Source organism: Embleya sp. NPDC008237, assembly GCF_042956465.1.
Classification (GTDB): domain Bacteria; phylum Actinomycetota; class Actinomycetes; order Streptomycetales; family Streptomycetaceae; genus Embleya.
The window spans coordinates 545,054-595,145 of the sequence record NZ_JBIBGL010000002.1; the positions used below are offsets into that span (position 1 = coordinate 545,054).

A 50,092-nucleotide genomic window follows, 5' to 3' on the forward strand; every position below is an offset into this window, starting at 1 on the left:
GCACTCACCCCGTGCGCTGCGCCCGCTCCGTTTGCCCGCATGCCCCGTTCCGCCGCGCCCGTCCCGTGCGTCGCTCGCTGCCTCTGCCCCGCCCGCTCCGTGCGCTGCGCCCGCTCCGCAGCGCCTCGCGTGCCCCGTTTCGCCCTGCTCGTCTTGGCGTGCTCGCTTCGCCGGTTTCGGCCGTTCGGTCCGCGTGTGTGTTTCGCTTCGGCTCGTTTGCGCCCTGCCGCGTGTTTCGGGGATCGGCCGGATGGGTGTCGGGGGCATGAGTGAGGGTGGGTGGGGCGATGGTCGGGGGAGGCGTTCGGTGTGAGGAGTCGTGGCGTGGGGTCGCTGTTGTTTCATGAGGTGGCCGTCGTGTCGCGGGAGATCGCGGGCGAGGCCGGGCGGACCGCGAAGGCGGAGTTGGTGGCCGGGTGTCTGCGGCGGGCGGATCCGGCGGAGGCGACCGTGCTGGTGGCCTACCTCGCGGGCGCGCTCACCCAGCGGCAGATCGGCGTCGGGCCCGCCGCGTTGCGCGAGTTGCCGGAACCGGCCGACACACCGTCGCTGACCCTGCTGGAGGTGGACACCGCGCTGGAGGCGGTCGGCACCACCACCGGTGCCGGTTCGCAGGCCGCGCGACGGGCCCTGATCGAGGCGCTGTTCGTCCGGGCCACCGCGGTCGAGCAGCGGTTCCTGACCGGGTTGTTGGTCGGCGAGGTGCGGCAGGGCGCGCTGGACGGGGTGATGGCGGAAGCCGTCGCGCGGGCCGCCGAGGTGCCGGTGGCGGCGGTTCGTCGAGCGCTGATGTTGCGCGGCGCCGCCGGCCCGGTGGCCGCCGCGGCGCTCACCGGCGGCAAGGCCGCACTCGCCGCCTTCACCCTGCAGGTGGGCCACCCGGTGCGCCCGATGCTGGCCGCCTCCGCACCGGACGTGTCCGCCGCGCTGGCCAAGCTGCGGGCCAAGAACCCCGATGCCAGGGTCGCGCTGGAATGGAAGATCGACGGCATCCGCGTGCAGATCCACCGCGACGGCGAGCATGTCGCGGTGTTCACCCGCAGCCTGGACGACATCACCACGCGCGTCCCGGAGTTGGTCGAGGCCGTGCGCGCGCTGCCGGTGCACACCGCGGTACTGGACGGGGAGGCGATCGCGCTGCGCCCGGACGGCCGACCGCACCCGTTCCAGATCACCGCGTCCCGGACCGGCACCCACGACGCCGCGCGGCTGCGGGCCGAGACGCCGTTGACGGTGTACCTGTTCGACGTGTTGCACGTGGACGGCACGGACCTGATCGATCGGCCCGGAGCCGAGCGCTGGGCCGCGCTCGAAGCGCTCGCGCCGGCCGAGTTGCTGGTACCCCGATTGCTCACGGGGAACGATGCCGCCGCCGACACGTTCTTCGCCGACGCGGTCGCGCGCGGGCACGAGGGTGTGGTGGTCAAGTCGCTGGATACCCCCTACACGGCGGGTCGGCGCGGCGCCGGGTGGGTCAAGGTCAAGCCGCGGCACACCCTCGACCTGGTGGTACTGGCCGCCGAGTGGGGCCACGGACGCCGCCGCGGGACGCTGAGCAATCTGCATCTGGGCGCGCGGGACCCGGCCGGGGACGGTTTCGTGATGCTCGGCAAGACATTCAAGGGGCTCACCGACGAACTGCTCGCGTGGCAGACCGAGCGGTTGCAGGAATTGGCCGTTCGTCGGGACGACTGGACGGTGTGGGTGCGGCCCGAACTCGTGGTCGAGATCGCCTTCGACGGGTTGCAGACCAGTACCCGCTATCCGGGCGGGCTGGCGCTGCGGTTCGCCCGCGTGCTGCGCTATCGCGAGGACAAGACGGCGGCCGAGGCGGACGACATGGACACCGTCCGGGCGCTGGCCTCGGGCAACTGAGCCCGGAAACGGACCGGGCCGCGAGGGCGGACCGAGCCCGGCGATCGCATCGGGCCCGGCGATCGAACCCGGCGCCCGGGCCGGTCGGTCAGTCGGGTGTGGGCGCCGCGATTCGGCGTGGGTGGTAGAGGGCCTGCGCGTTGTCGTGCAGTACGGCGTCGGCCAGGTCCGGGCCGACCGTCTCGGCGATCAGGTCGAGATCGGTGTCGCGGAACGGCCTGGCCGCCCGGGTGGAGGGCAGGTCGGTGCCGGCCAGGAGCGCATGCGGGGCGACGGCGAGCACGGCCCGCAGTGCGGCGGGGACGTCCAGGTCGACCCGGCCGAAACCGGTGGCCTTGACGTAGGCCCCGCGCTCGACCAGGCGCAGCAGGTGTGGCAGGCCCTCTCGGGACAGGCCCAGGTGGTCGATGCTCAGCTTCGGCAGCGCGGTCAGAGCGGGCGGCAGATCGGGCAGGTCGCGGGCGTCGATGTACAGCTCGGCATGCCACCCGACCAGGTCGTACACGCGATGGGCGAGGCGAGCCGACTGCTCGATCCGCGCGGAGCCGCCCCGACGGATGTTGAACCGGACCGCGCGTACGCCCGCCGCGTCCAGCTCCCGAATCGTGTGGTCCGCGACGGTCGCCGGTAGTTGCAGCACGCCGACGAAGCCCGCACCGAGCCGGCGCAGCGCGTCGAGCAGATACGTGCGGTCGAAGCCCTGGAACGAACCGGACACCACGGCGCCACCGGTGACGCCGAGGGACGCGACCCGGGCGAGGTAGTCGGCGACGGTGAAGGTCGGCGGCAGATAGCCGTGATCGGCGACGAGCGGGAAGCGCGGGTCGACGATGTGCAGATGCGCGTCGAACATCGGACGGTCGAACACCGGAGGGTCGACCGTCGGACGGTCGGGGACCGCCCGGTCGCTCGGGTTCGGCGCCGCGGGGGACGGTTCGGACACGACACGGCCTCCGATGCGGTTCGGGACGGCCCGAAAACGACCCGAAAACGGCTCCGGCACCTGCTCGGGCACGCCGCATACCGTAGCGGCTCGCGGACGCGTTGCACCGCAACGGCCGCAGAAGCCGCATACCGTATCCGAGAGTCCGCGGGCAGGGCGAGTATTGGTGCCGACTTCCCGGGCAGGCACCTGCCACGGAAGGCGTCGACGAGGGTGGGGAGGGCCGAGGACGATGGCCGAGTTGCTGCTCGGTCCCGTGCTGCGGCACGTGGATCGTACGAGTGCCACCGTGTGGGTGGAGACCGACGCGCCGTGCGTGGTGACCGTGGCGTGCGAGGACGGCGTGGCCGAGGCCGCCACCTGGAAGGTGTTCGGGCACCACTACGTGCTGGTGGTGCTCGAAGGGCTCACGCCGGGACGGTCGCGGGAATACCGGGTGCTGCTGGACGGGCGGGTGTGCTGGCCGCAGGAGAACTCGACCCAGCCGCCGAGCGTGGTGCGCACCGCCTCGGACGAGGGCGAGGCGGAGCGGGATCTGAACGTGGTGTTCGGGTCCTGCCGCTGGTCGAGTCCGCCGAGCACCGAGGAGGGCGAGGAGCGCCGGATGGATCCGGACGCCCTCGACACCCTCGCCCGCCGGCTGATGCGCTCGCCGGACGAACCGCTGCCGGACGCGCTGCTGTTGCTCGGCGATCAGGTGTACGCGGACGAGACCTCGCGTGCGATGCAGAACCAGCTAGCGCGGCGGCGTGACCTGAGCAAGGCGCCGGGGCCGCAGATCGCCGACTTCGAGGAGTACACGCTGCTCTATCACGAGTCGTGGTCCGATCCGCAGATCCGCTGGTTGTTGTCGACCGTGCCGAGCGCGATGATCTTCGACGACCACGACGTGATCGACGACTGGAACACCTCGCACGCGTGGCGCACCGACATGGCCGCGACCGACTGGTGGTCCGAGCGGATCGCGGGCGCGCTCGCGTCGTACTGGATCTATCAGCACCTGGGCAACCTGGACCCGGCCGCGTTGGCGCGCGACGAACTGTTCGCGGCCGTCCGGGCGGCGGCGCCGGGCGAGGACGTCGGGCCGTTGCTGCACGAGTTCGCGCTGCGGGCGGACGCGGAGGCGGAGGGCAAGGCGACCACCCGGTGGAGCTTCCGACGCGACTTCGGCCGTACCCGGCTGCTGATGATCGACTCGCGCGCGGGCCGGGTGTTGACCGGGGACGGCCGGGCGATGATCGGTGCGGACGAGCTGGCCTGGATCACCGAGCAGGCGGACGAGGGCGGCTACGACCACCTGTTGATCGGCACCTCGTTGCCCTGGCTGCTGCCGCACGGCATCCACGACCTGGAGTCGTGGAACGAGGCGCTGTGTGCGGGCGCCCGGGGACCGCGGGTGGCGGAATGGAGCGAGCGGCTGCGGCGGGCCGGCGACCTGGAGCACTGGGCCGCGTTTCGTGAGTCGTTCGCGGCGTTGTCCGCGCTGCTCGGCCGGATCGCACTGCACGGGCCCCGGTCGGGTGGACCGGTGCCGGCGACCGTGTGCGTGTTGTCCGGGGACGTGCACCACGTGTACGCGGCCGAGGTGCATTGGCTCGTCCCGGGGGAGGGTCCGCGAGCCGGGGATGATCCGGGCGAGTCGGCCCGGGTCTACCAGCTGACCTGCTCGCCGGTGCACAACTCGGTGCCGCCGGCGATTCGGATCGGTTTCCGGTTCGGCTGGGGACGCATCGCGACCCGACTGGGGCACGTGCTGGCCCGGCACGCGCGGCTGTCCCCGCTGCCGGTCGAGTGGACGAAGCTGGGTGGCCCGTGGTTCGGCAACCACCTGATGACGCTCACGCTGCGGGGCCGCCGGGCCGACCTGTCACTGGAGCGCGCCGAGGGCGGCCGACGAGGCCGCGCAGCGCACCTGCGCCGAGTGGGCCGGGCCGCACTGCGGGAGCAGTGAGCACCCGGCCGTCCCGGCACAGGCGGAGGGGCGGCGGGTCTTCCCGGCCGGCGCCCTGCTCCCGGGTGGTGCTCCCCGCCGGCCGGGGCCCCTCGCGAGGGTTGCCGTGCCGCCAAGCGGTCCCTGCCCCGGGCGGTACGTGCTCGGGGACGGTGCCGCGCCCCTGAGCGGCCCCTCCCGCCGCCGGGGCGCACGTGCTCAGCGGTGTCCGATCACGACATTGCCCACGAAGCCGCCCTTGCGGTGGTAGCGCAGCGCCTCCGGGACCTCGTCGAAGGAGAACTCGCGGTGGATCGGCGGGCGCAGCCGCGCGGCCGCCACCGCTCGGTTCAACGCCTCGAACTGCGCGCGGCTGCCCACCGCGAGCGGACGCAGCACGGCGCCCGCGTTGAACAGGGCCGACGCGGAGGGTGATGCGTCGGGGGTGTCCGCGCCCAGCCAGTGTCCGACGAAGGCGATCTCGCCGCCGAGCGCGGTCGCCGCGAGCGACTGGGCCAGGTTGCCCGCGACGTCGACGACCCGGTCGACGCCGCGTCCGCCGGTCACCCGCCGCACCTGCTCGCCCCAGCGCGGATGCTCGCGGTAGTCGACCACCTCGTCCGCACCCAGCGCACGCAGCCGCGCCGCCTTGTCCGGGCTCGACGTGGTGGCGATCACCCGCGCGCCGAACACCTTGGCGAGCTGCACCGCGAACAGCGACACGGCGCCGGTGCCGAGCGTCAGCACGGTCTCGCCGGGCAGCAGCGGCCGACTCCCGGTCAGCGCGTTCCACGCCGTCACCGCGGTCAGCGGGAAGGCGGCGGCCTCCTCGAAGGACAGGTGTTCGGGGACGGGTACGAGCGCCTGCTCGCCGACCACCGCGAACTCGGTCAGCATCCCGTCCCGCGAACTGCCCAACTGCGCGGCGTAGTCGAGCGCGAACGGCCCGTCGATCCAGTCCGGGAACACGGTCGCGGCCACCCGGTCGCCGAGCCGGACCCGGGTGACGCCCGCGCCGATCGCGACCACCTCGCCGACCCCGGCGCAGCCCGGGATCGTGTCGGGCAGCACCGGCAGCGGGTAATCGCCGTCCAGGACCAGCAATTCGCGCAGGCTGAGCGAGGTCGCCCGAACCCGGACGAGTACCCGACCGGGACCCGGCTCCGGTTGTTCGTGTTCGCGGATCGTGATGCCCTCGATGCCGGCGCCGGGCCGCAGGTGGTAGCTCTTCACCGGGTTTCCTTCCTCGACCGATCGGCCCACCCCGTTCGGCGGGCCATGGCAACGATCATGTGACCGGCGTCGGAGCCGGACAATTCCCCCGAGGGAATTGCCGGGGATACCCTCGGCTGCCTAGAACTGCCTCATGAGCACGACGACGACCCGGCTCCACGGCCCGGATTTCCCCGCCGAGTTGCGGCGCTGGCGCACCGCCCGGCGACTGAGCCAACTCGAACTGGCCGCCCGCGCGGAGACCTCCCAACGGCATCTCAGCTTCATCGAGAGCGGCCGATCGCGCCCCGGCCGAACCATGATCATCCGACTCGCCGAGTCGCTCGGCCTGTCCCTGCGCGAGCGCAACGCGCTGCTGCACACCGCCGGATACGCGCCGGTCTTCCCCGAATCGGACCTGGACGCGCCGATGTTGCGCCCGGTCCACGACGCGCTGCGTGCGGTGCTCGAAGGCCACCTGCCCTACCCGGCGATGGTGCTGCGCCCGTACGGGCGGATCGTCGCCGCGAACGCGGCGATCGACGTGCTGACCGAAGGAGCGTCCGCGGAGCTGCTCCGCGCCCCGATGAACATGCTGCGGCTGATGCTGCATCCCGAGGGCATGGCACCGCGCGTGCGGAACCTGAACGCGTGGGGCCACCACGTACTGGAGAACATGCGCGCCCAGGCGCTGCGCAGCCCGGACCCGCTGCTGGACGCCTTCATCGAGGAACTGCGCGGCTACGTCCCGGATGCCGAACTGGGCCCCGACCACCTGGGCTTCGCGGTTCCGCTCCGCCTTCGCGACCCCGACGGCCCGGGCGAACTGCGCCTGCTGACCACGCTGACCTCCTTCGCCACGGCCACCGATGTCACCCTCGCCGAACTGCACCTGGAGGCATTCCTCCCCGCCGACGAGGCCACGGCCGCGGCATTGCGCCGCCGGGCGGCCGAACGCTCGTGAGCGAAGCCCGTTCCCCCTACCGCCGGCGCGTCGGCCGCACGGCGGGAGAACGCGAAACCGCCGTGCCGTCCCGGAAGGGGGACGGCACGGCGGCCTCGTCGAGCACGACGCCTCGGGCTCAGAAGTCCTCGTCGAAGGACACCGAGCCGGTGACCGCGACCTGGTAGGCGGAGACCCGCCGCTCGAAGAAGTTCGAGAGTTCCTGTACGTCCTGGAGCTCCATGAATCCGAACGGGTTCGCCGAGCCGTAGACCGGGGCCATGCCCAGCTGGGCCAGCCGGCGGTCGGCCACGTGCTCCAGGTAGGAGCGCATGTCCGTGACCGTCATCCCGGACACGCCGCCCTGGAGCAGGTCCTCGGCGAACGCCGTCTCCGCCTCGACCGCCTCGGCCAGCATGCGCCGGACGTCCTCGGCGAGTTCGTCGTCGAACAGGTCGGGCTCCTCGGCCCGCACCGTCTCCACCACGGCGAAGGCGAAGTCCATGTGTGCCGACTCGTCGCGGAAGACCCAGTTGGTCCCCGAGGCGAGCCCGTTGAGCAGGCCGCGCGAGCGCAGGAAGTACACGTAGGCGAAGGCGCCGTAGAAGAACAGGCCCTCGATGCACGCCGCGAAGCAGATCAGGTTGAGCAGGAACTGCCGCCGGTCCTCCCGCGATTCGAGCCGGTCCAGGCCCATCGCCGAGTCGATCCAGCGGAAGCAGAACTCCGCCTTGCGCCGGATCGACGGGATGTGCTCGACCGCGGCGAACGCCTGCTCGCGCTCCTCGTGGTCGGGCATGTAGGTGTCGAGCAGGGTCAGGTAGAACTGCACATGGACGGCCTCTTCGAAGAGTTGCCGCGACAGGTACAACCGGCCCTCGGGCGAGTTGATGTGCCGGTACAGGTTCAGCACCAGGTTGTTCGCCACGATCGTGTCACCGGTCGCGAAGAACGCGACCAGGCGCTGCACGAGGTGCCGCTCCGCCGGGCTGAGCTTGTCCAGGTCGGCCAGGTCGCTGTGCAGGTCGACCTCTTCGACCGTCCACGTGTTGCGGATCGCCGCGCGGTACTTCTCGTAGAAGTCCGGATACCGCATCGGGCGCAGCGTGAGGTTCATTCCGGGATCGAGCAGGCTCACGTGCACGCCTCACAGGCTTCGGGGTTCTCCAGCGAGCACGCGATGACCTCCAGGTCGGAGATCTCCTCGACCGGCGCGGCCGAGGCCTGCGCCGGCACGGTCGCCTGCTGGATCCGCGTCGCGGGGCGCGAGCGCAGGTAGTACGTGGTCTTGAGACCGGTGGACCACGCGTAGCGGTACATCGAGGACAGCTTGCCGATGGTCGGGTCGGCCATGAACAGGTTCAGCGACTGCGACTGGTCGATGTACGGCGAGCGGGCCGCCGCCAGGTCGATCAGCGCGCGCTGCGGCAGCTCCCACGCGGTGCGGTACAACTCGCGCACGTCCTCGGGGAGTTCGGCGATGCCCTGGACCGAGCCCTCGGCGCGCTTGATCCGGTCGCGGACCTCGGGGGTCCACAGGCCGCGGGCCTTGAGCTCGCGCACCAGGTACGCGTTGATCTGGAGGAACTCGCCGGACAACGTCTCGCGCTTGAACAGGTTCGACACCTGCGGCTCGATGCACTCGTAGGCGCCCGCGATCGAGGCGATGGTCGCGGTCGGTGCGATCGCCACGAGCAGCGAGTTGCGCAGGCCGTGTTCGGCGACCCGGTCGCGCAGCGCATCCCAACGCTTGGTTTGGGTCGGCTGGACGCCCTCCCACAGGTCGGGCTGGAGCCGACCGCGCGCGGCGTGCGTCTGGGCGTAGGCGGGGTGCGGGCCATGTACCTCGGCGAGCGCCGAGGAGGTCTCCAACGCGGTGAGGTAGATCTCCTCGGAGATCAGCGTGGACAGTTCGCGTGCCTCGACCGAGTCGAACGGCATGCCGAGCGTGAAGAACACGTCCTGCAGGCCCATCAGACCCAGGCCCACCGGGCGCCAGCGCGGGTTGGACGCGGCGGCCTGGTCGGTCGGGTAGTAGTTGATGTCGATGACCCGGTCCAGGAAGACCACAGCGGTGCGAACCGTCGCGCGCAGCTTGTCCCAGTCCATGCCCTCGCCGGCGACCACGTGCGCGCCGAGGTTGACCGAGCCGAGGTTGCACACGGCCGTCTCGCCGTCGCTGGTGACCTCCAGGATCTCGGTGCACAGGTTGGACAGGTGCACCACGTTGCCCGGCTCCGCGGCCTGGTTGCAGGTGCGGTTGGCCGCGTCCTTGAAGGTCATCCAGCCGTTGCCGGTCTGCGCGAGCGTGCGCATCATCCGGGCGTACAGGTCGCGCGCGGGCATCTGCCGGACGAACCGGCCGTCCCGCTCGGCGGCTTCGTAGACCCGGTCGAACTCGGCGCCCCACAGATCGGGCAGTTCGGGCAGCTCGTTCGGGTCGAACAGCGACCAGACGCCGTCCTCCTGGACCCGGCGCATGAACAGGTCCGGCACCCAGTTGGCCAGGTTGAGGTTGTGCGCGCGGCGCGCGTCCTCACCGGTGTTCTCGCGCAGTTCGAGGAACTCCAGGATGTCCGGGTGCCACGTCTCCAGGTACACGCAGGCCGCGCCCTTGCGCCGGCCGCCCTGGTTGACCGCGGCCACCGACGAGTCGAGCGTCTTGAGCCACGGCACGATGCCGTTGGAGTGCCCGTTGGTGCCGCGGATCAGCGAGCCGCGCGAACGCACCCGCGACCATGCCACGCCGATGCCGCCGGCGAACTTCGACAGCCGGGCGATCCGCCCGTACATGTCGTAGATCGACTCCAGCTCGTCCTTGGGCGAGTCGAGCAGGTAGCACGAGGACATCTGGGTGTGCACCGTGCCGGAGTTGAACAGCGTCGGTGAGCTGGGCAGGTAGGCGAGCGAGGACATCAGCCGGTAGAAACCGATCGCCTCGCCGGGCTCCCGGGCCAGGCCGCACGCCACCCGCAGCAGGAAGTGCTGCGGCGTCTCGACCACCTTGCGCGAGACCGGGTGGCGCAGCAGGTAGCGGTCGTACACGGTGCGCAGGCCGAAGTACTCGAACCTGCGGTCGCCTTCGGCGTCCACGGCGGCGTCCAGCTCGGCGGCGTGCTTCGCGACGAACGCCGCGGTCTCCGCGCCGATGACGCCCTCCCGGCGACCGAGCGCGATGCCGGCGCTGAACGAGGTGACGCCGGCCGCCAGGGCCTCTTCCGCGATCCGGCCGGCGAGCAGGCGCGCGGCGAGCCGCGAGTAGGCGGGCTCCTCGGCGATCAGCTCGGCCGCGGTGCGCACCGCCAGGTCCGCGGCGGCGCCCTTGTCCGCGCCCTCGTTCAGGCCCGCGACGACCCGGCGGACGACCCGATCCGGATCGACCTCCGGCAGATCGCGCGCCTGGGTGCGCACCAGGGTTGCCAGTTGGTCCTCGGGGCTTTCGTCGATCCGCATCCGGGTCGCGCCCACGCTGTCCACAACGGTCACGTGCTCTCTCCTCGCGAGCTCGTACGTACAGGTGACCCCGCGCCCGAAGGCACGGGCAGCCGGCAGGTATTCGGACTCGCGGGCATGCCGGGGCACCGCCGGGCACGGCGTGCTCGGCGGGCCGCGGAGTACCTAGTGGTCGTCGCTTCCCGAATGTCTCTCGACGTTCGGCGCTCCATGACGACGTTCGTTCCCGCTCACCGCTGCGGGGCAGTTCCGGCTTCACACCGGATTCCCTCTCGCGTCGCCCTTCCCCTGAGGGAACGGCGAACCAGCTGCGTCGCAGAGCATATATGTAGTGGCGGGGTGGTCGTTGCACCCCCAGGTGTTGTGTCGTGTCGCGGTTCTCGGCGTACCACGGATCGCCACCGGCGGGCCCGCCACCGGCGGTGCGGCCCCCGGGGCACCGGGTGCGGCGGTGCCCTGCGGGCGGTGTGGGACCGGCTCCCGCCGGATGCCCGGCACGACGGTACTCGCGTGCACCGCGTCGAGCGGTCGCGCGACACGCCGGCGGCGCGGTGTCGTGGGGCCTGCCGCATCCGCCGCGAGGGCGGCGGCCGGGGCGACCCGAGAACGGGTCTCCGCGCCGCGCCCGGCGGGCGGCGGAGGCGGTCGGGCGGTCCGCCGCGGGCGCGGGCGGTGCGCGGGCTCAGGGACGGCCGGTCCGCGGCCCGGAGTACGGCGGGCGGGCGTGTCGGGCCGGGCGGTCGTGCGGTCGGTCCACCGCTCCCGGCACCTCCCGACCCGAGTCGCGCCACTCCGCGACCAACGCCTCGTAGACGGGGGTCTCGATCGTCTCGGTGGGCCACGGCCCGAACGGGGCCCGCAGGATCTTCATGCCGACCCAACCGCGCGAGGGGGCGTGAAGTAACCACCAACCGGGTGATGCCACTCGGTCGGTTGACGTATCGACTCGGATACAGGTAGCCGAAACGGTCCCGACTCGCCCGGGAACCCGGGCTCCGGGCATCGGGCATCGGCGGACGGCGTGCCGTCGCGCGGGACCACCGGCCCCGGCCGCCTCATGCCGGCGGCGCGGCGCCCCGCCCCTCGGGACCCGCCGGGGCTTCCGGAGCCGCTCGGCGCTCGGCGGCCCCGTCCGCGCCCGAGGAGTCCGGATCGCTCGCCGCCCGGAGTTCGGCGAACGCCTCGCCCAGCGCCGCCGCCGTCCAGTGCGCGTTCAGGCCGCTCGGGTTCGGCAGCACCCAGATCCCGGTGTCGCCGATCGTCTCGTGCTGCCGGCCGACCACCGCCTTCGGCCGGCCGAAGCCGGTCCGGTACGCGCCGATGCCCAACACCGCCAGCCAGGCCGGTCGGTACCGGTGCACCCTGGCCGTGAGCGCCGCGCCGCCCGCGATGTACTCGTCCTTGGTCAACTCGTCCGCGCGGGCGGTGGTGCGGGCCACCACGTTGGTGATGCCGAGACCGAGCGCGAGCAGCTCGTCCTGCTCGGTCGGAGCGAGCAGGCGAGGTGTGAACCCGGACGCGTACAGCGCGGGCCAGAACCGGTTCCCCGGACGGGCGAAGTGCCGACCGGTGGCGCCGGACCACAGGCCCGGGTTGATCCCGCAGAACAACACTCGAAGGTCGGGCCCGATCACGTCCGGGATGCTGCGCCCGTGTGCCGCGGCCAGCTCGGCGGCGGTGGGGTTGCGGCCCGGCGGGATGGGCAACACGAGCGCTTTCGCGGGGCCCGGCTCGGGCTCTTTCGCGCTCATGGTGCCTCCGCGATCAGCGCCGTGCCCACCGATCGGAAGCCGAGCCGGCCGTACATGCGCGCCACGTCCTCGTCGCCCGCCGACAGGAACACCGTGTCGTTCCCGCCGTCGAGCGCATGCCCGGCCAGCTCCCAGGTCACCGCCGCCGCGAGGCCGCCGCGTCGGGCCGCGGGGAGCGTGGCCACACCGACGATCTCCGCCGTGTCGTACAGGTGCTGGTAGCTGCCCACGCACAGGGGCCCGGCCGGGCTGTACGCGGCGAACATCACCGTCTCGCCGGAGCGCAGCCGCTCGTTGAGGTAGGACAGCAGATTCGGGTCCTGGCCCAGGGCGGTGGTGTCCCGCTCGGTGGGGCCGTCGGTTCCGGACGCGGTGCCCGGGTTGGCGAACCCGACCGTCGCGACGCTGTGCACGATCGCCAAATCGGTGGCGTCCGCCCGGACCCGACGCACCGTCACCAGATCCGGCAGGTCCGGGCGTTCGCTGGGTCGCTCGGTGGGATCGAGCACCATCAGCGGGTGCTCGTGCACGTGCAACTCGGCTTCGATCGCCGCTGCCCGCAGCGCCGGGGTGGTCTCGTCGACCCATTCGAACGACTCGGGCACTTTCAACTCTCTCTGCCGCGCCCGCACCGCGCGGACGTCCGCGGCGGTGGGCTCGACGGAGCTGCCGAGCGTGGGTCGTGCGTAACGGGGCCATCCCTGGCCCTCCCGGACGAACAGGGTCAACCCGCCGAACGTCTCCGTACGCGTGGCCCGGCGAGCCACCGCGTCGTAGAACGTCTCCAACTGGGCGCGCACCTCTGCGGCGGACTTCGGCATGCGGGCCAGTGTGACACGCCCGCCCGCTCCGATTCCGGGCCGGTGGGCCCGACGCGGACGGGTCGAGCACGTGGTGGTCGGCACCCTTCGGCCCGGGCCGACACGCGCTCGCGCCGGTGTCCGGGCGGCAGGTGATCCGGGCCCGCCCGCGGGCGGTAAATTCCGTTGGAGCGAGCGATGGCGCGTCACACAATGGCGGGCATGGCCATTTCCCTGCACCACATCGTCATCGACGCACACGATCTGCCGGGCCTGGCCCGTTTCTGGGCCGACGTCCTGGGGTGGGAGATCCTGTCGGAGCGCGAGCGCGAGGTGGTCATCGGGACCGAGCCGGGCGCGCCGATCGGCATCTGTTTCATGCCGGTCACCGACGTCAAGACGGTCAAGAACCGGCTGCACCTGGACCTGACCCCGGGCGCCGGGCCCGGCGAGCGGGAGGCGGAGATCGAGCGGGTCGTTGCGCTCGGTGCCCGCCGCGTGGACGTCGGCCAGACCGGCACCGAATCGTGGACCGTACTCGCCGACCCGGAGGGCAACGAATTCTGCGTCGTGCGGGCCAAGCGGACCCTGATCGGATGAGCACCGCTCCCGCTCGACTGCGGGGATGAACACGAGGTCGCGGCTTTCGTGGCACCTTGCGCGCGTTCGACCGCAGGAGCCGGGGCGCGCGCGCCGGATTCGCCTGCGAGCGCGGTGCGTTCGCCCCGGTCGGTCGGATCAGGCCGGGTTGCTCGGCGGGTTGCCCGGGCCCTGCCCGCGACCGCCGCGGCGGCGGGCGAGGCGGTCGCGCACGAGCCGACGGCCCTGCTCGACCTGTCGCGGATTGCGGCGGATGTAACTCTGGATCTTCTTGAGCGTCTTCGACAGCGAACTCATGTCGTGGTCCCTCCCTGAAGCCCGGACAGACGGGCCCCGGCGCCCCCGAGGGCGCCGATATCAGGTATTTGCCCGAGTCCGGCCCGCATACGCGGTCGGCGCCGCCGCAATCGGCCCGATCCGGGCCGCCGTCGGCCCGGTAGCCTGCTGACATGTCGCACGTGATCTCGGTGAACCTCGCCCGGCCACGACCCAATCCGGCCAAGTCCGGCGTCGGGACGACCGGAATCGACAAACGACCCGTCGACCATTCGGTCGCCGTGCGCGCACCCGGATCCGGACCCGGGGGACTGGGCAGCGGGCTGGTCGGCGACGGCGTGTACGACCGGCACAACCACGGCGGGAACGATCAGGCCGTCTACGCCTATTCGCGCGAGAACCTGGACATGTGGGCGCGGGAGCTCGGGCGCGAGCTGGGCAACGGCAGCTTCGGGGAGAACCTCACCACGTCCGGCCTGGACCTGGAGGCCGCGCTGATCGGCGAGCGTTGGCGGGTGGGCGCGGCCGGCGCGCTGTTGGAGGTGTCCGTCCCGCGCATACCGTGTGCGACCTTCGCGCTGTGGCTGGACGAGCGCCGATGGGTGCGCAGGTTCACCGAACGGGCGCTTCCCGGTGCCTATCTGCGGGTGATCGAACCGGGCGAGATCGCTGCGGGGGACACGATCACGATCGTCTCCCGTCCGGCCCGCCACGACCTCACCATCGGCGAGTGTTTCCGGGCCCTGACCACCGAGGCCGACCTGCTGCCCCGACTGCTCGACGTCGCGGAACTGCCCGACCACGTACGCGAGGTGGCCCACAAGCGCACCGTCGCGATACCCCCGCCGGACCTGTTGCCCGCACCGGGCGCCGAATAGCCGGCCCGCCGCGCGGCCCGCCCGTTCCCGCCGCGGTGCCCGGTCGGTCCGGGACGGTGCGTGGCGCCCGGGGTCACGCGGCCGCCGGGTGGCTGCGATCGGTGGCCAACTTGACCGCGAGCCCACCCAGGACGGTGCCCATCACGTAGCGCTGGATCCGCAGCCAGGACGGCCGCCGGGCCAGGAACACCGCGATCGTGCCGGCCGCCAGGACCAGGATCGTGTTCACCGCGAGACTGATCAGAATCTGGATCGTGCCCAGGGCGAACCCCTGGAGCAGCACGTGTCCGGCGGAGGGGTCGACGAACTGCGGGATCAGCGACAGGTACATGATCGCGGCCTTGGGGTTCAGCAGGTTCGTCACCAGACCCATCGTGAACAGCCGCCGATTCGAGTCCGGGGCGAGCTCCTGCGGGGCGAACGCCGAGATCCCACCCGGCCGCAGCGCCTGCCACGCGAGCCAGCCGAGGTAGCCGGCACCGGCGAGCTTGACCGCGGTGTACAGCTCCGGCACCACCAGGAACACCGCGGACAGGCCGAGGTTGGCCATCGACATGTAGATCAGGAAGCCGAGCCCCACACCCAGCAGCGACACCAGGCCGGCCCGGCGACCCTGGGTGATGCTGCGCGAGGTCACGTACATCATGTTCGGCCCGGGCGTCAGCACCATCCCGAGCGCCACGGCGCTCACCCCGAGTATCGCGCTGGTCTCGATCACACTCGCCCCCGCAGGTGGTACGGGCAGTGGCCGCAATCCTCGCCGCCGCCGTTCGCTGGTCGGGCAATTCTGTCCGGTCCCCGCTTTTCCCGGCAACCGGGTTGCCCGGTGGTCGCCGGCGCGCGGGATCGGCCCCCATCGCCCCGGATCCGTGAGCCGGTGGACATGTCGGCATCCGAGGACGGTGTTCGCCGCGACGAGGGCGTGCGGGCCGATACCCGCAGGCGGAAAAAACCCGTGGCAGGCTCGGCGCCCATCCGTCATCCTGGTGCGCGATGGGGATGATGGACAGCATGGCCGCCAAGGTGGCGCACGGCGCCACCGTCGAGTTTCGCCCGCGCGGGGCCTCCATGGTTCCGCTTATCCGCAGTCGCCAACTCGTGACCGTCGCGCCGGTCGATCCGGCCCGCCTCGAAATCGGCGACATCGTGCTCGCCCGGGTCGCCGGAAAGATGTACCTCCACCTGGTCTCCGCGCTGGACGACACCCGCGCGCGCGTACAGATCAGCAACAACCGGGGCCGCGCCAACGGCTGGACGTCGCAGGCCCGGGTGTACGGGATCTGCGTGTCGGTGGACGGCGTCCCACGCCCGGGGGCGTCCCGGAAGGTGCGCGCGCCCGTGTCGATGGAGTAGTGCGCGCCGCCGCCGGCCGGCGCAGCCCGTCGGCCGGCGGCGGCTCGGCGTGCCTCGGTGCGTCGGGAACGGTGCGGCCCCGCCGGGGCACGCGGGTCTCGCGCACCCGGTCGCACACGATCCACGACCCCCCGATGGGGTTGGTCCGGCGCGCTTCCAGGTAGAGATTCAGCCATGAAGAAGCTGATCAATGCCGCCCGCGACGTCGTGCCCGAGATGCTCGAAGGCCTGGCCCTCGCGCATCCCGACATCGCGCTGCTGGCCGATGCGAACGTCGCGCTGCGCGCCGACGCCCGGGCCCATGCCGAGCGCGGCCGGGTCGCGGTGATCTCCGGCGGGGGAGCCGGCCACGAACCCGCGCACGCCGGGTACGTCGGGCCCGGGATGCTCACCGCGGCCGTGTCGGGGGACGTGTTCACCTCACCGTCCACCGACACCATCCTGGCCGCGATCCGCACCGTCGCCGGGCCGGCGGGCGTGTTGCTGGTGGTCAAGTCGTACACCGGGGATCGGCTCAACTTCGGGCTCGCCGCCGAGTTGGCGCGGGCCGAGGGGATCGCGGTCGAGACCGTCGTGGTCGCGGACGACGTGGCGCTCGCGAGCGGCGACGACACCGCGGGACGGCGGGGCATCGCCGGGACGGTGTTCGTGCACAAGGTGGCCGGCGCGGCGGCGGAGTCCGGCGCGAGTCTGGCCGAGGTCAAGGCCGAGGCCGAGGCGGCGGCGGGCGCGGTCGGCACGATGGGCGTGGCACTGACCCCGTGCACGGTGCCGGCGGCCGGCCGACCCGGGTTCGAACTCGGCGAGGACGAGGTCGAACTGGGCCTGGGCATCCACGGTGAGGCGGGTGTGCGGCGGGACAAGATCGCCTCCGCCGACACGTTCGTCACCGAACTGCTCGATCGGATCGTCGCGGAGACCGGCCTCGCGGCCGGCGACCGGGTCGCGTTGCTGGTCAACAACCTCGGCGGCACCCCCACGATGGAGCTGGACATCGTGCTGCGGGGCGCCGTGCGCGACCTCGCGGGTCGGGGCCTGGTCCTGGAACGGGCGTGGCGCGGCTCGTTCCTGACCGCGTTGGAGATGGCCGGCATGTCGTTGTCCCTGCTTCGGGTCGACGACGCGCGGTTGGCCCGCCTGGACGCGGCCACCTCGGCCCCCGCCTGGCCGACCCCGGTGGCGGGCCGCGTGGGTGAGGTCACCGTGCTGCCGGCCGCGCCCGCGCCCGGCAGCGCCGACGCGGGCACCCCGCTGACCGAACCGACCCCCCTGACCCGGGCGATCGAGGCCGTCTGCGCGGCGCTGACCGAGGCCGAACCGCACCTGACCGAGCTGGACCGGATCGTCGGCGACGGCGACCTGGGCATCAGCCTCGCGCGCGGGGCCGAGGCGATCGGGCGCGAATTGCCGGGCTACGGCGGCGGTTCGCCGGCCGCCGTGCTGCGCGGCCTGGCGGACACCGTGCGGCGGGCGCTCGGCGGCACGTCCGGCCCGCTGTACTCGGTGCTGCTCCTGCGTGCGGCCTCGGCCGTGGCGCAGGACACCGGGCCGCGCGGGTGGCGCGAGGCCCTGGCCGCCGGCGCGCGGGCGATCGGCGAACTCGGTGGTGCACAGGTCGGCGACCGGACCATGCTGGACGCCCTGGTACCGGCCGGCGAGGCGCTGGTCGGCGGTGCGAGTCTGGCCGAGGCGATCGACGCGGCCGCAGCCGGCACCGAGGAGACGGCCGGCCGCAGTGCCCGTCGGGGTCGCAGCAGCTACCTCGGCGACCGGGCGATCGGCACCGTCGACCCGGGCGCCGAGGCCGTGGTGATCTGGCTCCGCGCGATCGCCGAATCGCTGGACGGCGAGGCGGAGCGCGCGTAACGACCGACCCGGCCGGGCCGCACACGCCGCGCCTTCGGGCGCCCGAATCGCGACGGCGCCCCGGCCGGGATCCGCCGTCCGCCCGGCCGGGCAGGGGAGTTCGGGCTACGCCCTCGGGGGGCGCCGCCCCGGATCGTGTCCGCGACCGTGCCCGACCAGTCGGGGCGGGAGGCTCGCGTGCGTTCGGGAACCTCGGTGCGCTGGAGGCCCGTTCGCGCTCCCGAACCCCGTCCGTGCTCCCGAACCCCGCTGCGTGGGCGGCCCGCTCGGGTTCAATCCGCCATCGCCGTCGCCGCGAGGTCGCGCAGGCACTCGTACGCGACCTGGAGGAACGGCGCCCGCGGTCCCGCCGCCGTGTTCGCCAGCGCGGCCAAGGCGACCCCGGCCTGGGGACTGAAGCCGACGAATGCGGTGAAGCCGCGGGTCGCCCCGCCGTGGAAGAGCAGATCGTGACCGGTTCGCGGGCGCAGGTTCCACACCAGACACAGCCGATCGTCGGTGTGCGGCGCGACCAGCCTGGGACGGTGTACCTGGACCAACGCCTCGGCGAGCGAGGCGGGTCGCACGTCCGTCGGATCCAAGTGCGCGGCCAGATACCGGGTCAGGTCCGTCCCGGTGCTGCGCAGCGCCCCGGCCGCCGGCAGCCCCGGCATCCGCCACGGCGGTCGGGGCCGGCCGCGCAGATACCCGGTCACCTGCGGCCCGTTCGGGTCGCACGTGGTCATCGTCAGGCCCAGCGGCACGCCCAGCCGGGCGACCACCAGATCCGGGTAGGGCTGCCCGGCGGCGCGCGCGAGTGCGTGTCCGAGCAGGCCCACGCCCAGGTTGGAGTAGGACACCCGGGTGCCCGGACGCGCGTGCGGCCGGGCCCGCCCCAGCAGCGCGAACAGGCGCTTCTCGTCGTAGCCCGCGTAGGGGTTCGAGTACCACGCCGGCAGCGCCGTGCGCAGCGAGCCACGCGGGAGCCGCGGCAACCCGGAGGTGTGCGTGGCCAGGTGCAGCAGGGTGATGTTCGAGGACCAGCGCGGGCGCGCTGTCGGCGGCAGGTAGGTGATCAGCGGATCGTCCAGCCGCGCCTCGCCGCGGGCGACCGCGTCGGCGAGCAGCAGCCCGGTGAACGTCTTGGTCACCGACCCCAGTTCGAAGCGGGAGTCGGCATCCACCGCCGTTCCGCGACACGCCACCGAGTGTTCGCCCGCCCGGATGGTGGCCACCACGAGCGCACCCGCCGCCGGCGCGGCCCGCAGCAGCGGCGCGATCGGCGCCGCGTTCGTGTCGCTCACCCGAGTGCGGGGGCGGGCGCGGCGCCCAGCGAACGGGCCAGCGTCACGGTGCCGGCCACGACCGCCACCACCGCCGTGTGCTCGTGATCCTTGAACGCCCGCTGCGGATCCTCGTCCACCGGATCCGCGTCGCGCGGGAGCAGGCCGTTCGGGTGCTGCGCCGCCGCGAGGGTCTGCCATCCCTGGGCGTCGCACACCGGTTCGGCCAGGCACGCGTCGACGATCAACAACTCGCCCACCAGGTCGTACTGGGCGACCTCCGCCCACACGTCCACCCAGACCGGCAGCCACACCCGCAGGTAGTCGCGGATCTCGGCGGGCAACAGTTCGGGGTACGCACCCCAGTCGGTGATGTGGAACACCGCGTGCGTCATGTGGTACGCGGTCATCCAGTCGATCACCCACGGCTCGGGGGTCATGCCCAGCCACGAGTCGGCGGCGAGCGCGGGCCAGTTCGGCCGGCGGGCCAATCCGGCGACCCGGCCGGCGTTGGCCACGGCGAGTCGGCGGTTGGGCAACATCTCGATCGCGTGCACCGAGCGCAGCTCGGCCAGATGCGCCCACAGCCGATCCATCCGCTCGTGCCGGATGCCGGCCCGGACGAAGTGCGCGTACGTCTCCAGCGGATCGGTCACCAAGGGGTGCCGCACCTGGCGTTCGTACAGGAAGTCCCCGTCGCGGAACTGCCCCCACGCGAACTCGATCAACTCGCGTGCGGCGGCCAGGTCGCCGGGTCCGGCGACTCCCTCGCGCAACACGAGGGAGGTCGCCAGCGCGATCTCGCCGAGCGGCTTGTACGCGCTGTCGCGGTCGTTGAAGTCGACCACGGTGTGCGTGGGCAACGGGCCGAACCGGGCGTTGTCCTGTAGCCAGCGCAGCGCCCGCGAGCCGATCGTGTGGGCGGTCTTGAGCACGTCGCCGCGCACGATTCCCCCGGTCATGACTCCTCCAGTCCGGTCACGTGTTGGGCGATGCGGGTGTCGAGCACGGTGCGGGTGCTGCCGCCGCCGAACAGGCGCACGTGCCGCAGCAGCGGGTGCAACTCCAGCGGGACGGCGACGCCGTCGGCGGCCAGCAGGGCGAGCCAGCGGGCGATCCGCGCGGCGGTGCGGTAGTCGCGGCGCAACATCGCGCGCACCACCCCGCGGGCCAGCGACTCGGCGTTGCGCCGCGCCGCGGCGTGGATCGGGCCGTCCAGGCCGGGCAGGGCCAGGGAGGACAGTTGCGCCATTCGCACCGACCATGCCTGCCAGGTCGTGGCGTCGGCGACCTGGGCGCCGTCGCCCGGCAGGGGCACGTCCACGGCCAGGCCGAAGCGGGTCAGGGTGTGCGCGGTGGCCCAGTCGCGCCACGTGATGATCCACGCGGTATCGGGCGAGGCGCCCAGCGTGTCGGGCGGGAACACGGTGAACGCGCGGGCGGCGGCCTCGGCCTGATCGGCCGGCAGCGGCGTGCCGCGCAACACGTGCGGGGCGAATGCGTCGGAGCCCAGCACGCGCAGGCCGGGCAAGTCGGCGTCGGGGTCGTGGGGTTCGGCCAAGCGAGGATCGGCGGGGGCGAATCCGGCGGGTACGACCGTGCCCTCGACGTCCATGAGGACGCCGAGGGCACGGCCTGCCACTCGCTCGACCGCCGCCGTGTAGTCCTCGTGTGGCGAGGTGTCGGCGAAGGGCATGGGTGTGATCAACTTCCCGTCGGAACCGGTGATGTCACGGACATCCGGTCCGGCCTAACGCTCCTTCGGGGGCTTCGGCGACAGCAGCAGGCCGAGCACCAGCAGTCCGCCACCGATGTCTTCCGGTGCGAACAGCGGCGCGTCACTGATGGTCGTCTCCTCCTCGATCATGAGCGTCGCGACGGTACCCGCCTGGGTCGGCGTGACCGACGCGGGCTGACGGATGTGTTGAGTAAGCATCGGGTGCTCCCTCATCGTGACTTCACCGCCGGGCTCGGCGATGCCCCCGTGTCCCGACCATAGGCACTTTTTGCGACGATTTGCATCATTTGGTGACGGGCCGCGTGTCCTGCTTCCCCGGTATGCGCGGGCGCGTTCGGGGGCGCATCCGGGGAGCGCGGTGTGTCGGCGGGGTCTTGCGGCGGGTGTGCGCGCGGAGTTTGCCGCGACCGGGTGAATCGGTGCCCACCAGCGGCGTTTCGGCGTCGTTCAGGGGGTGATCCGGGCCAGGGCGCCGATTTCCAGGGCGACCCAGATTGCGCCGTCGGGACCCTGGACGAGCCCGTGCGGTTCGGCCGCGGGGGTCGGCAAGTCGTACTCCGTCAGAGTGCCCTCGCCGGAGAGTCGGCCGACCCGACCGGTGCCCCACTCGGTGAACCAGCAGTGCCCGGCCGTGTCCAGCGCGACCGCGTGCGGGCGAGACTGCGGGTCCGGCAGCGGGAATTGGTGGTACTCCCCGGTGGGGCCGAGCCGCCCGATTGCGCCGGCGCCGATCTCGGTGAACCACAACGAGCCGTCCGCGGACGCCGCGATCCCGACCGGGGCGGCGCCCTTGGTGGGCAGCGGATGCACGGTCACCTCGCCGGTCGTGCCGATCCGCCCCAGCGCATCGGCGGCGTTGAGGGTGAACCACAGCGCGCCGTCGGCGCCGGCGGTGATCGCGGACGGGAACGCGTCCGCGATCGGCAGCGCGAAGCCGGTGACGTTTCCGGCCGGGTCGATCCGGCCGATCCGGTTCGCGGCGGTCTCGGTGAACCACAGCGCGCCGTCCGGGCCGGAGGTGATGCCGAACGGGCCGGATCCCGGGGTGGGCAGGTCGAAGTGGGTCACCGCGCCGGCCGGGTCGATCCGGCCGATCCGATGCGCCTTGTACTCGGTGAACCACAACGCATCGTCGGGGCCCACGGTCAGTACGGTCGGCCCGCATGCGGGGTCGCCGAGGTCGTGGGAGGTGTGCGTCCCGGTCGGGTCGAACCGGTCGATCCGGCCCGCGTGCACGAGGGTGAACCACAGTGCGCCGTCCGGGCCCAGGGTGATCGCGTACGGGCCGGACTCGGGCCCGGTGAGCGGGAATTCACGGATGGTGGCGGTCGTCATACGAGCTTGTTCCCTCGGTCGGGCGGATCGGGCGGTGGTGAGGCGATTGGGGGCAGCGCGAGGCGGAGCATTGGTTTCGGCTAATGCAACATGGTTGCGTTAGAATGAGTGTGACGGATGGAGAAGCACTAATGCAACTGGGTTGCTTTTGGTCGGCCCGGATGTGGGCGGCACGGATGCCGACGCGGATCCCGGTGGGGTCGGCCCGGCCGGGGTGCGGCGCGTGAGCGGCGTCGGCGGGGCGCGGCCGGGAGGGCGGACCGCGCGGACGCGGGACGCCGTGCGGCGGGCCACGTTGGCCGAATTGGCGGACAAGGGCTTCGACGGACTGACCGTGGAGGCCGTCGCCGCGCGCTCGGGGGTGCACAAGACCACGGTGTATCGACGCTGGCGGAACGCGGCCGGGCTGGCCGCGGACGCGTTGGATCTGGCGGCGGAGGAGGCGTGGCCGCTCCCGGACACCGGCACCGTGCAGGGCGACCTGCGAGCGATCACCGCGATGGTGGTGAGCGGCTTCGAGGACCCCGAACGCGGGCCCACCGCACGGGCGTTGGTGGTCGCGGCGGTGCACGAGCCGATCACGGGCGAAGCCCTGCACGGGTTCCTGACGGGGCGGCTCGCGCAGGCCGAGGAGGTGGTCGAACGGGCCATCGCACGGGGCGAGTTGCCGGTGGGCACCGATGCGGGCGAGGTGGTGCGCACGGCCGTGGGCGCGCTCTACTACCGGTTGTTCATCACGAACGAGCCGGTCTGCGCCGGGCAGGCACGGCGCTCGGCGGACGCGGCGGTGGTGGCGGCGCGGGCAGGGGTCTTCGTCCGCGACCAGGCGTGAGCGGGCCGCAGTCGCGGGGCGGCCCGTGGTGGAAACCGCCCCGACGGCCGACGAGCCGGTCGAGCGCCTGCCGCGGGAGACGCTCGACCACCACGGGAGAACCCGACCGCGACGACCGGGCCCGGCCGAGGACCGGGCCGCAGCTTCGTTCGGCGGCGGGTGGTCAGCAGAACTCGTCGAGCAGGCGGTAGAACCGCAGGCGCTTCGGGTCGAGGGTGCCCTGCGGGTCGTAGCGGGCCAGGAAGCGGGCCGCATGGGCGGGCGAGTACTGCGCGTGGTCGTCGTCGAGGAGGCTGCGGGTGAGCAGGGCCGGGTCCGCGTGCCGGTCGGTGCGGCCCAGTCGGCCGAGGTCGATCAGGCCGGTCACGCGCAGGGTTTCCGGGTCGAGGAGGATGTTGGGCGGGCAGTAGTCGCCGTGCCCGACGACCGGGTCCTCGTCGGCCGGGGTGGTTGCGACCAGTTCGGCCAGGAGTTCGGCGCCGGTGCGGCCGACGAGGTGTTCGTCCACGTCGTCGAGGTCGACCAGGCCGGCCGCGACCGCGTGTTCGGCGGCCGGGGTGGTCACCGCAAGAGTGCGGTCGAACGGGCAATCCGCGACCGGGAGTTCGTGCAGGGCGCGGGCCATGTCGGCGATCGCGTCGACGACCGCGTCGCGCCGGTCGACGGGCCACGGGTCGTCCGCGGAGCGGCCGGGCACGGCGCGGGTGAGCAGCCAGCCGCCGGGCGCCTCGACGTCGTGGTCCAGGATCTCGGCGACGGGGAGCCCGTGCTCGGCCGCCCACAGGCCGCGAGCCACCTCGGCGGAGAGATGGAACCCGGAATCCGGATGCGGGCTCGGCGTGCCGATCTTGAGGTAGAACTCCTCACCGTGCCGACGCAGCCGATGCACACCGGCTCCGGACGCGCCGACCGTGACCGGCTCCCACGCATACGCCGCGAACCGGCGCCGAAGATCGTTCGTCACCTCGCCATCCTCACCCGCCGGACGCCTTCCCGCCGGCGAATTTCCCCGCCTGCTCCGAGACGTTGCGGGTGATCCCGGAATCGGCACGACGAGCCCACGGCGGACCGTACGAGCTCGTCGCGTGCTCGGCGGGTTCGTGTTCGACCGGGGGCCGGTGGTGGGGTCAGAGTTCGAACCAGCCGGTGTGCACGTGCCAGTGTCGGCCGGCGCGGATGTGGTCGCCGATGGCGCGTTGGAGGGTGGTGTCGCGGGGGAGGGACGCGAGGGGCAGGTCGGGGTCGCCGAAGACGAAGCCGATCGGAGCGGCGTCGTCGGGGCTTCGGTCGTCCGACTCGGCGTACAGGTGGAAGCGGCGCTGGAAGCGGATGATGTTGGAGTGCTCCGGCAGGTATTCGCGCAGTTGCGGATCCAGCAGCCACGAGCCGCACACCGCGAGCCGGTAGCGCTCGGTCGGGTAGTGCCGCGGGAAGAACTCGCGGGCCAGACGCAGCGATTCGTCGCAGGCCGCCGGGGTCAGCGGGCCGTGGAAGTCCGGGATGTGCAGCGCGAGCGCGGGATCCTGCGGCCGGTAGGCCAAGCCCCGTTCGGCAGCGCTCGTGGCGGCCCGTTGGAGCACGAACGAGCGTTGGAATTGCAGCCGGCCCAGCTGATAGAGCTCACCGCGAAAGTGCAGTTTGGGCCAGTGCAGCGCGAACAACCCGCCGATGCCGAGCCGGCGCCGGTGCACCGCGACATGCCGGCCGAGGTCGGCGAGCGTGCGGCGGGAGACCTCGTCGGGGATGCCGAGGGAGCGATGGTAGGCCAGCACGAACGGGCGCGCCGCGATGAACACGTACACGTGGAACCAGCGCCCGACCGGACCCCACGCGGCCGGCAGCGGCGGGACCTCCAGGTGCCGCTCGACCGTGCCGATCCCCGCGACCAACGCCCGGACGGCTCGTTCGAACACCTCGCGCAGTTCCGGATCGGCGAGCAGTGCCGCCCGGGTGGCGACGAGTTCGTTGAAGTCCTCGTGCGGGACGGACAGGTCCAGGAGCGTCGCGATCAGGTCGTCGTCCGCGGGCAGGACCACCTCGACGCCGGTCGCGAAGTCGGCCAAGCCGTTCACCCACGCGGCCGACCGCGGATCCGCACGCAGTGATTCCATGCCCGGCGCCGAACCGTTCGACCGGCTCCGATCGGCGTCCGAGCCGGACCCTGCCCGTGCGCCGCGCCGGCGCCGGCCCGCGGACCCGCGCCACCCGGTCACGCGGGGGGTGTGCGCAGATCGACGGAACAGAAGACCTTGTCGTAGCGGGCCGATCCGACCGCCACGAAATCGTGCAGCCGGCCGTACTCGACGAAGCCGAGCGAGCGGTACAGGTGGAGTGCGTTCGCGTTGTCCCCGCGGGCGTCGAGGGTGAGGATCTCGATCGCCTCGGCGCGCGCGTCCTCGATCAGTGCCGTGGTGAGCAACCGGCCGACGCCGCGACCGTGCGCCGACGGGGTCACCGCGAGCTTCTCCAGGTCGGCATTCGGGCGATGGGTGGGCCGGGTGTAGCGGCGCCAGTAGCCGAAGCCGAGCAGTTCCTCGCCCGCGTACGCGAACCGCACCGACGCGTTGCCGGCGCGCTGGGCCGCGGCCAGGTCGGTGAGCAGCGCGGCCACCTCGGCGCGCGGGGGCGGGGCGACCCAGCCGAGTGCGGCGCCGCCCAGGACCAGCTCGGCCAGGATCGTGTGCAGCGGCTCGACCGCCTGCTCGGCGGTGTCCGGTGCGCGCAGCACGATCGGCCGCTCGTCCGCGGCCCTGTCGGGTTTCGCGTTCGTCCCCGCCGTCGTGGTCCCGGCCGAGGCATCCGCGTTCGTGTTCACCGTCACGGACGCAAGGCTATTGAGTCCGGGCGGATCGTGGGGAGCGGGGCCACCGGCCGGATCCGGCAGACTGTGCGGGTGAGTGGAACCGTATTGGTCCTCGGGGGCCGCAGTGAGATCGGGTTGGCGGTCGCCGAGCGGCTGGCCGCGCGCGGGGCGCGCACCATCGTGTTGGCGGCGCGCCGCAGCTACGACCTCGACGACGAGGAGGCGCTGCTGCGCAAGGCCGGCGCCCGGCACGTGGATCGGGTCGAGTTCGACGCCGACGACCTGGCCGGGCATCGGCCGATGCTGGACGAGGTGATCGCCCGGCACGGGCCGCTGGACATCGTGGTCACCGCGTTCGGCATCCTCGGTGATCAGCGCCGGGCCGAGCTGGACGCGGCGCACGCGGTCGCCGTCGTGCACACCGACTACACGGCGCACGTGAGCATCCTGACCCACCTGGCCACGGTGCTGCGCGCGCAGGGGCACGGCCGGTTGATCGTGTTCTCGTCGGTGGCGGGTGTACGGGTGCGGCGCGCGAACTACGTGTACGGCTCGGCCAAGGCCGGTCTGGACGGCTTCGCGAGCGGCCTGGCCGATGCGCTCGCGGGCAGCGGGGTGCGCCTGCTGCTGGTCCGGCCCGGCTTCGTGGTGGGTCGGATGACCGAGGGCATGTCGCCCGCACCGCTGTCCAGCACCCCGGACCAGGTGGCCGACGCGACGATCCGGGCGCTGTTGCGCGGCAAGGGCGAGGTGTGGGTGCCCGCCGTGCTGCGACCGGTGTTCGCGGGCATGCGGGTGATGCCGCGGCGGCTGTGGCGCAGGTTGCCGCGCTGAGCGACCCGAGGACGCGCCCCGTGGCGGCGGCACGGTGGCGGCGGGCGGCCGACGCCTGAGGTCGTCGCGGGATCTCGCGGTGTTCAGAACAGCGGCGTGTCCGTGTCGATCGTGGTCAGGAAGTCGTCGAGGGACTGGAAAATCTCCCACTCCGGTCGCCCGGAGGCGGTCGCGAGCAGCGTGACCAGGGCCTGTTCCAGCTCCGCGACCCGCTTGCCCTTCCAGGCCTTGTCGGCCAGGCTCACGAGCAGTTCGTCCGGATCGTTCGGATCCCACGCTGCGTGCGTGCGGGCGAAGCGGGCCCGGGCGGGCGGTACGCCCTGGGCGGTCAGCAGGTCGTAGCCGGCCTGCTCGTGGCACGAACCGGGCCCGGCCAACTCCGCCGGATGCAGGGTCTTGCCGATGTCGTGGGTGGCGGCGCCGAACAGCACCGCGTCGCGGTCGAAGGCCAGGCCCGGGTGGTTCGCCGCGACCCAGTCGCAGAGCCGGTACGCGACGTCATGCACGATGCGCAGATGTTCGACCAGGCGCGGACAGGGCGTGAGTTGATCCAGGAGGACGGCCACTTCGGCGGGCAGTGGACGGAGCTTGGCGGAGGTCACCCGCACAGGGTAGGAGTCCCGTCCGACATCAGGAAGCGGGGCCGCCCAGGGCCAGGGTCGTCGCGTCGCCCATGACCACGATCGGGTGGGCCGCCGGATCCAGTGCGCGCAGCAGCTCCGGCAGCGCCTCCTGCGGCAGGGTCACGCAGCCGTGGGTGGGGCCGTCGTGGTCGATGTGCAGCCAGATGCCACCGCCGAACTCGTCGCCGCGCGGGCGGGTCGGGTCCAGGGGCGAGGTACCGCGAACCCGGTTGTAGTCGATCGCGATCACGTGGTCGAAGGTGCCGGCGAGCGGTTCGCCGGCGAATCCGGTGCCCTCGATGGCGAAGCCGTCGGACCGGTCGTAGGAGAGCCTGGTGCCGGGGTCGGGGCGCAGGCCGCCGGCGTCGGTGAGCGTGAAGACGCCGATCGGCGAGCGGAGGTCGCCCTCGCGGTGGTCGGGCGTCCAGCCGAGCCGGCCGTTGCGCGCGGGGTGTGTGCACTCGATCTGCCAACCGCTCGATTGGCGGGTCCAGAACGAGGCCATGGCGCGGTCGCTGTCCGGGTGTTCGCCGACGACCAGCAACAACTGGGTGGTCTCGGCCGGGATTTCGGCTTCCCAGCGGGGGCCGATGCCGGCCGGGACGGTGGCCGGGAGCGGCGATCGGCCCGGGAGCGGAACGGCGTTCGGGTCGGGGGTGGGACCGCCGGCGGTACCCGCGAACGCGCCGGCGTCGTTGCCGTGACCGGATCCGGCGGCGGAGGCGTTCCGGGCGGCGGGCACGGCCATCAGGGCGAGTGCGATCGGTGCGGTGCGGAACAGCGAGCGTCGGGAGATCGTCATTCGGCCACGACTACCCGCTCTCGGTGAGCTATTCGTGCACGGTGGTGGGTGTGTTCGAGGGCACCACTCGGTCGGCCCTGTCGGAGGTCACTCGTTCGGGGACGCGTGGGTGGGCTCTGCCGTGGGCTCTGCCGTGGGCTCTGCGCGGGTGCTGCGATGGCTGCGGGACGGGCGCTGCGGTGGGCGAAGTGTCTGCCGCTGCGGAAACGGCGATGGGGCCGGTCGTCGGGTGCGGGCGGGCCGGTGGGATGGTCGAGGGGAGCGGATGTCGGAAAGGGGAGCAATGCGGGTCGGCGTGCTTGGGGTCGGGCGGATCGGGGCGTTTCACGCGCGGGCGCTGAGTGGGATGGAGGCGGTCGAGCGGGTCGTGGTCGCGGACGCGGACCACGCGCGGGCCGAGGCGTTCGCCGCGCGCGCCGGGATCGAGGCGGTGCGGGTGCCCGAGCTGTACGGCGGGATCGACGCGGTCGTGATCGCGGCGCCGACGGCGGTGCACGTGGAGCTGTTGCGCCGGGCGGCGGACGCGCGGTTGCCGATCCTGTGCGAGAAGCCGATCGCACTCGACCCGAAGATCGCGCGTGAGGTCGTCGAGTACGTGCAGGCCCGCGGCGCGGAACTCCAGGTGGGCTTCCAGCGCCGGTTCGATGCGATGTACCTCGCGGCTCGGGCGGCGGTGCGCGCGGGCACGCTCGGCACGCTGACCAGGGTGCACGCGGTGAGCGTGGACCGCCTGCCGCCGCCGCCCGAGTTCGTGCCGACCTCGGGCGGCATCTACCGGGACACGCACATCCACGACTTCGACATCGTGCCGTGGGTCACCGGCGTGCCGATCGTCGAGGTGACCGCGATCGGCGCGAACCGGGGCGCCGCGGTGTTCCGCGAACACGACGACGTGGACGTGTCCGCGGTGCTCTTCCGCCTCGCCGACGGCACCCTCGGCACCGCGCACGCGGGTCGGCAGCACGAGCCGGGATACGACGTACGCCTCGAACTGGCGGGCACACACGGTACGCACGCGTGCGGCGGCGTCACCGAGGGCGACTTCCTGACCCGATTCGGCGACGCGTACCGCGCGGAACTCGCCGCGTTCGTCGCCATGGCCGCAGGCCGAATTCCCAGCCCGTGCCCCGGCCCGGACGCCCTCGCCGCCCAGGTCGTCGCCGAGGCGTGCGTGGTGTCCCGCCGGGAGGGACGCCCGGTGCGGGTGGGATAGCTCCCCGCCCGCCCCGAACTCGATCGCCTGGGCTCGACGCCCGCTCGGGGCGGGCCCTGGCTACGGAAGGGTGAGGATCCGGGGGCCTTGCTCGGTGATGGCGATGGTGTGTTCGAAGTGGGCGGCTCGGGAGCCGTCGGCGCTGTGGATGGTCCAGCCGTCCTTGGCGGTGAAGCAGCGGTCCTTGCCGCCGGCGATCAGCATCGGCTCCAGAGCCAGGGTCATCCCCGGGCGCAGCAGCATGCCTCGACCCGGGCGGCCCTCGTTGCGTACGTGCGGGTCCTCGTGCATCGTGCGGCCGATGCCGTGGCCGCCGAGATCCTGCGGCATGCCGTAGCCGGCGTCGCGGGCGGCCGCGCCGATCGCGGCGGAGATGTCGCCCAGGCGTCCGCCAGGCACGGCCGCCGCGATGCCCGCCTCCAGCGCGCGCCGGGTCGCGGCGATCAGGTCGGTGTCGCGCGGCCGCGGTGTGCCCACGGTGAAGGTGATCGCGGCGTCGCCGGTCCAGCCGTGCAGCGTCGCGCCGAAGTCGACGCTCAACAGGTCGCCGTCGCGCAGCCGGTAGTCCGTCGGGATGCCGTGTACCACCACGTCGTTGACCGACGCGCAGATCACGCCCGGGAACGGCACCGGAGCGAACGACGGCTTGTAGCCCAGGAACGGGGATGTGGCTCCGGCCTCGCGCAGCACCGCGTGCGCGACCTCGTCCAGCTCCTTGAGCGACACGCCGATGGCGGCGACCTTGCGGGTCGCCTCCAGGGCGTTCGCCACAATCCGGCCGGCCTCGCGCATCGCGGCGATTTCGGCTCGGGTTTTGATCTCGACCACGACGTCCCCTCCTGGACCAATTCTTATACCGGTATTAGTATCACGAGCATGGTACGAACCCCATTGACCCCGCTGGAGCGCGAGCGCGGCCTGCATCTCGGTGCGTTGTTGCGCAGCGCACGCGGTGAGCGCAGCATCGGCCACGTCGCCGTCGCGGCGGGCCTGTCCCCGGAAACGCTGCGCAAGATCGAGACCGGCCGCGCTCCCACGCCCGCGTTCTTCACGATCGCCGCGCTCGCCCTCGAACTGGGTCTCTCCCTGGACGAGGTCGCCGCGGCCTGTGTGATCCCGGATCCGGGCGCGCTCTCCGCGTAGGGCCGATCGGGGGGCTCGGGCTCAGTCGGCAGGAGCCGCCCGGTCGGCGGATCAGCGCTCCCCGTCGGCCCGCCGCGCGCCGATGCGGCGCAGCGGGCCGACGGCTCACCCGAGGGGCGGGCCGACGGCTCACCCGAGGGGCGGGCCGACGGCGCACGCGCGGGAGCTGGGCGACGGCTCCCCGCGGAACGCGGAATGCCCTGCTGCGCCTCCGCCCGCTCCCGCCCGCCCTCGGTCAGCGGCCCGCTCGTGCGATGCCGAGCAGTTCGCGACCCCGTTCCGGAGTGCACAGCGGGCCCAGGACCGGGTCGCCGAGCAGCGCGACCGGCGCGATGTGATCCGGTCCGAGCGGCTGCCAGTGCACCAGCCCGGCCAGCACCGTGCGCCACGCCGCGTCCCCCGCACCGGACTCGGCCGACGCGCGCGCCTGCGCGAGCACGTCCGCCCACGGGCCCTTCGGGCCGCCATCGTTCGGCGCCGCGCCGTCGAACCGCTCGCGCAGCTCGTCCAGTTCCCGCTCGAAGATGCTCCGCGCCAGGGCCGGCCGCCGCTCGCCGCGGTCCAACGCGCCGAAGGCCGGCACCAGTTCGCGGCCGATCAACACGCGTCGGGCCGGATCGTCCTGTTCACCGCGCACGATCGTGGCGAAGGCCCGTTTCGCCTCCACCGATCCGCCGAGCAGCGCGTGCAGTTGGAAGCGCAACAGCTCCGCCCGAAAGCGGCCGAACGCACTGCCCTCCTCGAACACCGCGAGCGGCTCGTCCACCGCGCCCGCCAGGCAGGCCACCCTGGCCTCCTCGATCCGCGCCTCCCACGCCCGGGACGTCGCGTTGTCCGGCTTGCGCAGCCGGTGGAACGAGCGGTACTCGTTCCGCATCAACGCGGCGAACCCGGCGTAGCGCCGCGGCGCGTCACCGGTCCACGAGGCGTGGAAGTACGCCGTCCACTCCCCGTCGGCGTCCACCTCGCCCGGATCCAGCAGCAGCACCGCGGCGTCCCCCTCCAGCGAGATCTGCACCGCACGGCCGAAGACGGCGCGGAAGTGCTCGTCCTCCTCCAGGCCGAGCAGAATCCGGCACCACTGGGGGGACGACTCGTGGAACCGGCCGACCTGCTCGGTCGAGCCCAACGCGTAGATGAACTCGCCGACGTTGCGCCACCCGTCGCTGACCGCCAGGAACGAGCGGTACGACGGCGGCAACGGCTGTGCCAACCGCTCCTCCAGCGCGCGGATGCGCTCCTCGCCGGCCGGCTCGAACCCGAGCCAGCCCGCCGCCCGCACCGACTGCGGGAAGACCTCCGCCTCCTCCGGCTCCAGTGCGTCGATCCACTCCTCGCTCCACGTCCGCAAAAACGGAAGCCAGTCCATCCCACTCACCCGATCCCCCATGCATGCCACTGTTCGAACACATAGTCCGGCGGCACCAGATCCTGCCAACGATCGGTGACGGGCGTTGCGTCGAGGGCCGTTCGGGGCTCGGGTCGTGTCGTCGGACCAGGGTCGACGCGGGTCCGGCGAGGGCCGGGCGAGCGCCGCGACGCCGAACATCGCCGCCGGTCGCGACGCCCTCGAGCACGCCGTCGGGCAGCGGGGGGATCGAGGTCGACGGGTGTGCGGTTCGAGCTCGGCGGTGATCCTGGCAGGCTTGGCCTCGGATCGCCACGTGGTGGCCGAGGCGGCGACACCGCGGCTCGGTCTCGCACGTGGAGCGACCCCCGACGAACAGGAGCCCCGTCCGTGCCCGTCCCCATGCCGAACGACGAGACCCTCGCCTGGCTGCGCGACATCGTCGGCGACGTCCCGATCGAGCCCATGGGCGAAGGTGCCAACCGGCTCTACGTCGTCGGCGACCTGGTCCTGCGGGTCTTCCACGACGCCGATCGGCTTGCCGTCGACCCGTGGTACCGGCCGGAGCGGGAGGCCCGGGTCCTGCGGCTGCTCGCCGACACCGCCGTCCCGGCGCCGGAGCTGATCGCGGCCCGACTCGACGGCGCGACCCCGGCGCTGCTGACCTCGCGTCTTCCCGGCACACCCGCGCCGCCCGCCGATCCGGCCGTACTGCTGTCGTGCGCGGCCGAGTTGCTGGCGGCCATCCACGCGGTGGACCCGACCGATGCCGACCCGGTGGAGTACACGCCCTACTACGACCCGGCGGTCGACGGTGCGCGGACCGTGCCCACCTGGACCACGCGCCCGCACGTGTGGCAGCGGATGTTCGCCGCACTGTCCGAGCAACCCCCGTACGCCGCACCCGGTTTCATCCACCGGGATTTCCACGCCGAGCAACTCCTGTGGCTGGGCGAGCGGATCGCCGGTGTCGTGGACTGGACCACCGGGTGCGTCGGTCCGCGCGGCATCGACCTGGCGCGGTTCCGGCTCAATCTCGCGCTGAGCCACGGGGTGGCCGTCGCCGTGGACTTCCTGCCCGCGTATGCGAAGGCGGCCGGCCGGACCGACGACCACCACCCCTACTGGGATCTGCTCGACGCGGGCGACGCGCTGCTCGACTGGCCGGAGCCGGAGACGCGCGAGGAACTCGTCGAGTGGCAACGCTTCGAGGCGTGGGTGGGACGCGCGGTACGGACCCTGCCGAGGGGCTGACCCGGCCGAGGAGCCCGCGGCCGGGGTCCGGGCAGCCGCCGGGGCGGTCGACGCGAGGTCGACCGCCCCGGCGCCGTACGGTGGCTCAGCCCACCGACTCCTTCTCCCGCTCCGGCGTGTCCGCGCCCGTCACGTCCGCGCGCGCCGCCTGGGTGCGGGCGCGGTTCGGCAGGATCAGGCCGACCAGGATCGTGCCCACCGCGAGCACGATCCCGCCGACCAGGCTGGTGTGCGCGACCGCCTGGGCGAACGCGTGGTCGGCGGCCTGGACCAGCGCGTGTGCCTGCTGCGGGCCGGCGACGTGGCCGACCTGCTCGGCCGCGGCGAGCGCGCCGCCGATCGAGTCCTTGGCCACGTCCATCGCGGCCGGCGGCAGCTTGCCGTCGACGGCCTTGGTCAGCTCCGACTCGTACGAGGTGGCCAGCACCGAGCCCAGGATCGCGATGCCCAGTGCGCCGCCCAACTCGACCGCGGTGTCGTTGACGCCGCCGCCCGCGCCCAGTTCGTTCTCCGGGAACGAGCCCATGATCGCCTCCGTGCACGGCGACACGCTCAGCCCGATCGCGACGCCGAGCAGCAGCAGCGGGGCCAGGAAGTCGCCGTAGCCGGAGCCGTCCGAGATGCGCGTCATCAACAGCACGCCGATCGTGCCCAGCGCCATGCCCGTGGTCACCGTCACCCGCATGCCCAGCCACGGGGTGAGCCGCCCGGTGGCGATCGCGCCCAGGCACACCGCGCCGGCCAGCGGCAGCAGTCGCACGCCGGTCTCCAGCGGGGTGTAGCCGAGCACGAACTGCAGGTGCTGGGTGAGGAAGTAGATCGCACCGAAGGTGCCCAGGAAGAACAGCAGCACGGCGAGCATCGAGCCGGAGAACACCCGCTCGTTGAACTTGCGCAGGTCGAAGATCGGGCGCGGGTGCCGCAGTTCCCAGGCGATGAACGAGGCCAGGCCGAGGACGAAGACGACCAGCGCGGTCACCGGACCGGCGCCCCAGCCGAAGTGCGGGCCCTCGATGATTGCGTACACCAGCGAGCCCAGCGTCGCGATCGACAGCGCACCGCCGACCAGGTCGAGCCGGCCGTAGTCGTGCGCCTTGGACGGCGGGACCACGAACAGTGCGGCGACCACCGCGATCAGCGCGACCGGCACGTTGATCAGGAACGTGGAACCCCACGCGTGGCTCTCCAGCAGCCGGCCCGCGAGCAGCGGGCCGAGCGCGATCGCCAGGCCCGAGGTCGCCGTCCACGCGGTGATCGCCTTGGCCCGCTCGTTGCGCGGGAAGGACGCGACCAGCAGGGACAACGTCGCGGGCATGATCACCGCGGCGCCCAGACCCATCACCGCGCGGGCGATGATCACGCCCGAGGTCGAGTGCACCAGCGAACCGCCGATCGAGCCCGCGGCGAAGACGAGCAGGCCGGTGATCAGCGCACCGCGCCGGCTGTACTTGTCGCCGATCGCGCCCAGCACCAGCATCAGCGCCGCGTACGGCACGGTGTAGGCGTCGATCACCCATTGCAGGTCGCGACCGGTCAGGCCCAGGTCGCGGGTCATGTCGGGCGCGGCCACGATCAGCGACGTGTTGGCCATGACGATGATCAGCAGGCTCAGGCAGAGCACGCCCAGGGCCCACCAGCGGCGGGAGTACGGCCGCTCCATGCGATCGACCGGCGTGGTGGCGAATACGGACATCGGAACGCCTTTCGGAGCAGGCGGCCGGCGCAGCCGCAGTATTTGCACAACGATGTGCAATTTAGTTGATTGCACAATGCTGTGCAAATAAGCTGGAACGAGTCGGTGCGAATCGGGTGATTCACCGACTCGCTCCGGGTGTCGGTGCCGTCGGGAGCGGATTTCTGGCAGGCTCCAGGTCACCCCAGGAAGGAACGCGCGATGCAGACGACACCGGGAGCCCGGCAGGCTCCGGCCGCGGCCGGCCGTGCGGAGGCGGGCGCCGCCACGCCGCCGCGCCGGCGCCACGCGCAGTCCAACCGGGAGCGCATCCTTGCGGTGGCCCGGACCGAACTGATCCGGGACGCGGACGCGTCGATGGACGACATCGCGCGGGCGGCGGGCGTGGTGCGGCGCACCGTGTACGGGCACTTCCCCAGCCGTGAGGCGCTGGTCGCCGGGCTGGCCGAGGAGGCGCGGCGGGACATCCTGGGCGCGGTCGAGGGCGCGATGCGGGACGGGGACTCGCCCGAGGAGGCGGTGGCCCGCTTCGATCTCGCCGCCTGGCGCGGCGGCGACCGGTATCGACTGCTGATCAGCTTCGCCCAGCGCAATCTGGGCGACGGCGGGATCCCGGCGATGCTGGCCCCCGTGCGGGACCGCTCGATCGAACTGATCGCCGCGGGTCAGCGCACCGGAGTGTTCGCCGACCACCTGCCCGCGCCGGTGCTGGCGGTTGCGCTGGAGGGGATGTGTGTGGCGCTGCTCCAGGCGGTGAACGCGGACGTGCGGGTGACCGCAGTGGACCAGGCGGTGGCGTCGCTGGTGGCCCTGGGCGTACCGGCCGCCCGGGCGACCGAGGTGGTCACGCGCGTCGCGGCCTCGGACGAGGCCGAGGCGGCGGACGGGGCTTAGGCCGGCGCTCGACGCGGGCTGTTTCGCCGATCACGCCGACGGCGTGGTCTCCCGGGGGGACCGGGTCGGTGATCAGGGCGGGCAGGTCGCGCATGGACTTGAACACTGTGGTGCCCGCGCCCTCCAGCAGGTGTGGTGCGATCAGGTCGCTCGCGTAGGCGAACGAACGCATGCCGGCCGCCCGGGCCGCGAGCAGGCCGTTGATGCTGTCCTCGACCACGACGCACTGCTCGGGGGCCACCCCCATGCGGGCCGCGGTGTGCAGGAACACGTCGGGCGCGGGCTTGCCGCGGGCGACCTCGTTCGCGCTGAAGATCGGCCGGCGAAGCGGTCGTACAGGCCGGTGCGGCCCAGGGTGTGCGCCATCTTGTCGTGGCTTCCGCTGGAGGCCACGCAGGTGGGCAGGCCGAGTTCGGCGAGGGTGTCCACCGCGTACTCGATGCCCTCGACCGGACTGAGCGCGGTGTCCACCTCGATCCGGTGCAGGCGCTCGAAGCCGCGCGTCCACTCGGCGGCGGCGTCCGCCCCGACGCGCTCGGCGATCTGCTCGGCGATCGACACCGAGGAGCGGCCCACGAACCGCTCGATCACCTCGGCGGGGGTGAGCGGCCGGCCGTGCTCGGCGCCGAGTGCCACGTGTACGCGGATCGCGATCGGTTCGCTGTCCACGAGGACGCCGTCGCAGTCGAAGATGACGAGTCGAACAGAGTTGATCACGAACGGAGAGGGCCGCGGGCTGTCGGGGGCGGACCGGGTGGAGTTCCCGTGAAGATTTACTGGATTCTGTCAAGGTAATCCGGCATGGTCGGCGCATGCCTCACCACACTCCCGTTGCCCTCGTCACCGGCGCCAGTCGCGGTATCGGCCGTTGCGGAGCCATCGCCCTGGCCCGCGCCGGCTACGACGTGGTGCTCACCGCCCGCACCGTGCACGAGGGCGAGGGTCGCGGCGGGCCCACCTCCTCCACGGCGGACCCGACGCCGTTCGCGATCCCCGGCAGCCTGGAGACCACCGCCGGCGAGATCGAGGCGCTGGGGCGGCGGGCACTGCCGATCCGGATGGACCTGATGGACCGACGCTCCATCCTCGACGCCTGCGACACGGCCCTGGACACCTGGGGCCGGGTCGACCTGCTCTTCAACAACGCCATCCACCAGGGACCCGGTGCGATGGATCGGATCCTCGACCTGCCGATCGAGGCCGCACAGAACCTGCTCGTGGGCAACTACCTGCACCAACTCGTACTGATCCAGCGGCTGTTGCCGCACTTGCTCGAACACCCGCGCAGCCACGTGGTGAACATGACCTCGGGCTCGGCCCGACTCGACCCGCCCGGCCCGGCCGGCGCGGGCGGCTGGGGCGTCGCCTACGCCGCGTCCAAGGCCGCGTTCGGGCGGGTCGCCGGCGTACTGCACGCCGAGTATCGCGAGCGCGGGCTGCGCGCGTTCAACGTCGACCCCGGCTTCGTGCTCACCGAGTCGCAGAAGGCGCGCGGATCCAGCGGCCACCTCCAGGCCAACTTCACCGCGGCCGGCCCCGAGATCCCGGGCGAGATCGTCGGCTGGCTCGCCACCGCCGCCGACGCCGATCGCCACGCGGGCAAGACGGTGTTCGCACAGCGGGTCTGGAAGGAACTGCACCCGACGGAGGCGTGAGCGCTCGAACGCCCCGGCCGTCGCGTCACCGCGTGGGGTCGTCGTCCCGCCCGAGCGGCCGAGTGCGCCCCGGCGCGGTCGCGTCGCGTCGTGTCGCGTCGGCCTCTCGGGCGGGAGGCACGAGCGGCCGGCGCGACACGGCGAGGCGGGCGCGGCGCCGGTCGCCGGGTGGTCGGCGCGGCCGAGCGGGATTGCCGTCGATAGGGTCGAGCCATGGCCACAGTCGTCGAACTGATCTGCTATCCGATCAAGGGCTGCGCCGGCACGTCGTGCGATCGGGCCCTGCTGACCCCCGCCGGGCTCGCCCACGATCGTGCCTTCATGGTGGTCGACGCGGACGGCGTCTTCCGTACCCAGCGCCGCGATCCGCAACTGGCGTTGATCCGCCCGGAGATCGATGCCGGCGGCGAGCGCCTGACGCTGCGCCGGCCCGGCGCCGACCCGGTGACGATCGACGTGGACACCAGCGGCCCCCGGCGCGACGTGCACCTGTTCGGCAACCCGTTCCGGGGCATCGACCAGGGCGACGCGGCCGCGCACTGGCTGTCCCAGGCGCTCGGTGCGGACAGCCGGCTGGTGCGGGTGCCGCCGGAGCACGAGCGGGTGACCGACGGGGCGATCCCGGGCACGGCCGGCTATGCCGACAGCTCGCCGCTGCACGTGCTCTCGCGCACCTCGCTTGATTTGCTCAACGCACGTCTCGGCGAGGGCGGCGCGCCGTCGCTGCCGATGGCCCGCTTCCGGCCGAACGTCGTGGTCGAGGGCTGGGCCGACCCGCACACCGAGGACCGGGTCCGCCGGTGCACGGTCGGCGAGGCCGAACTCGGCTACGCCAAGCTCGCGATCCGCTGTGCGGTGACCCTGGTGGACCAGGACACCGGAACCAGGGCGGGCCCCGAACCGCTGCGCACCTTCGCGGGTTACCGGCGCGCACCGCAGGGCGGGGTGGCCTTCGGCGGCAAGTTCGCCGTGCTGCGCCCCGGCAAGGTGGCGGTCGGCGACGAACTGGTCGTCACCGAGTGGGGTACGGCCGAGCTGTAGCACGGCGGCCGGTCGGGGCCGGTTGCCGTGGCCGCGTACTCGGCCGGGGCGTCGGGTCGGCGGCCGATCGCCGCAGCGGTGTGCTCAGCCGAGGTCCGATCGGCCGGGCAGGAGTACGACGCCGACGAACCGGGCGGTGTTCGCGCCGTCGTTGCGGTAGGTGTGGGCCCGGTCGGCCGCGAAACGCGCACATGCGCCGGCGGCGACGTCGACGGGTTCGCCGGCCACCACCAGGGTGAGGATGCCGTCCAGGACGGTGACCAGTTCCCGCACGCCCGCGCCGTGCGCCGCGCTGACGTGCGCGTCGCCGGGAGCCAGCGTCCAGCGCCACAGCTCGGCCGACACCGGCGGATCGCTGCCGATCAACAGGTCGCCGTGGCCGCCGTGTTCGCCCTGCCACAACCGGGTGCCGGCGCCTGCCGGAACGACCTCGACGAGCGGCGCGGGGGCCCGGTCGACCAGGCCGGTCAACGGCAGTCCGAGTGCGTCGGCGATCCGGGCCAGGGTGAGCACGCCCGGGTTTCCCCGCCCCTGCTCGACACCCACGAGCGCGCCCTTGCTCAGGCCGCTGCGGGTCGCGAGCGCCTCCAGGGACCACCCGCGCGCGGTGCGGGCGGCGCGGACGTTGGCCGCGATCGCGCGGCTGACCGCAGTTTGACCGGGGTCGGCCAACGGGTCATTATTCTGCTCCATGCGGTTCACTGTAGTGGACCACGGCCCGATCGGGCCGACCGCCTGCGGAGGAGAAACCAAACGTGCTCACGACCATCACCATCGACCCGGCCGTGCACGCGCTGCGCCCGGACGCGGTCGTCCTGGCCCTGGTCGCCACCGGTCTGCCGGGCGGCCCGAGCGACGACGCCTCCCGCGCCGCACTGGCCGAGGGGACCCTGTCGCTGCCCGCGACCCCGCCCGAGGAGCACCCGAACATCATCGCGTGGCGGGAGGCGTACCGGGCCTTCGGCGCCAAGCCGCAGCGCACCCGCTGCTCGGTGGAGGCGCTGATGCGGCGCGGCGGGCTGCCCGAGGTGAACCGCCTGGTCGACCTGTACAACGCGGTCTCGGTGCGCCACGTTCTCCCGGTCGGCGGCGAGGACCTGTCCCGCTACCGCGGCGCGGCCCGCCTGCTCCGGGCCGAGGGCACCGAGCCGTTCGAGGTCCTGGAGGCCGGGGTGCCGGCGATCGACCATCCCGCGCCGGGCGAGGTGGTGTGGTGCGACGACGAGGGTGTCACCTGTCGCCGATGGAACTGGCGTCAGTGTGTGCGCACCCGAATCACCGAGGACACCACCGAGGCGCTGTTCCTGTTGGAGCGGCTGGCGCCGATGACGCCGGATGCACTGCACGAGGCGGGCGAGGACCTGACCGAGCGGCTGCGCGACCTGTCCCCGGCGGTGCGGATCGAGAGCCGGCTGATCGGCGCCTGAGGCATCAGCGGGGCAGCGGTCCGACGTACACCCAGGCACCGTCGTGGCGGACGAACCGGCTGTGTTCGCGCAGCGTGTCCCGGTGCCCGTGCTCGCGGTAGGTCGCGATGAACTCGACGGTTCCCTCCTGGTGGAACGGTCCGCCGCCGGTGCTCGCGAGCACCTCCAGGCCCAGCCACCGGGTGTGCTCGTCCGAGTCGAGCCGCTCCGGCCGGGTGTCGGGATGCCAGGTGCGCAGCAGGTAGGCCGTGTCGCGTACGGCGAACGCGCTGTAGCGCGAGCGCATCAGCGCCTCGGCGGTGGGCGCCGGGGAGCCGGCGTGCCGGGCGCCGCAGCAGGCGCCGTAGGTGTCGGGCAGGCCGCACGGGCACGGCGAGCCGGCGGTGACGACGGCCTCGGATCGGGGGCGTGGGGTGCGTCGGGACATGACCCGATTCTGGCCCAACCAAAGCGCGTCCCGCCTACCCGGTGTGCTCCGGCGGCGATGGTGCCAGGCACGGGCCGGGCAGCAGGTCGCGGATCATCGCCTCCCACTCGTCGGTGCTCGGCGGCGCGTCGGTGAGCAGGGCCTGGATGAGCAGGCCGTCCAGGGCGCCGACGAAGACCCGGACCCGAACCGGATCGGTGGTGAAGCGCAGCGCGAAGTCGGTGACCGCGGCCATCCAGTGGTCGGTGGACTCGCGCAGCTCCGGTCGCCGGGCGGCGAGCAGGAACAGCTCGTACTCGGCGACGAGCAGGCCGGGCGAGGTGCAGATGTGGTTCAGGTGTTCGGCCAGCGCGCACCGGGTGTCGCCGGGGGCGGCGGCGATCGAGCGCACGTGGATCGCGTCCGCGGTCATGCACGACGTGAGCGCCGCGGTGAGCAGGTCGTCGACCCCGGCGAAGTAGTACGTGGAGGCGCTGGTCGGCAGGCCCGCCTCGCGCGAGACGGTGCGATGGCTGACCCCGGCCGCACCGTAGCGCTCGACCACGCGCAAGGTGGCCTCGATCAGTGCCCGACGGCGGCGTTCGCCCTTGGCTCGGCGGCCGTCGACGGCTTCCTCGATCAGCGGGACTCACCTTCTCGTACGGGGGTGGCACTGGGCAGCGAGCCGCTGTGCGCGACGGTGGTCCCGCTCGCGCGCGGGGCGGTGCGGCGCAGCACACGGTATCCACCGAGGGCCGCGGACGCGGCGAGCAGGGCCGCGCCGGCGGCGACGCCGAAGCCCGCCCGGGCCCCGAAGTGGTCGACCACCATGCCGGACAGCGAGGAGCCGGCCGCGACGCCGATGCCGATCCCGGTGGTGGTCCAGGTCATCCCCTCGGTCAGTCGGGTGGGCGGGACCAGGCGCTCGACCAGGCTGACGGTCAGGATCATGGTGGGCGAGATCGACATGCCCGCGACGAACACGGCGGCCGCGAGCGCGGGCAGGCTGCCGACCAGCAGCAGCGGCAGGATGGTGACGGCGGTGCAGCCGACGCTGATCAGCAACATCCGGGGCAGCGGGGCGGCGAACTTGAAGGCGCCGAAGGCGATCCCGGCCAGGCAGGAGCCGGCCGCGTAGGTGGCCAGCACGAAGCTCGCGGAGCCGCGTTGGCCGTGCTCCTCGGCGAACGCGATGGTGACCACGTCCACGGTGCCGAAGATCGCGCCGATCGCGACCAGGGTGACCACGAGCACCTGGAGGCCCCGGATACGCATCACCGACGTGGTCTTTCCGGCGACGCGCGGGTGCGGCGGGGGCTCGGTGCCGCGCTGCACGGTGAACAGCAGCACGCCGATGGTGAAGAAGACGATCGCGGCCAGCGGGCCGGCCTCGGGGAACGCCGCGACCGAGAGCTGCACGGCGATGATCGGGCCGAGGATGAAGCACAGTTCGTCCACCACGGACTCGAACGAGAACGCGGTGTGCAGGTGCGGCGAACCCCGGTACAGGACCAGCCAGCGAGAGCGGACCATGGCGCCCATGCTGGGCATGCAGCCGGCGGGCACCGCGCACGCGAACAGGGTCCAGTCCGGGGCCTCGTAGCGGGCGCAGAGCAACAGCACACCCATCGCCAGGACGCTGACGGCGGTGGCCGGGACGAGCACCCGGCTCTGGCCGTAGCGGTCCACGAGGCGCGAGATCTGCGGTGCGATCAGTGCGGTGGCCAGCGCGAACGTGGCGGCCACGGCGCCGGCGAGGCCGTACTCGCCGCGCAGTTCGGAGAGCATGGTGACGATGCCGATGCCGGTCATCGAGATGGGCATGCGGGCGATGAAGCCGGCCGCCGAGAATCCCTTGGCGCCGGGCGCGGTGAAGATGTCTCGGTAGGGGTTGCGCACGGGGGTTCCCGTCGATAGAAACATAAAGTGGGACGTTCGTTCCAGTTTCTATCACGGGACGTGCGGCACGCCAAGCCGCTTCGCACCCCGACCCGTCCCCGCTCGACGCCGCATGCGGCCCGACATGCCGACGCGGCGGCCGGCCCGTCGCCGGCCGCCGGATCAGCGGATCGGGTCGGGTCAGGCCGGGTCGACCGTCCAGTCGGGGTGACCGGGCATCGGCGGCGTGTGGGCGCCGTACACCCACGGGTTCAGGAACGGGGCCAGGTCGCGGTGGGCGATCTCGGACGCGAGTTCGATGTAGTCGGTCGTGCCCGCGGTGCGGCCTCGGTAGCGGGTGGTCCAGGCGCGTTCGATCCGGGCGAAGGTGTCCGCGCCGACCTCGGCGCGCAGCGCGTAGAAGACCAGCGCCGAGCCGTCGTAGCGCATGCGCTTGAACAGATTGGGTTCGGTGGGCTCGGCCGGCGCGCCGGTGTCACGGCGCCAGATGTCGTGCTGCCGATAGGCCTCGCGCATCAGCGCCTCCATGTTGGCGCCGCCGTTCTCCTCGCTGTAGACCCGCTCGTAGTAGCGGGCATGCCCCTCGCTCAGCCACAGGTCGGACCAGCGCTCCATGGCCACGCTGTCGCCGGTCCACTGGTGGACGAGTTCGTGCACCATGTTGCGTTCGGCATTGATCCTGTCGCCGAGCAGGTCGGCCTTCGGGATCAGAGACAAGGACTGGGTCTCCAGCGCGACGCCGAGGTCGGTGTCCGCCACGAGCAGCCCGTAGCTGTCGAACGGATAGGGACCGAGCCTGCTCTCCACCCAGGCCAGGTGACGGGGCGTCAGCGCGCGGTACTGCTCGACCCGGTCGACCAGATCCGGCGGGACCGCGTCGCGCAGCCGGGTGCCGTCGGCGGCCTTGCCGTCGATCAGCGTGTACTTGCCGACGGCAAGCTGGAAGAGCTGGCCGGCCACGGGTTGCCGGCTGTCGTAGGTCCAGCGGGTGCGGCCCGGTGCGGCCCGACGCTTGTGGGTGAGAGCGCCGTTGGACAGTGCGACGAGGTCGTCGGCCGCGGTGATGTTGACCGTCGTACGGGTGCGCAGGCTGGGATGGTCGTTGCTCGGGAAGATCATCTTGGCGCCGTCGGGCTGCGGGTAGATCACCGTGCCGTCGGGTGTGGGGATCCAGCCGAACGTCTCGATCGCGTCGTCGCGGTGCCGCTGCTGGGTGGGATCGGCGGTGTACTCGACCCGCACCGTGAACGAGCGCCCCTTGCGCAGCGGCCGGGCCGGGGTGATCACCAGCTCGTCACCCTCGCGGGTGGCGGTCGCCGGCCTCCCGTCGACCGTGACGCGGCCGAGCGTGTTGCCCGCGAAGTCCAGGTCGAACCGGGACAGTGCCTGGGTGGCGGTGGCCTGCATGGTGGTGGTCGCCGGGAACGCCGTGCCGGGCGCCTGCCAGTCGAAGTCCAATGTGTAATGGTCGGCGCGGTAACCGCCGTTGCCGCTCAGCGGCAGCAGCGGGTCGCCGATGCCGGGTGCGCCGGGAGTGGGCCGGGCGTCGCTCGCGTGCGCGCCGGCTGCGCCGGCCGCGGTCAGGATCAGGGCGGTCGCGATGGCGAGGAGGGCGTGTGGTGGACGTCTCATGCGCCCCACCCTGTGCCGGCTTCGTCGCTCGCGGTAGTGCCCGACGCGCGCTTTCACCCGGGTGGCGTGGACCATTCCGGGGGTTTGCCGCAATTGTCGGCAGCCGGAGGGGTGAACGGTCGCACGCACCCCGTCCGCGGCCCGGGACCGTTGCCGGATCCCGGGCCGCCGACCGTCGGGCGTGGGTCAGGCGCGCTGTTCGGCGGCGCGTTCGGCGGCCTTCTCGGCGGCCTTGTCCGCCTGGAAGCCGTCCTCGTCGCGGCCCTTGCGCCAGTAGCCGGAGAAGGAGATGTCGGCGCGGTCGACCCCGCGCTCGTCGACCAGGTGTCGGCGCAGCTCCTTGACCACGCCGGCCTCGCCGTGCACGAACGCGTGCACCCGACCGGAGGGGAAGTCGAGCTTGCGCAGCGCTTCGAGCAGACCGGGGCCCGCGTCGCGGGTGATCCAGGTGAGGTCGAGATCCAACTCGGGGTGGGTGGCCGGCGGCGTGCCGGTCGGGGCCTCGGCTGCGGTGCCCACCTCCAGGAGCGCGATCGCCTTGGCCGCGGCGGGGAGCCGCTCCAGCGAGGCGCTGATCGCGGGATACGCGCTCTCGTCGCCGATGAACAGGTGCCAGTCCGCCTCGGGGTCGGGCGCGTAGGCGCCACCGGGGCCGAGCAGGCGCAGCGTGTCGCCGGGGCGGGCGTTCGCCGCCCACGGACCGGCCAGGCCCTCGTCGCCGTGGTGGACGAAGTCGATGGTCAGTTCACCGGTGTTCGGGTTGTTCGCGCGCACCGTGTAGGTACGGGTGCGCGGCCAGTCCTCGCGCGGGAGTTCGGCACGGATGACCTCCATGTCGAACGGCTCGGGGTAGGTCACCCCGGGCACCGGGAAGAGCACCTTGACGTAGGCGTCGGTGTAGCCGTTGTCGGTGAAGTGTCGGTATCCGTCGCCGCCGGCGACGATCCGGACGAGATGCGGGCCGACCCGCTCGCTGCTGCGCACCTGGAGTTCGATCAGTTTGCGGGTCTTGCGTACCGGGCGTTCCGCCATGGAGGTTCTCCTCACCTGCACTGTGCGACTGGTGCCGTGCGACTGCTGCCGTGCCAGTTAGGTAAACCTAACCTGTACGGGGCGTCGGCGGTTCCCCCGGGGTGCATCTCTTGTGCCCGGTGTGCCCGGCCGGCACGGGTTCACCGCCACGGGGTGAGGTCGGCGCGCTTGGGCGGGCGGCCGTCGCCGGAGGAGCGACCGGTGGCCCGGCGGGCGAGCCACGGGCCCAGGTGGGTCCTGGCCCAGCGCACGTCGGCGCGCCGGCGATCCGTCCAGGCCTGCGGCGCGGCGGCGGGCAGCGGCGCGCGCCAGTCGTACTCGACGGGCAGGCCCAGGGCCTGGGCGGTGGCCTCGGCGACCCGGCGGTGGCCCTCGGTGGACAGATGCAGACGGTCGTCGGCCCACATGCGGGGGTCGTCGAACACGCGGGCGGTGAACAGGTCGACGACGGTGGCGTCGTGCCGCGCGGCGACGGTGTCCACGAAGGCGACCAACTGCTCGATCCTTGGCATCAGTCGGGCCGAGGAGCGCAGCCGGCGGGTGGGGTCGGTGCTGCGGAACAGCACCAGATGCGCGCCGCCGGCGGCGAGCTTGGCGGCGGCCTGTTCGAACACCGCGCATACCGCGCCGACATCGCAGCGCGGACGCAGCACGTCGTTCAGGCCGCCGGCAAGGGTGATCAGGTCGCCGTCGAGTGCGACGGCGGTGTCGACCTGTTCGTCGGCGATCTGCCGGATCAGCTTCCCGCGCACGGCGAGATTGGCGTAGCGCAGGGTCGGCGTGTCGAGGGACAGGCGGTCCGCGAGCAGGTCGGCCCAGCCGCGGTAGCTGCCGTCGGCGGCGAGATCGGACATGCCCTCGGTGAAGGAGTCACCGACCGCGACGAAACTCGTGAAGGTGGGATGTGGTGTGTGCATGGCCGGAAAAGCCTAGCCGCCGTCGGCGGTGCGCCCGCTACTCGGCGGCGCACTCAGCGGCGACGGGCCACGCCGAAGAAGTAGTCGCCGAGCAGGGACTTGCCGCCGATCACGTCGAGCCCGTGCCGAGGGAGCTCGTCGAGGAAGTCCCGCTCGCCGAACCGGTCTTCGGTGGGGTGGTCGAACAGGAACGCGAGGCTGGGTCGGGCCAGCGCGCGAGCGGTCATCTCGGAGAAGTAGAACCGGCCGCCGGGGCGCAACACCCGCCCGATCTCGGCCAGGCACGCCCGCCAGTCGGTGATGTGGTGCACGATCGCGAAGTCGAAGACCGCGTCGTAGCTCGCATCCGCCGCGCCGATGCCGGCCCGCAGGTCGGTGGCCGAACACTCGACCAGCGCCACCCGGCTGTTGCCGTGCCAGCGCCGCCGGGCCCTGGCGAGCGACGCGGAGTCCAGGTCGATGCCGTCCACCCGGGCCGCGCCGAACCGGTTCAGGATCAGCTCGATGCCCCTGCCGGTGCCGCAGCCGATCTCCAGGGCGTGCGCACCGGGGTCGAGCCGGCCGCCCAGGCGCAGAAGCAACGGCGTCTCGTACCAGATCTGCGGGGCCCGGCGGAGGGGGCTGGCGACGACGATCTTCTCGACCGTGTTCATCCGCATGGCGTACTCCCCCTGGTTGCCGTGTGTGGCCGGCGCACCACGATGGGCCATGTCGTGGGCGGCGTCAAGGATGTGGGCGGCGGGTTCGGTGCGCCCACCTGTGCGACGCGCGGGAGGCGTTAGCCTTCGGGCGTGGGTCGGTGGTGAGAGCGCGCCGAATTCGCCGAGTGATGCCGGTCCGGGGCGCGGGTCGGTCGGGGCTGTGACCGAGGTGGGTGCGATGAGCCGGACCACGATGACCGGGACGCTGACGGTGTTGCTGGTGGAGGACGACCCGGGCGACGCGTTGATGATCGAGGAGGCGCTGCTCGATCGGGACGGGGGACACACGTTGTGCCGGGCCGCGGACGGCATGGAGGCACTGGAGTGGCTGCGCACCCACCCACGGCCGGACCTGGTCATCCTGGACCTGAACATGCCCCGGATGGACGGCCGCGAGTTGTTGTCGGCGATGAAGGCCGACGAGCGGTGGCGGACGATCCCGGTGGTGGTGCTGACCACGTCGGCCGCGCCCGACGACGTACGGCGCAGCTACGATCTGCACGCCAACGCGTTCGTGACCAAGCCGGTGGAGTTGGAGTCGTTCCTGGCGGCGGTGCGCGGCATCGACGAGTTTTTTCTGCGCTTGGTGACCCTGCCGCGCGGGTGAGCGGTGGTCGACGTCCCGCCGTGCGGGCGCGGCTCGCCCACCCGGTCGGGGCCGCTCACTCGGTCGGGGCCCGCTCGGTCGGGGGCACCAGCAGGGCGATGCCGTTCAGCAGGCGATCGAGCCCGAAGTCGAACAACGAATCGAGATCCAATTCCAACCCCGGTTCGTTCAGCGCGGCGGCGTACATCGGGAAGTTGCCGCTGCGCAGGATCAGGTCCATCGTCTCGTCCTGCGCCTGCATCCACTCCTCACTGGAGATGCCGGTGGCGCGCTCGGCCTCGAATTCGGCCGCGATGTTGACGGCGGTACCGCGTACGTAGTTCAACATCGTCACCGCGATGTGCATCATCACCCTCGGCGGCAGCCCGGTGAACTCGGCCATCGCCCATTCCACATGCGCCATGCCGCGCACGGTCGGCAGTGGGCGGGTCATCGACATGACCTGGGCCAGCCACGGATGCCTGCGGTACATCCCCCATTGCAACCGGGCCGAGGTCTCCAGCCGGGCCCGCCAGCCCACCCGCCCGTGGGACGCAACCGGCAGTTCGGCGAACGCTCTGTCGGCCATCGCCGCGAGCAGGTCCTCCTTGCCGGGCACGTGCCGGTACAGGCTCATCGCGGCCACGCCCAGTTCGGCGGCGATCTGGCGCATCGACACCGCGGCCAGGCCGCGTTCGTCGGCGATCGCCACGGCCGCCGATACGACGCGCTCGTGGGTGAGTTCGGCATCGGTGCGCGGGGGGTGCGCGGGCGGTACGGCGATGGGCGCGGCGCGCGGGCGCGGCCGGCCCGATCGGTCGGGGCGATCCGGGTGGTCGGCGACGACGGTGCCGATGCCGCGTACGGCACGGACCAGGCCGGCCTTGCGCAGTGCGGTCAGGACCTTGGTCGCGGTGGCCATCGCCACGCCCCACTCGGCGGTGATCGCCCGGGTGGAGGGGACCCGGTCGCCGGGCCGCAACTCGCCGCTCTCGATTCGGCGGCGCAGTTCGGCGGCGATCCGGGCCGAGGGGGTGGCCGGGGAGACGGGGGCGGTGGGCGTTGCCGGTATCGCCGGTGTCGCCGGTGTCGTGGGGCGGGGCATCGGGGCCTCCGGGCGGTCGGACGGTGCACTAGGGCAGTACTCGGTGCACTATAGGGCACACAGTGCCCGGTCGGCTAGTGCACTGGTTTGGTGCACTACTTTGTGAAGCCTTTATCCATCGCTGATTGCGCGCCGTTGCGCCGGTCGGTCGACCTTGTTTACTCTGTACGCGTTCGACGCCGTACGCCGTACAGTGCATCAGTGGGGGAGAGTTCCAGTGGCGATCATCGAGACATCCGAGCGGCCCGGGTCGGTGCCGTTGGCGGGGCGGCGGGAGTGGGTCGGGCTGGCCGTCCTGTTGCTGCCCCTGCTGCTGGTGAGCATGGACGTGTCGGTGCTCTACTTCGCGGTGCCGTTCATCGGCCGCGCGTTGGAGCCCACCGGTACGCAGCAGTTGTGGATCCTGGACATGTACGGATTCGTGCTCTCCGGCCTGCTGATCGTGATGGGCGCGCTCGGTGATCGGATCGGCCGGCGCCGCCTGCTGCTGGTGGGCGCGGCGCTGTTCGGCGGTGCGTCGCTGGTGGCGGCGTACGCGCACAACGCGGAGACGTTGATCGCGGCCCGGGCGCTGCTGGGCGTGGGCGGCGCGGCGCTGATGCCGTCCACCCTCGCGTTGATCCGCACCATGTTCGCCGACCCCAAACAGCGCGGAACCGCGATCGCGCTCTGGACCGCCGTGCTGACCGGCGGCATCTCGCTCGGGCCGATCCTGTCCGGCCTGCTCGTCGAACACTTCTGGTGGGGCTCGATCTTCCTGATCAACGTGCCGGCGATGGCGATCCTGCTGTTCCTGGTCCCGGTGTTCGTGCCGCGCCATCGGGGCCTCGCCCAGGGGCCGTTCGACCTGGTCGGCGCGGTGTTGTCGCTGGGCACGCTGCTGCCGGTGGTGTACGGGATCAAGGAGATCGCCCGCTCCGGCGCGGCCACCCTCCCGGTGCTGAGTATCGGCTTCGGGCTGATCGTCGGCGCACTGTTCGTGCGTCGCCAACTCACCGCCGCGCACCCGCTGTTGGACCTGGAACTGCTGCGCATGCGGGCGTTCGGCGGGTCGGTGGTGGCCAACGTGTTGTCGATGTTCGCGATCGTGGGCTTCGCCATCTTCACGACGCAGTATCTGCAATCGGTGCTCGGGATGAGTCCGTTGCGGGCCGCGCTGTGGAGTCTGGTGCCCTCGGGAGCGGTGGCGGTGGCCACTCCGGTGGCCACCGTGCTGGCCCGGCGGATGGACCGGGCGTGGGTGATGTGCGGCGGGTTCGTGCTGGGCGCGGGTGGCTTCACGATACTGGCCGGAGCTCGGCCGGACTCCTCGTTGGGGCTGCTCCTCGGCGGGGCGGCGGTCTACGCGGCGGGCGTGGTCGCCGTGATGACCCAGGTGACCGAGATGGCGATGGGCGTCGCACCGCCCGATCGTGCCGCGTCCGCCTCTGCGGTGTTGGAGTCGGGGAGTGAACTGGGCGGCGCGCTGGGCATGGCGCTGCTCGGCACGATCGGCGATGCGGTCTACCACCGCGCGATGACGGACACCGCGCCGAGCGGCCCGGCCCGGGAGACGCTCGGCGGCGCGCAGGCGGTCGCGGCGCACCTGCCGGAAGACTCCGGACGGGCGCTGGTGCACTCGGCCCGGGAGGCGTTCTGCGACGGGATGAGCGCGGCGGCGATCGGGGCGGCGGTGGTGATGGTGGTCGCGGCGGCGTACTGCGCCCGGTTCCTGCGGGGTGTGCCCCTCGCGAACGGTGATGCTGCGGTGGAGGACGTGGCTTCGGGGTCGGGGTCGGGTTCGGGCGTGGGCGCGGGCTCGGGTGACGGTTCGGGCGGGGTGGACGGCCGGGCGGCGGTTGCGGTGGGGGAGACATCCGACGTGCGGTGAACGGGCGGGGGGCGGGGGGGGGGGCCCCCCCCCCGGGGGGGGGGGGCCGGGCCCCCCCCCCCCCCCCCCGGGGGGGGGGCCCGGGGGGGGGGGGGGGGGGCGGGGGGGGGGGGGCCCCCCCCCCCCGCGGGGCCGGGTCCGGGCGGCCGGCCCCACCCCGGTGGGGT

General features: G+C 72.7%; 49 protein-coding genes, 1 pseudogene and 1 riboswitch. Of the genes and pseudogenes, 18 read left to right on the forward strand and 32 right to left on the reverse strand.

All coding sequences use genetic code 11. The features are described from left to right. Positions 1-324 precede the first annotated feature (324 nt). Entirely contained in the window at positions 325-1,875 is a 1,551-nt protein-coding gene (locus ACFZBU_RS05570) for an ATP-dependent DNA ligase (RefSeq protein WP_391582179.1), read from the forward strand. A gap of 88 nt (positions 1,876-1,963) precedes the next feature. On the opposite strand, the gene ACFZBU_RS05575 is transcribed toward ACFZBU_RS05570, so the two are convergent. Further along, positions 1,964-2,743, reverse strand: coding sequence for an amidohydrolase family protein (locus ACFZBU_RS05575; protein WP_391582180.1), 780 nt, complete (start codon positions 2,741-2,743; stop codon positions 1,964-1,966). Positions 2,744-3,050: 307 nt separating this feature from the next. On the opposite strand from ACFZBU_RS05575, the gene ACFZBU_RS05580 reads away from it, so the two are divergent. Next, positions 3,051-4,769, forward strand: coding sequence for an alkaline phosphatase D family protein (locus ACFZBU_RS05580; protein WP_391582181.1), 1,719 nt, complete (start codon positions 3,051-3,053; stop codon positions 4,767-4,769). Between the two features lie 198 nt (positions 4,770-4,967). Here ACFZBU_RS05580 and ACFZBU_RS05585 read toward each other — a convergent pair whose 3' ends face one another. Further along, on the reverse strand, positions 4,968-5,981 hold the full coding sequence (locus tag ACFZBU_RS05585; RefSeq protein WP_391582182.1) for an NAD(P)-dependent alcohol dehydrogenase: 1,014 nt from the start codon (positions 5,979-5,981) through the stop codon (positions 4,968-4,970). A 133-nt stretch (positions 5,982-6,114) separates the two neighbouring features. Here ACFZBU_RS05585 and ACFZBU_RS05590 point away from each other — a divergent pair, with 133 nt between their 5' ends. Next, entirely contained in the window at positions 6,115-6,924 is an 810-nt protein-coding gene (locus tag ACFZBU_RS05590; protein WP_391582183.1) for a helix-turn-helix domain-containing protein, read from the forward strand. Between the two features lie 118 nt (positions 6,925-7,042). Here ACFZBU_RS05590 and ACFZBU_RS05595 read toward each other — a convergent pair whose 3' ends face one another. The 5 genes from ACFZBU_RS05595 to ACFZBU_RS05615 form a co-directional block, all read right to left on the reverse strand. Beyond that, positions 7,043-8,020, reverse strand: coding sequence for a ribonucleotide-diphosphate reductase subunit beta (locus ACFZBU_RS05595; RefSeq protein ID WP_391582446.1), 978 nt, complete (start codon positions 8,018-8,020; stop codon positions 7,043-7,045). 17 nt (positions 8,021-8,037) lie between these two features. Then, positions 8,038-10,356, reverse strand: coding sequence for a ribonucleoside-diphosphate reductase subunit alpha (locus tag ACFZBU_RS05600; protein WP_391582447.1), 2,319 nt, complete (start codon positions 10,354-10,356; stop codon positions 8,038-8,040). 76 nt (positions 10,357-10,432) lie between these two features. Next, a riboswitch (cobalamin riboswitch) is annotated at positions 10,433-10,680 on the reverse strand. A gap of 358 nt (positions 10,681-11,038) precedes the next feature. After that, positions 11,039-11,227, reverse strand: a complete 189-nt coding sequence (locus tag ACFZBU_RS05605) for a hypothetical protein (RefSeq protein ID WP_391582184.1) — start codon at positions 11,225-11,227, stop codon at positions 11,039-11,041. 184 nt (positions 11,228-11,411) lie between these two features. After that, on the reverse strand, positions 11,412-12,107 hold the full coding sequence (gene mug / locus ACFZBU_RS05610) for a G/U mismatch-specific DNA glycosylase (protein WP_391582185.1): 696 nt from the start codon (positions 12,105-12,107) through the stop codon (positions 11,412-11,414). Next, a complete protein-coding gene (locus ACFZBU_RS05615; RefSeq protein ID WP_391582186.1) occupies positions 12,104-12,928 on the reverse strand; it encodes a GNAT family N-acetyltransferase in 825 nt (274 codons plus the stop codon). Before ACFZBU_RS05615 ends, mug begins: the two co-directional genes overlap by 4 nt. A gap of 201 nt (positions 12,929-13,129) precedes the next feature. Here ACFZBU_RS05615 and ACFZBU_RS05620 point away from each other — a divergent pair, with 201 nt between their 5' ends. Continuing rightward, positions 13,130-13,507 (forward strand): VOC family protein, encoded by a 378-nt coding sequence (locus tag ACFZBU_RS05620; protein WP_391582187.1) that lies wholly within the window; start codon positions 13,130-13,132, stop codon positions 13,505-13,507. Positions 13,508-13,645: 138 nt separating this feature from the next. Here ACFZBU_RS05620 and ACFZBU_RS05625 read toward each other — a convergent pair whose 3' ends face one another. Next, positions 13,646-13,804 carry a hypothetical protein gene (locus tag ACFZBU_RS05625; RefSeq protein WP_391582188.1) on the reverse strand — a complete coding sequence of 53 codons (159 nt, stop codon included), beginning with the start codon at positions 13,802-13,804 and terminating at the stop codon, positions 13,646-13,648. Positions 13,805-13,956: 152 nt separating this feature from the next. Here ACFZBU_RS05625 and ACFZBU_RS05630 point away from each other — a divergent pair, with 152 nt between their 5' ends. Continuing rightward, complete coding sequence (locus ACFZBU_RS05630) at positions 13,957-14,661, forward strand: MOSC domain-containing protein (protein WP_391582189.1); 705 nt, start codon at positions 13,957-13,959, stop codon at positions 14,659-14,661. Positions 14,662-14,734: 73 nt separating this feature from the next. Here the strand turns inward: ACFZBU_RS05630 and ACFZBU_RS05635 are convergent, their stop codons facing one another. Beyond that, on the reverse strand, positions 14,735-15,379 hold the full coding sequence (locus ACFZBU_RS05635) for a LysE family translocator (protein WP_391582190.1): 645 nt from the start codon (positions 15,377-15,379) through the stop codon (positions 14,735-14,737). A 293-nt stretch (positions 15,380-15,672) separates the two neighbouring features. Between ACFZBU_RS05635 and ACFZBU_RS05640 the strand changes: the two genes are divergently transcribed. After that, positions 15,673-16,014 (forward strand): S26 family signal peptidase, encoded by a 342-nt coding sequence (locus tag ACFZBU_RS05640; protein ID WP_391582191.1) that lies wholly within the window; start codon positions 15,673-15,675, stop codon positions 16,012-16,014. A 174-nt stretch (positions 16,015-16,188) separates the two neighbouring features. After that, on the forward strand, positions 16,189-17,880 hold the full coding sequence (locus ACFZBU_RS05645; protein WP_391582192.1) for a dihydroxyacetone kinase family protein: 1,692 nt from the start codon (positions 16,189-16,191) through the stop codon (positions 17,878-17,880). A 272-nt stretch (positions 17,881-18,152) separates the two neighbouring features. On the opposite strand, the gene ACFZBU_RS05650 is transcribed toward ACFZBU_RS05645, so the two are convergent. The 5 genes from ACFZBU_RS05650 to ACFZBU_RS05670 form a co-directional block, all read right to left on the reverse strand. Continuing rightward, a complete protein-coding gene (locus ACFZBU_RS05650; RefSeq protein ID WP_391582193.1) occupies positions 18,153-19,163 on the reverse strand; it encodes a serine hydrolase domain-containing protein in 1,011 nt (336 codons plus the stop codon). Next, positions 19,160-20,104, reverse strand: coding sequence for a DUF6895 family protein (locus ACFZBU_RS05655; RefSeq protein ID WP_391582194.1), 945 nt, complete (start codon positions 20,102-20,104; stop codon positions 19,160-19,162). Before ACFZBU_RS05655 ends, ACFZBU_RS05650 begins: the two co-directional genes overlap by 4 nt. Further along, positions 20,101-20,838: a hypothetical protein gene (locus tag ACFZBU_RS05660; RefSeq protein WP_391582195.1), complete on the reverse strand. Its 738-nt coding sequence runs from the start codon at positions 20,836-20,838 to the stop codon at positions 20,101-20,103. Before ACFZBU_RS05660 ends, ACFZBU_RS05655 begins: the two co-directional genes overlap by 4 nt. A gap of 54 nt (positions 20,839-20,892) precedes the next feature. Further along, a complete protein-coding gene (locus ACFZBU_RS05665) occupies positions 20,893-21,078 on the reverse strand; it encodes a hypothetical protein (protein ID WP_391582196.1) in 186 nt (61 codons plus the stop codon). A gap of 249 nt (positions 21,079-21,327) precedes the next feature. Continuing rightward, positions 21,328-22,215 (reverse strand): virginiamycin B lyase, encoded by an 888-nt coding sequence (locus tag ACFZBU_RS05670; protein ID WP_391582197.1) that lies wholly within the window; start codon positions 22,213-22,215, stop codon positions 21,328-21,330. Between the two features lie 223 nt (positions 22,216-22,438). On the opposite strand from ACFZBU_RS05670, the gene ACFZBU_RS05675 reads away from it, so the two are divergent. Beyond that, positions 22,439-23,047 carry a TetR/AcrR family transcriptional regulator gene (locus tag ACFZBU_RS05675; RefSeq protein ID WP_391582198.1) on the forward strand — a complete coding sequence of 203 codons (609 nt, stop codon included), beginning with the start codon at positions 22,439-22,441 and terminating at the stop codon, positions 23,045-23,047. A 163-nt stretch (positions 23,048-23,210) separates the two neighbouring features. Here ACFZBU_RS05675 and ACFZBU_RS05680 read toward each other — a convergent pair whose 3' ends face one another. The 3 genes from ACFZBU_RS05680 to ACFZBU_RS05690 all read right to left on the reverse strand — a co-directional run bounded on the left by ACFZBU_RS05680 (position 23,211) and on the right by ACFZBU_RS05690 (position 25,868). After that, a complete protein-coding gene (locus ACFZBU_RS05680; RefSeq protein ID WP_391582199.1) occupies positions 23,211-24,011 on the reverse strand; it encodes an APH(3') family aminoglycoside O-phosphotransferase in 801 nt (266 codons plus the stop codon). A gap of 163 nt (positions 24,012-24,174) precedes the next feature. Then, positions 24,175-25,158 (reverse strand): acyltransferase domain-containing protein, encoded by a 984-nt coding sequence (locus ACFZBU_RS05685; protein WP_391582200.1) that lies wholly within the window; start codon positions 25,156-25,158, stop codon positions 24,175-24,177. A gap of 98 nt (positions 25,159-25,256) precedes the next feature. Then, entirely contained in the window at positions 25,257-25,868 is a 612-nt protein-coding gene (locus ACFZBU_RS05690; RefSeq protein ID WP_391582201.1) for a GNAT family N-acetyltransferase, read from the reverse strand. A gap of 72 nt (positions 25,869-25,940) precedes the next feature. Here ACFZBU_RS05690 and ACFZBU_RS05695 point away from each other — a divergent pair, with 72 nt between their 5' ends. Then, positions 25,941-26,684: an SDR family NAD(P)-dependent oxidoreductase gene (locus ACFZBU_RS05695; protein ID WP_391582202.1), complete on the forward strand. Its 744-nt coding sequence runs from the start codon at positions 25,941-25,943 to the stop codon at positions 26,682-26,684. Positions 26,685-26,767: 83 nt separating this feature from the next. Here ACFZBU_RS05695 and ACFZBU_RS05700 read toward each other — a convergent pair whose 3' ends face one another. Next, complete coding sequence (locus tag ACFZBU_RS05700) at positions 26,768-27,292, reverse strand: HD domain-containing protein (RefSeq protein ID WP_391582203.1); 525 nt, start codon at positions 27,290-27,292, stop codon at positions 26,768-26,770. Between the two features lie 22 nt (positions 27,293-27,314). Beyond that, the gene (locus tag ACFZBU_RS05705) at positions 27,315-28,109 is read right to left on the reverse strand and encodes a L,D-transpeptidase family protein (protein ID WP_391582204.1); all 795 of its coding nucleotides are present in this window, start codon (positions 28,107-28,109) and stop codon (positions 27,315-27,317) included. 229 nt (positions 28,110-28,338) lie between these two features. On the opposite strand from ACFZBU_RS05705, the gene ACFZBU_RS05710 reads away from it, so the two are divergent. Then, a complete protein-coding gene (locus tag ACFZBU_RS05710; RefSeq protein ID WP_391582205.1) occupies positions 28,339-29,322 on the forward strand; it encodes a Gfo/Idh/MocA family oxidoreductase in 984 nt (327 codons plus the stop codon). A gap of 60 nt (positions 29,323-29,382) precedes the next feature. On the opposite strand, the gene map is transcribed toward ACFZBU_RS05710, so the two are convergent. Further along, positions 29,383-30,150 carry a type I methionyl aminopeptidase gene (map, locus tag ACFZBU_RS05715; protein ID WP_391582206.1) on the reverse strand — a complete coding sequence of 256 codons (768 nt, stop codon included), beginning with the start codon at positions 30,148-30,150 and terminating at the stop codon, positions 29,383-29,385. Positions 30,151-30,198: 48 nt separating this feature from the next. On the opposite strand from map, the gene ACFZBU_RS05720 reads away from it, so the two are divergent. Beyond that, complete coding sequence (locus tag ACFZBU_RS05720; RefSeq protein WP_391582207.1) at positions 30,199-30,465, forward strand: helix-turn-helix domain-containing protein; 267 nt, start codon at positions 30,199-30,201, stop codon at positions 30,463-30,465. A gap of 235 nt (positions 30,466-30,700) precedes the next feature. Here the strand turns inward: ACFZBU_RS05720 and ACFZBU_RS05725 are convergent, their stop codons facing one another. Then, entirely contained in the window at positions 30,701-31,855 is a 1,155-nt protein-coding gene (locus ACFZBU_RS05725) for a hypothetical protein (RefSeq protein WP_391582208.1), read from the reverse strand. Between the two features lie 348 nt (positions 31,856-32,203). On the opposite strand from ACFZBU_RS05725, the gene ACFZBU_RS05730 reads away from it, so the two are divergent. Then, entirely contained in the window at positions 32,204-33,067 is an 864-nt protein-coding gene (locus ACFZBU_RS05730) for a phosphotransferase family protein (RefSeq protein ID WP_391582209.1), read from the forward strand. An 85-nt stretch (positions 33,068-33,152) separates the two neighbouring features. On the opposite strand, the gene ACFZBU_RS05735 is transcribed toward ACFZBU_RS05730, so the two are convergent. Continuing rightward, positions 33,153-34,760: an MFS transporter gene (locus ACFZBU_RS05735; protein ID WP_391582210.1), complete on the reverse strand. Its 1,608-nt coding sequence runs from the start codon at positions 34,758-34,760 to the stop codon at positions 33,153-33,155. A 201-nt stretch (positions 34,761-34,961) separates the two neighbouring features. Here ACFZBU_RS05735 and ACFZBU_RS05740 point away from each other — a divergent pair, with 201 nt between their 5' ends. Further along, positions 34,962-35,654 (forward strand): TetR/AcrR family transcriptional regulator, encoded by a 693-nt coding sequence (locus ACFZBU_RS05740; RefSeq protein ID WP_391582211.1) that lies wholly within the window; start codon positions 34,962-34,964, stop codon positions 35,652-35,654. Here the strand turns inward: ACFZBU_RS05740 and ACFZBU_RS05745 are convergent. Beyond that, positions 35,605-36,371: pseudogene (locus tag ACFZBU_RS05745) on the reverse strand (HAD family hydrolase). The gene ACFZBU_RS05740 and the pseudogene ACFZBU_RS05745 overlap by 50 nt on opposite strands. Before the next feature lie 95 nt (positions 36,372-36,466). Between ACFZBU_RS05745 and ACFZBU_RS05750 the strand changes: the two are divergent. Together ACFZBU_RS05750 and ACFZBU_RS05755 are read left to right on the forward strand one after the other, a co-directional pair. Beyond that, a complete protein-coding gene (locus tag ACFZBU_RS05750; RefSeq protein WP_391582212.1) occupies positions 36,467-37,309 on the forward strand; it encodes an SDR family NAD(P)-dependent oxidoreductase in 843 nt (280 codons plus the stop codon). A 213-nt stretch (positions 37,310-37,522) separates the two neighbouring features. Next, positions 37,523-38,350, forward strand: coding sequence for an MOSC domain-containing protein (locus ACFZBU_RS05755; RefSeq protein ID WP_391582213.1), 828 nt, complete (start codon positions 37,523-37,525; stop codon positions 38,348-38,350). Positions 38,351-38,434: 84 nt separating this feature from the next. Here ACFZBU_RS05755 and ACFZBU_RS05760 read toward each other — a convergent pair whose 3' ends face one another. Continuing rightward, positions 38,435-39,043 (reverse strand): helix-turn-helix domain-containing protein, encoded by a 609-nt coding sequence (locus tag ACFZBU_RS05760; RefSeq protein WP_391582214.1) that lies wholly within the window; start codon positions 39,041-39,043, stop codon positions 38,435-38,437. Between the two features lie 62 nt (positions 39,044-39,105). Here ACFZBU_RS05760 and ACFZBU_RS05765 point away from each other — a divergent pair, with 62 nt between their 5' ends. Continuing rightward, a complete protein-coding gene (locus ACFZBU_RS05765) occupies positions 39,106-39,777 on the forward strand; it encodes a B3/4 domain-containing protein (protein ID WP_391582215.1) in 672 nt (223 codons plus the stop codon). 4 nt (positions 39,778-39,781) lie between these two features. On the opposite strand, the gene ACFZBU_RS05770 is transcribed toward ACFZBU_RS05765, so the two are convergent. The 7 genes from ACFZBU_RS05770 to ACFZBU_RS05800 form a co-directional block, all read right to left on the reverse strand. Beyond that, positions 39,782-40,204 carry a YchJ family protein gene (locus ACFZBU_RS05770; RefSeq protein ID WP_391582216.1) on the reverse strand — a complete coding sequence of 141 codons (423 nt, stop codon included), beginning with the start codon at positions 40,202-40,204 and terminating at the stop codon, positions 39,782-39,784. A gap of 34 nt (positions 40,205-40,238) precedes the next feature. Then, entirely contained in the window at positions 40,239-40,748 is a 510-nt protein-coding gene (locus tag ACFZBU_RS05775) for a TetR/AcrR family transcriptional regulator (protein WP_391582448.1), read from the reverse strand. A 74-nt stretch (positions 40,749-40,822) separates the two neighbouring features. Further along, positions 40,823-42,082 carry an MFS transporter gene (locus tag ACFZBU_RS05780; protein WP_391582217.1) on the reverse strand — a complete coding sequence of 420 codons (1,260 nt, stop codon included), beginning with the start codon at positions 42,080-42,082 and terminating at the stop codon, positions 40,823-40,825. A gap of 180 nt (positions 42,083-42,262) precedes the next feature. Next, complete coding sequence (locus ACFZBU_RS05785; RefSeq protein WP_391582218.1) at positions 42,263-43,714, reverse strand: M1 family metallopeptidase; 1,452 nt, start codon at positions 43,712-43,714, stop codon at positions 42,263-42,265. Positions 43,715-43,900: 186 nt separating this feature from the next. Then, the gene (locus ACFZBU_RS05790) at positions 43,901-44,746 is read right to left on the reverse strand and encodes a siderophore-interacting protein (protein WP_391582219.1); all 846 of its coding nucleotides are present in this window, start codon (positions 44,744-44,746) and stop codon (positions 43,901-43,903) included. A gap of 140 nt (positions 44,747-44,886) precedes the next feature. Then, a complete protein-coding gene (locus ACFZBU_RS05795; protein ID WP_391582220.1) occupies positions 44,887-45,663 on the reverse strand; it encodes an SGNH/GDSL hydrolase family protein in 777 nt (258 codons plus the stop codon). A 53-nt stretch (positions 45,664-45,716) separates the two neighbouring features. Continuing rightward, complete coding sequence (locus ACFZBU_RS05800) at positions 45,717-46,322, reverse strand: class I SAM-dependent methyltransferase (protein ID WP_391582221.1); 606 nt, start codon at positions 46,320-46,322, stop codon at positions 45,717-45,719. 220 nt (positions 46,323-46,542) lie between these two features. Here ACFZBU_RS05800 and ACFZBU_RS05805 point away from each other — a divergent pair, with 220 nt between their 5' ends. Beyond that, positions 46,543-46,971, forward strand: coding sequence for a response regulator (locus ACFZBU_RS05805; protein ID WP_391582222.1), 429 nt, complete (start codon positions 46,543-46,545; stop codon positions 46,969-46,971). A 55-nt stretch (positions 46,972-47,026) separates the two neighbouring features. Here ACFZBU_RS05805 and ACFZBU_RS05810 read toward each other — a convergent pair whose 3' ends face one another. Continuing rightward, entirely contained in the window at positions 47,027-48,055 is a 1,029-nt protein-coding gene (locus ACFZBU_RS05810) for a TetR/AcrR family transcriptional regulator C-terminal domain-containing protein (RefSeq protein ID WP_391582223.1), read from the reverse strand. 217 nt (positions 48,056-48,272) lie between these two features. Here ACFZBU_RS05810 and ACFZBU_RS05815 point away from each other — a divergent pair, with 217 nt between their 5' ends. Continuing rightward, on the forward strand, positions 48,273-49,925 hold the full coding sequence (locus ACFZBU_RS05815) for an MFS transporter (protein ID WP_391582224.1): 1,653 nt from the start codon (positions 48,273-48,275) through the stop codon (positions 49,923-49,925). Positions 49,926-50,092 lie beyond the last annotated feature (167 nt).

Coding starts and splice junctions, on each gene's coding strand:
- ACFZBU_RS05580 (WP_391582181.1), top strand. CDS start 3,051: ATGGCCGAGTTGCTGCTCGGTCCCGTGCTGCGGCACGTGGATCGTACG.
- ACFZBU_RS05590 (WP_391582183.1), top strand. CDS start 6,115: ATGAGCACGACGACGACCCGGCTCCACGGCCCGGATTTCCCCGCCGAG.
- ACFZBU_RS05595 (WP_391582446.1), bottom strand. CDS start 8,020: ATGAACCTCACGCTGCGCCCGATGCGGTATCCGGACTTCTACGAGAAG.
- ACFZBU_RS05600 (WP_391582447.1), bottom strand. CDS start 10,356: ATGCGGATCGACGAAAGCCCCGAGGACCAACTGGCAACCCTGGTGCGC.
- ACFZBU_RS05605 (WP_391582184.1), bottom strand. CDS start 11,227: ATGAAGATCCTGCGGGCCCCGTTCGGGCCGTGGCCCACCGAGACGATC.
- mug (WP_391582185.1), bottom strand. CDS start 12,107: ATGAGCGCGAAAGAGCCCGAGCCGGGCCCCGCGAAAGCGCTCGTGTTG.
- ACFZBU_RS05615 (WP_391582186.1), bottom strand. CDS start 12,928: ATGCCGAAGTCCGCCGCAGAGGTGCGCGCCCAGTTGGAGACGTTCTAC.
- ACFZBU_RS05620 (WP_391582187.1), top strand. CDS start 13,130: ATGGCCATTTCCCTGCACCACATCGTCATCGACGCACACGATCTGCCG.
- ACFZBU_RS05625 (WP_391582188.1), bottom strand. CDS start 13,804: ATGAGTTCGCTGTCGAAGACGCTCAAGAAGATCCAGAGTTACATCCGC.
- ACFZBU_RS05630 (WP_391582189.1), top strand. CDS start 13,957: ATGTCGCACGTGATCTCGGTGAACCTCGCCCGGCCACGACCCAATCCG.
- ACFZBU_RS05640 (WP_391582191.1), top strand. CDS start 15,673: ATGGCCGCCAAGGTGGCGCACGGCGCCACCGTCGAGTTTCGCCCGCGC.
- ACFZBU_RS05645 (WP_391582192.1), top strand. CDS start 16,189: ATGAAGAAGCTGATCAATGCCGCCCGCGACGTCGTGCCCGAGATGCTC.
- ACFZBU_RS05655 (WP_391582194.1), bottom strand. CDS start 20,104: ATGACCGGGGGAATCGTGCGCGGCGACGTGCTCAAGACCGCCCACACG.
- ACFZBU_RS05660 (WP_391582195.1), bottom strand. CDS start 20,838: ATGCCCTTCGCCGACACCTCGCCACACGAGGACTACACGGCGGCGGTC.
- ACFZBU_RS05665 (WP_391582196.1), bottom strand. CDS start 21,078: ATGCTTACTCAACACATCCGTCAGCCCGCGTCGGTCACGCCGACCCAG.
- ACFZBU_RS05670 (WP_391582197.1), bottom strand. CDS start 22,215: ATGACGACCGCCACCATCCGTGAATTCCCGCTCACCGGGCCCGAGTCC.
- ACFZBU_RS05685 (WP_391582200.1), bottom strand. CDS start 25,158: ATGGAATCACTGCGTGCGGATCCGCGGTCGGCCGCGTGGGTGAACGGC.
- ACFZBU_RS05705 (WP_391582204.1), bottom strand. CDS start 28,109: ATGACGATCTCCCGACGCTCGCTGTTCCGCACCGCACCGATCGCACTC.
- ACFZBU_RS05720 (WP_391582207.1), top strand. CDS start 30,199: ATGGTACGAACCCCATTGACCCCGCTGGAGCGCGAGCGCGGCCTGCAT.
- ACFZBU_RS05725 (WP_391582208.1), bottom strand. CDS start 31,855: ATGGGGGATCGGGTGAGTGGGATGGACTGGCTTCCGTTTTTGCGGACG.
- ACFZBU_RS05735 (WP_391582210.1), bottom strand. CDS start 34,760: ATGTCCGTATTCGCCACCACGCCGGTCGATCGCATGGAGCGGCCGTAC.
- ACFZBU_RS05740 (WP_391582211.1), top strand. CDS start 34,962: ATGCAGACGACACCGGGAGCCCGGCAGGCTCCGGCCGCGGCCGGCCGT.
- ACFZBU_RS05750 (WP_391582212.1), top strand. CDS start 36,467: ATGCCTCACCACACTCCCGTTGCCCTCGTCACCGGCGCCAGTCGCGGT.
- ACFZBU_RS05755 (WP_391582213.1), top strand. CDS start 37,523: ATGGCCACAGTCGTCGAACTGATCTGCTATCCGATCAAGGGCTGCGCC.
- ACFZBU_RS05760 (WP_391582214.1), bottom strand. CDS start 39,043: ATGGAGCAGAATAATGACCCGTTGGCCGACCCCGGTCAAACTGCGGTC.
- ACFZBU_RS05770 (WP_391582216.1), bottom strand. CDS start 40,204: ATGTCCCGACGCACCCCACGCCCCCGATCCGAGGCCGTCGTCACCGCC.
- ACFZBU_RS05785 (WP_391582218.1), bottom strand. CDS start 43,714: ATGAGACGTCCACCACACGCCCTCCTCGCCATCGCGACCGCCCTGATC.
- ACFZBU_RS05790 (WP_391582219.1), bottom strand. CDS start 44,746: ATGGCGGAACGCCCGGTACGCAAGACCCGCAAACTGATCGAACTCCAG.
- ACFZBU_RS05795 (WP_391582220.1), bottom strand. CDS start 45,663: ATGCACACACCACATCCCACCTTCACGAGTTTCGTCGCGGTCGGTGAC.
- ACFZBU_RS05800 (WP_391582221.1), bottom strand. CDS start 46,322: ATGCGGATGAACACGGTCGAGAAGATCGTCGTCGCCAGCCCCCTCCGC.
- ACFZBU_RS05805 (WP_391582222.1), top strand. CDS start 46,543: ATGAGCCGGACCACGATGACCGGGACGCTGACGGTGTTGCTGGTGGAG.
- ACFZBU_RS05810 (WP_391582223.1), bottom strand. CDS start 48,055: ATGCCCCGCCCCACGACACCGGCGACACCGGCGATACCGGCAACGCCC.